This window comes from Nocardia takedensis NBRC 100417, from assembly GCF_000308695.1.
In the GTDB taxonomy this organism is placed as follows: Bacteria; Actinomycetota; Actinomycetes; order Mycobacteriales; family Mycobacteriaceae; genus Nocardia; species Nocardia takedensis.
The window spans coordinates 173014-230684 of the sequence record NZ_BAGG01000019.1; the positions used below are offsets into that span (position 1 = coordinate 173014).

Annotated in this window: 44 protein-coding genes and 1 pseudogene (2 of these 45 only partly in view); 28 read left to right on the forward strand and 17 right to left on the reverse strand. The window is 70.0% G+C overall.

The features are described 5' to 3' along the window. From eccD (ON30_RS04665) to ON30_RS04680, 4 genes are all read left to right on the forward strand, one after another. Window positions 1-1243 carry the 3' portion of a type VII secretion integral membrane protein EccD gene (gene eccD, locus ON30_RS04665; protein ID WP_040704442.1) on the forward strand. The gene continues 233 nt to the left of window position 1, outside the view, so the window shows 1243 of its 1476 coding nt (coding positions 234-1476); the start codon falls outside the window, past its left edge; its stop codon occupies window positions 1241-1243. 6 nt (window positions 1244-1249) lie between these two features. Beyond that, a complete protein-coding gene (gene mycP / locus ON30_RS04670) occupies window positions 1250-2683 on the forward strand; it encodes a type VII secretion-associated serine protease mycosin (protein ID WP_083911139.1) in 1434 nt (477 codons plus the stop codon). Window positions 2684-2685: 2 nt separating this feature from the next. Beyond that, the gene (locus ON30_RS04675) at window positions 2686-6771 is read left to right on the forward strand and encodes a type VII secretion protein EccC (RefSeq protein ID WP_040704444.1); all 4086 of its coding nucleotides are present in this window, start codon (window positions 2686-2688) and stop codon (window positions 6769-6771) included. 293 nt (window positions 6772-7064) lie between these two features. Next, complete coding sequence (locus ON30_RS04680; RefSeq protein ID WP_051028935.1) at window positions 7065-7565, forward strand: DUF4254 domain-containing protein; 501 nt, start codon at window positions 7065-7067, stop codon at window positions 7563-7565. A gap of 67 nt (window positions 7566-7632) precedes the next feature. On the opposite strand, the gene ON30_RS40845 is transcribed toward ON30_RS04680, so the two are convergent. Continuing rightward, on the reverse strand, window positions 7633-10122 hold the full coding sequence (locus ON30_RS40845) for a MinD/ParA family ATP-binding protein (protein WP_245553937.1): 2490 nt from the start codon (window positions 10120-10122) through the stop codon (window positions 7633-7635). Window positions 10123-12262: 2140 nt separating this feature from the next. On the opposite strand from ON30_RS40845, the gene infA reads away from it, so the two are divergent. From infA to ON30_RS04735, 9 genes are all read left to right on the forward strand, one after another. Then, complete coding sequence (gene infA / locus ON30_RS04695) at window positions 12263-12484, forward strand: translation initiation factor IF-1 (protein ID WP_003418601.1); 222 nt, start codon at window positions 12263-12265, stop codon at window positions 12482-12484. A gap of 118 nt (window positions 12485-12602) precedes the next feature. Beyond that, a complete protein-coding gene (rpmJ, locus tag ON30_RS04700; RefSeq protein ID WP_011207363.1) occupies window positions 12603-12716 on the forward strand; it encodes a 50S ribosomal protein L36 in 114 nt (37 codons plus the stop codon). A gap of 230 nt (window positions 12717-12946) precedes the next feature. Then, on the forward strand, window positions 12947-13318 hold the full coding sequence (gene rpsM / locus ON30_RS04705) for a 30S ribosomal protein S13 (protein ID WP_040704447.1): 372 nt from the start codon (window positions 12947-12949) through the stop codon (window positions 13316-13318). 9 nt (window positions 13319-13327) lie between these two features. Further along, window positions 13328-13741 carry a 30S ribosomal protein S11 gene (gene rpsK / locus ON30_RS04710; RefSeq protein WP_040704448.1) on the forward strand — a complete coding sequence of 138 codons (414 nt, stop codon included), beginning with the start codon at window positions 13328-13330 and terminating at the stop codon, window positions 13739-13741. A gap of 20 nt (window positions 13742-13761) precedes the next feature. Then, complete coding sequence (rpsD, locus tag ON30_RS04715; RefSeq protein ID WP_040704450.1) at window positions 13762-14367, forward strand: 30S ribosomal protein S4; 606 nt, start codon at window positions 13762-13764, stop codon at window positions 14365-14367. Between the two features lie 119 nt (window positions 14368-14486). Further along, window positions 14487-15545 carry a DNA-directed RNA polymerase subunit alpha gene (locus ON30_RS04720; protein ID WP_040704556.1) on the forward strand — a complete coding sequence of 353 codons (1059 nt, stop codon included), beginning with the start codon at window positions 14487-14489 and terminating at the stop codon, window positions 15543-15545. A 52-nt stretch (window positions 15546-15597) separates the two neighbouring features. Continuing rightward, a complete protein-coding gene (gene rplQ, locus ON30_RS04725) occupies window positions 15598-16125 on the forward strand; it encodes a 50S ribosomal protein L17 (protein WP_040704451.1) in 528 nt (175 codons plus the stop codon). A gap of 98 nt (window positions 16126-16223) precedes the next feature. After that, the gene (truA, locus tag ON30_RS04730; RefSeq protein ID WP_051028936.1) at window positions 16224-17108 is read left to right on the forward strand and encodes a tRNA pseudouridine(38-40) synthase TruA; all 885 of its coding nucleotides are present in this window, start codon (window positions 16224-16226) and stop codon (window positions 17106-17108) included. Window positions 17109-17155: 47 nt separating this feature from the next. After that, a complete protein-coding gene (locus ON30_RS04735; protein ID WP_040704453.1) occupies window positions 17156-17992 on the forward strand; it encodes an LLM class F420-dependent oxidoreductase in 837 nt (278 codons plus the stop codon). A gap of 47 nt (window positions 17993-18039) precedes the next feature. Here the strand turns inward: ON30_RS04735 and ON30_RS04740 are convergent, their stop codons facing one another. Together ON30_RS04740 and ON30_RS04745 are read right to left on the reverse strand one after the other, a co-directional pair. Next, window positions 18040-18384, reverse strand: coding sequence for a metal-sensitive transcriptional regulator (locus ON30_RS04740; RefSeq protein ID WP_040704456.1), 345 nt, complete (start codon window positions 18382-18384; stop codon window positions 18040-18042). 82 nt (window positions 18385-18466) lie between these two features. Further along, window positions 18467-19072 carry an EamA family transporter gene (locus ON30_RS04745; protein ID WP_040704458.1) on the reverse strand — a complete coding sequence of 202 codons (606 nt, stop codon included), beginning with the start codon at window positions 19070-19072 and terminating at the stop codon, window positions 18467-18469. Window positions 19073-19260: 188 nt separating this feature from the next. Here ON30_RS04745 and ON30_RS04750 point away from each other — a divergent pair, with 188 nt between their 5' ends. The 3 genes from ON30_RS04750 to ON30_RS04760 are packed head-to-tail and all read left to right on the forward strand — an operon-like array spanning window position 19261 to window position 21761. Then, window positions 19261-20070, forward strand: coding sequence for an S-methyl-5'-thioadenosine phosphorylase (locus tag ON30_RS04750; protein ID WP_040704559.1), 810 nt, complete (start codon window positions 19261-19263; stop codon window positions 20068-20070). Between the two features lie 60 nt (window positions 20071-20130). After that, the gene (locus ON30_RS04755; RefSeq protein ID WP_040704460.1) at window positions 20131-21156 is read left to right on the forward strand and encodes an NAD-dependent epimerase/dehydratase family protein; all 1026 of its coding nucleotides are present in this window, start codon (window positions 20131-20133) and stop codon (window positions 21154-21156) included. 44 nt (window positions 21157-21200) lie between these two features. Continuing rightward, window positions 21201-21761: an NADPH-dependent FMN reductase gene (locus tag ON30_RS04760; protein ID WP_040704461.1), complete on the forward strand. Its 561-nt coding sequence runs from the start codon at window positions 21201-21203 to the stop codon at window positions 21759-21761. Here the strand turns inward: ON30_RS04760 and eccE are convergent. After that, window positions 21758-23401 (reverse strand): type VII secretion protein EccE, encoded by a 1644-nt coding sequence (gene eccE, locus ON30_RS04765; RefSeq protein ID WP_040704462.1) that lies wholly within the window; start codon window positions 23399-23401, stop codon window positions 21758-21760. The genes ON30_RS04760 and eccE overlap by 4 nt on opposite strands. Window positions 23402-23513: 112 nt before the next feature. Between eccE and eccB the strand changes: the two genes are divergently transcribed. Beyond that, window positions 23514-25004 carry a type VII secretion protein EccB gene (gene eccB / locus ON30_RS04770; RefSeq protein ID WP_040704464.1) on the forward strand — a complete coding sequence of 497 codons (1491 nt, stop codon included), beginning with the start codon at window positions 23514-23516 and terminating at the stop codon, window positions 25002-25004. 91 nt (window positions 25005-25095) lie between these two features. Here the strand turns inward: eccB and mycP (ON30_RS04775) are convergent, their stop codons facing one another. Both mycP (ON30_RS04775) and eccD (ON30_RS04780) read right to left on the reverse strand, forming a co-directional pair. Then, window positions 25096-26508 carry a type VII secretion-associated serine protease mycosin gene (mycP, locus tag ON30_RS04775; protein WP_063719821.1) on the reverse strand — a complete coding sequence of 471 codons (1413 nt, stop codon included), beginning with the start codon at window positions 26506-26508 and terminating at the stop codon, window positions 25096-25098. Next, entirely contained in the window at window positions 26505-27971 is a 1467-nt protein-coding gene (gene eccD, locus ON30_RS04780; protein ID WP_040704465.1) for a type VII secretion integral membrane protein EccD, read from the reverse strand. The genes mycP (ON30_RS04775) and eccD (ON30_RS04780) overlap by 4 nt, the downstream gene beginning before the upstream one ends. A gap of 173 nt (window positions 27972-28144) precedes the next feature. Between eccD (ON30_RS04780) and ON30_RS04785 the strand changes: the two genes are divergently transcribed. Continuing rightward, on the forward strand, window positions 28145-32194 hold the full coding sequence (locus ON30_RS04785; protein ID WP_040704466.1) for a type VII secretion protein EccC: 4050 nt from the start codon (window positions 28145-28147) through the stop codon (window positions 32192-32194). Next, window positions 32194-33627 carry a type VII secretion-associated protein gene (locus ON30_RS38800; RefSeq protein WP_040704468.1) on the forward strand — a complete coding sequence of 478 codons (1434 nt, stop codon included), beginning with the start codon at window positions 32194-32196 and terminating at the stop codon, window positions 33625-33627. The genes ON30_RS04785 and ON30_RS38800 overlap by 1 nt, the downstream gene beginning before the upstream one ends. Window positions 33628-33689: 62 nt before the next feature. Here ON30_RS38800 and ON30_RS04795 read toward each other — a convergent pair whose 3' ends face one another. Together ON30_RS04795 and ON30_RS04800 are read right to left on the reverse strand one after the other, a co-directional pair. Further along, window positions 33690-34505, reverse strand: coding sequence for an acyl-CoA thioesterase (locus ON30_RS04795; protein WP_040704470.1), 816 nt, complete (start codon window positions 34503-34505; stop codon window positions 33690-33692). Window positions 34506-34548: 43 nt separating this feature from the next. After that, entirely contained in the window at window positions 34549-35160 is a 612-nt protein-coding gene (locus tag ON30_RS04800; protein WP_040704472.1) for a TetR/AcrR family transcriptional regulator, read from the reverse strand. Window positions 35161-35313: 153 nt separating this feature from the next. Here ON30_RS04800 and ON30_RS04805 point away from each other — a divergent pair, with 153 nt between their 5' ends. Beyond that, window positions 35314-35745 (forward strand): nitroreductase family deazaflavin-dependent oxidoreductase, encoded by a 432-nt coding sequence (locus ON30_RS04805; protein WP_040704473.1) that lies wholly within the window; start codon window positions 35314-35316, stop codon window positions 35743-35745. Window positions 35746-36020: 275 nt separating this feature from the next. Here the strand turns inward: ON30_RS04805 and ON30_RS04810 are convergent, their stop codons facing one another. From ON30_RS04810 to ON30_RS04840, 7 genes are all read right to left on the reverse strand, one after another. Further along, on the reverse strand, window positions 36021-36311 hold the full coding sequence (locus ON30_RS04810; RefSeq protein WP_040704474.1) for a WXG100 family type VII secretion target: 291 nt from the start codon (window positions 36309-36311) through the stop codon (window positions 36021-36023). A 40-nt stretch (window positions 36312-36351) separates the two neighbouring features. After that, the gene (locus ON30_RS04815) at window positions 36352-36681 is read right to left on the reverse strand and encodes a WXG100 family type VII secretion target (RefSeq protein WP_040704475.1); all 330 of its coding nucleotides are present in this window, start codon (window positions 36679-36681) and stop codon (window positions 36352-36354) included. A 416-nt stretch (window positions 36682-37097) separates the two neighbouring features. Then, a complete protein-coding gene (locus ON30_RS04820) occupies window positions 37098-38669 on the reverse strand; it encodes a serine/threonine-protein kinase (RefSeq protein WP_040704477.1) in 1572 nt (523 codons plus the stop codon). A gap of 58 nt (window positions 38670-38727) precedes the next feature. Next, window positions 38728-39951 (reverse strand): DUF7373 family lipoprotein, encoded by a 1224-nt coding sequence (locus ON30_RS04825; protein ID WP_051028937.1) that lies wholly within the window; start codon window positions 39949-39951, stop codon window positions 38728-38730. 11 nt (window positions 39952-39962) lie between these two features. Then, window positions 39963-41147 carry a DUF7373 family lipoprotein gene (locus tag ON30_RS04830; protein ID WP_040704478.1) on the reverse strand — a complete coding sequence of 395 codons (1185 nt, stop codon included), beginning with the start codon at window positions 41145-41147 and terminating at the stop codon, window positions 39963-39965. A gap of 7 nt (window positions 41148-41154) precedes the next feature. Then, window positions 41155-42342, reverse strand: coding sequence for a DUF7373 family lipoprotein (locus tag ON30_RS04835; RefSeq protein ID WP_245553938.1), 1188 nt, complete (start codon window positions 42340-42342; stop codon window positions 41155-41157). Window positions 42343-42496: 154 nt separating this feature from the next. Continuing rightward, window positions 42497-43702: a DUF7373 family lipoprotein gene (locus ON30_RS04840; RefSeq protein WP_040704480.1), complete on the reverse strand. Its 1206-nt coding sequence runs from the start codon at window positions 43700-43702 to the stop codon at window positions 42497-42499. A gap of 180 nt (window positions 43703-43882) precedes the next feature. Here ON30_RS04840 and ON30_RS04845 point away from each other — a divergent pair, with 180 nt between their 5' ends. After that, a complete protein-coding gene (locus ON30_RS04845; RefSeq protein WP_040704481.1) occupies window positions 43883-45184 on the forward strand; it encodes an FHA domain-containing protein in 1302 nt (433 codons plus the stop codon). Window positions 45185-45201: 17 nt separating this feature from the next. On the opposite strand, the gene ON30_RS04850 is transcribed toward ON30_RS04845, so the two are convergent. Further along, window positions 45202-46674: a neutral zinc metallopeptidase gene (locus tag ON30_RS04850; RefSeq protein ID WP_051028938.1), complete on the reverse strand. Its 1473-nt coding sequence runs from the start codon at window positions 46672-46674 to the stop codon at window positions 45202-45204. 80 nt (window positions 46675-46754) lie between these two features. On the opposite strand from ON30_RS04850, the gene ON30_RS04855 reads away from it, so the two are divergent. The 7 genes and pseudogenes from ON30_RS04855 (at window position 46755) to ON30_RS42000 (ending at window position 56836) form a co-directional block, all read left to right on the forward strand. Beyond that, window positions 46755-49325 (forward strand): FHA domain-containing protein, encoded by a 2571-nt coding sequence (locus ON30_RS04855; RefSeq protein WP_040704483.1) that lies wholly within the window; start codon window positions 46755-46757, stop codon window positions 49323-49325. A gap of 102 nt (window positions 49326-49427) precedes the next feature. Beyond that, the gene (locus ON30_RS40850; protein ID WP_245553939.1) at window positions 49428-51368 is read left to right on the forward strand and encodes a hypothetical protein; all 1941 of its coding nucleotides are present in this window, start codon (window positions 49428-49430) and stop codon (window positions 51366-51368) included. A 146-nt stretch (window positions 51369-51514) separates the two neighbouring features. Continuing rightward, entirely contained in the window at window positions 51515-51958 is a 444-nt protein-coding gene (rplM, locus tag ON30_RS04865) for a 50S ribosomal protein L13 (RefSeq protein ID WP_040686710.1), read from the forward strand. Next, window positions 51955-52506: a 30S ribosomal protein S9 gene (gene rpsI / locus ON30_RS04870; RefSeq protein WP_040704485.1), complete on the forward strand. Its 552-nt coding sequence runs from the start codon at window positions 51955-51957 to the stop codon at window positions 52504-52506. Before rplM ends, rpsI begins: the two co-directional genes overlap by 4 nt. A 225-nt stretch (window positions 52507-52731) precedes the next feature. Further along, window positions 52732-54109: pseudogene (glmM, locus tag ON30_RS04875) on the forward strand (phosphoglucosamine mutase). Window positions 54110-54388: 279 nt separating this feature from the next. Further along, window positions 54389-55711: a cryptochrome/photolyase family protein gene (locus ON30_RS04880; RefSeq protein WP_040704569.1), complete on the forward strand. Its 1323-nt coding sequence runs from the start codon at window positions 54389-54391 to the stop codon at window positions 55709-55711. A 99-nt stretch (window positions 55712-55810) separates the two neighbouring features. Then, on the forward strand, window positions 55811-56836 hold the full coding sequence (locus tag ON30_RS42000) for a hypothetical protein (RefSeq protein WP_157183610.1): 1026 nt from the start codon (window positions 55811-55813) through the stop codon (window positions 56834-56836). Between the two features lie 25 nt (window positions 56837-56861). On the opposite strand, the gene ON30_RS04890 is transcribed toward ON30_RS42000, so the two are convergent. Beyond that, window positions 56862-57671: the 3' portion of an ABC-F family ATP-binding cassette domain-containing protein gene (locus ON30_RS04890; RefSeq protein ID WP_444543689.1), read on the reverse strand. It continues 777 nt past the right edge of the window; the window shows 810 of its 1587 coding nt (coding positions 778-1587); its start codon lies off the right edge, out of view; it ends in the stop codon at window positions 56862-56864.

Consider the following 57671-nt stretch of genomic DNA (forward strand, 5'->3'; position numbering starts at 1 on the left):
CCCCATCCCGCCGCACCAGACACTGGTCGAGGCAGAGGTTTTCGACGGTGAGATGTTGGTGCTGCGCGCGGTCGCCAGCAAGGAGGCCCCCGCGCTGTTCGACGACGTCATCGACGCGGTCGCCCGCCTCGGCGTCGACGAACAGCACGGATGGTCGGCGCGCTCGGCCCGCTGGACCGGGCTGATCGCGGGACTGATCGCCGTCCTCGCGGCACTGGGATTGCTGCTGGTGGACAAGGGAACCGGCTTCGCCACCGGTTTCATCGCCCTCGGCGCGGGACTGCTCGCGGCGGGCGCGTCGGTGATCGTCGCGCGCCGCTACGCCGAACAGCAGTTGACCGCGATCATCGTGGGCCTCTACGCGATCGTGCTGTTGGGCGCGAGCGCGGCGCTGCTCACACCGGGCGCGCTGGGCGCGCCCCACCTGTTGTTCGCCTGCGTCGCGGCCATGGCGGCGGCGCTGGTGATCTTCGCCGCGGCGCGCGCCGGATCGATGGTCACCGCCGCCGTGGTGACGGGGACCACAGTCGTCGGCATCGCCGCCGCGGTCCGGATGATCTGGGATTTCGAGACTTCCGTCATCGCGGGCGGCGTGCTGATCGCGGGCTTGGTGATGATCACCATGTCGCCGCGGATGGCGGTCGCCGCCGCGCGCCTGCCGGTCCCGCCCGTGCCCACCGCGGGCGGGGCGATCGACCCCGCCGATCACGAACCCCGGCCCACCATCGCCGACATCGGCGCGATCGGCGCGACAGCGCTGCCCTCGGCGGCGGGTCTGGAACAGCGCGCGCACGCCGCCAACCAGTTCCAGTCCGGCATGCTGCTCTCGGCGGCGGTGCTCACCACGGGCGGCGCGATCCTCGCGGCCGACCTGCTGGGCTCGGCGCGCTGGCAGGGGCAGGTCCTCGCCGCGATCATCGCGATCGTGCTGTGCCTGCGCGGTCGCGCCTACGCCGATCTGGCCCAGGCCACCGTGCTGATCGGGGCGGGCATCGTCACCGGGATGACGTTGGTGCTGGGAATGGCGGTGGCCCAAGAGGATTGGCGTGTCATCGGCGCGAGCATCCTGCTCGGTCTCGGCGCCGCGGTCGTCGGCTTCGGCGTGGTCGGCCCGCACACGGAGGTGTCCCCGGTGGTGCGGCGCGCCATCGAACTGTTCGAGTACCTGTTGATCGTGCTGATCGTGCCGCTGGTGCTGTGGGTCATGGACATCTACTCGGCCGCCCGCAACCTGACGTTCTGAGCGGTGATGGACCTATCCGCAACCCGAACCCGCAGGCTCGTCGGCATCCTGGCCGCGGGCGCGGTCCTCGGCCTGTGGACCGCGGCCACCCCGGCGCACGCCGTGCCCGCACCGGTGGTCGACGACCGCGCGCTCGGCCCGGCCCTCGAGATCAGCGGGCTCAACGGCCCGCCGGAGAAGACCGAACAGCGCGCGCTGTGCGTCGAACCGTTCCTGTCCGGCGAGGCGCCGCGCGACGCGCCGCTGTCGCAGCGCCTGCTCGATCTGCCCGCGGCCTGGCAGTTCAGCCGCGGCGCCGGACAACTGGTGGCCGTCATCGACACCGGCGTCAGCCGCCATCCCCGCCTACAGGTCCGGCCGGGCGGCGATTTCGTCGTCGCGGGCGGCGACGGCACCGAGGACTGCGACGGCCACGGCACCTTGGTCGCGGGCCTGATCGCCGGGCGGCCGAGCCCCGAGGACGGATTCTCCGGCGTCGCGCCCGAGGCCGAGATCCTGGCCATCCGACAACTCAGTCTGCAATTCGAGGCCGCCGACCGGCGCGGGCGCGACGAACCGGGCAAGGTGTCCTCCGGCGGCTACGGCAACGTGCTCACCATGGCGGGCGCGGTCGTGCGCGCCGTCGACTCCGGGGCGACGGTGATCAACATCTCCGAGGTGTCCTGCACCCCGGCCGGCTACGACTCCGCCGACGGTGCGCTGGGGGCCGCGGTGAAGTACGCGGCCGACCGCAACGTCGTCGTGGTCGCCGCGGCGGGCAACCTGGACCAGAGCGTGTGCGCCGAACAGAACGAATCCGGCTGGAGCGGTGTGCGGACCGCGGTCAGCCCGGCCTGGTTCACCCCGCACGTCCTCGCCGTGGCCTCCACCGACCCCGACGGCGCGACCTCGCCGTTCTCCATCCACGGCCCCTGGGTGGGCATCGCCGCGCCGGGACGCGCGATCGTGTCGCTGGACAGCAAACCCGGCGGCGTCGGCCTGGTCAACGCCCAGCGCGGTGAGCAGGGCGTCTCCACCATCGACGGCACCAGTTTCTCCGCCGCCTACGTCTCCGGCCTGGCCGCGCTCGTGCGGGCGCGCTTCCCGGAACTGTCCGCGGCGCAGGTCATCGAACGCATCCAGCGCACCGCGCACAATCCGGGCACCGGCCGCGACGACAGCGTCGGCTACGGACTCATCGACCCGGTGGCCGCGCTGACCGCGCAACTGCCCGCCACCGCCCCGCACCTGCAAGCCGATGTGCCGCGGATGTTCCCGGCCCCGCCGATCGATCCCGGCCCCGACCCGCTGCCCCGGCGGGTCGCCACCATCGGCTCACTCACCCTGCTGGCCCTGCTCGGTATCGGCTATCTCGCCTCGATCCCGTTCCGCCGCCGCGCCGCCGAGACCGTCGACGACGAATTCGGCACCCAGCGCTCCTCCGCTCCGGAAGGACGGTAGCCATGCCCACCGAAGGTTTCGTGCGCAGGCCGCGCATCGCCCCGCCGCGCGCGCCCGGCGGCGAGGTGACGCTCAACGCGCCCCCGGAACTGCAGCGCAACATCCCGCCCAGCCTGCTGATGCGGCTGTTGCCGGTGGTCATGGTGGTCGCGGTGGTCGGCATGATCGCGATGATGGTCATGATGGGGCGCAACCTGCTCGCCAACCCGTTCATGATGATGTTCCCGATGATGATGCTCATGTCGATGTTCGGCATGATGATGTCGATGCGCGGCGCGGGTGGCCCCAAACGCGCCGCCGAACTCAACGAAGAACGCAAGGACTACTTCCAGTACCTCGACCAGGTCCGCAAGGAAGTCCGCAAAACCGGTGTGGCGCAGTTGAAGTCGTTGCACTGGAGTCATCCCGAGCCCGCCGACCTGAACTCGGTGGTCGGAACCAGGCGGATGTGGGAGCGCCGCCCCAACGACCCCGACTTCGGACACATCCGCGTCGGCGTCGGCAGCCATCGTCTCGCCACCAAACTCGCCCGCCCCGAGACCGGCCCGCTCGAGGATCTGGAACCGGTGTCCACGGTCGCGCTGCGCCGTTTCGTCCGCACGCATTCGGTGGTGCACGGCCTGCCCACCGCGATCTCGCTGCGCGCCTTCCCCGCCATCAACATCGAAGGCGACGCCGAGGACGCGCGGATGCTGGTGCGCGCCATGCTGCTCGAATTCGTCACCTTCCACGGACCCGACCACTCCGCGGTCGCCATCATCTGCGCCGACCCCGATTCCCCGGACTGGTCCTGGGCCAAATGGCTTCCGCACCTGCAACATCCGGTCGACCGCGACGCGCTCGGCCCGGCCAGGATGCTGTACCGGTCGCTGGCCGAACTGGAGACCTCGATGTCGGCGGAACTGCTCGAGCGCGGTCGATTCATGCGCAACGCCCAGCCCACCGCCGGACGAATCCACCTGCTGGTCATCATCGACGACGGGTACGTCAGCGGTTCGGAGCGGATCGTCAGCGACGCGGGCCTGGACTCGGTGACCGTGCTCGACCTCACCGCCCCGCAGACCGGCCTTGCCGTGCGCCGCGGCCTGCAACTCGTCGTCGCCGACGGCATGGTGGCCGCGAAATCCGCGGCGGGCACCGAGAAATTCGCGGTCAGCGACACCGTCACCCTGGCCGAAGCGGCCAGTGCCGCCAGGGCGCTCGCGCGTTTCCGGGTCGCCACCGCCGCCCAGATCGTCAGCCTCGGTGACGAATCGCGCGCCGTGCCGGGGCTGCTGGAACTGCTCAAGGTGCCCGACGCCGCCCAGATCGATCCGGCCACCGTGTGGCGGCCGCGCACCGACCGCGAACGACTACGCGTCCCCATCGGCATCACCCCCGACGGCACGCCCGTCGAGATCGACATCAAGGAGTCGGCCGAGAACGGCATGGGCCCGCACGGCCTGTGCATCGGCGCGACCGGTTCCGGAAAATCCGAATTCCTGCGCACCCTGGTGCTGTCCATGGTGACCACGCACTCCCCGGACCAACTCAACATGGTCCTGGTCGACTTCAAGGGCGGCGCGACCTTCCTCGGGTTGGAGTCCCTCGCCCACGTCGCGGCGGTGATCACCAACCTCGAAGAGGAGATCGCCCTGGTCGACCGCATGAAGGACGCGCTGTCGGGCGAGATGACCCGGCGGCAGGAACTGCTGCGCTCGGCCGGAAACTTCGCCAACGTCACCGAATACGAGCGCGCCCGCGCGGCGGGCGCGCAACTCGACCCGCTGCCCGCGCTGTTCATCATCGTCGACGAGTTCTCCGAACTGCTCTCGCAGAAACCGGATTTCGCCGACCTGTTCGTCATGATCGGTCGCCTCGGCCGCTCGCTGCGCGTGCACCTGCTGCTGGCCTCGCAGCGTCTCGAGGAGAACAAGCTGCGCGGCCTGGACTCGCACCTGTCCTACCGGATCGGGCTGCGCACCTTCTCCGCCAACGAGTCCCGCGCCGTGCTCGGCATCACCGACGCCTACCACCTGCCCAGCGTGCCCGGCTCCGGCTACCTCAAGAGCGACGCCGACGATCCGCTGCGCTTCAACGCCTGCTATGTCTCGGGCGCTTACCAGTCGCCCGCCGGCGGCGCGCGGACCCGCACCCAGGACGGTCGCCGCGTCCACGGGCAGTCACCGGTCGTGTTCACCGCCTCGCCGGTACAGATCACCGCGCCGCCCCCCGTGGAGGAGACGCCGCGGCCCCGGCCCGGCCTGCCGGATCTGCCGCCCCCGCCCGGCGCGCCCGAACCCGAGGAGACGCCCGCGGCGGGCGCGCTGCCCGAAACCGTGCCCAAGACACTGCTCAACGTCGTCGTGGAGCGACTGCGCGGCCACGGCAGACCCGCCCACGAGGTGTGGCTGGCCCCGCTGGACGAATCCCCGTCGGTGGACATGCTGCTGCCCGACCCCGACTGGCGGTCGGCGGTCAACCGGCACGGACAACTGTGGCTCCCGCTCGGCGTCATCGACAAGCCCTACGAACAGCGGCGCGACGTCCTCGTCGTCGACCTGTCGGCCGGGCAGGGGCACCTCGCGGTCGCGGGCGGACCGCAGGCGGGCAAATCGACCGCCCTGCGCACCGTCATCATGGCCGCCGCCGCCACCCACACCCCCGAACAGGTGCAGTTCTACTGCCTGGACTTCGGCGGCGGCACCCTCGCGAGCGTCGCCGAACTGCCGCACGTCGGCTCGGTCGCGGGCCGCATGGACGTCGACCGCATCCGCCGCACCGTCGCCGAACTGACCACCTTGCTGCGCCAACGCGAGGAACGCTTCCGCGAACTCGGCATCGAATCCATCCAGGAGTTCCGCAAACGCAAAGCCCAGGCGGCCCGGTTGGATCCGGCGGCACGCGCGGCCGACCCGCTCTCGGAGGACCACTTCGGCGACGTCTTCCTCGTGATCGACGGGTGGGCCACGATCCGCGCGGAATTCGACATCCTCGAACCCGCGCTCAACGGACTGGCTGCGCAGGGCCTGTCCTACGGCATCCACCTGATGATCGCGGCGAACCGGTGGGCCGAGATCCGGCCCGCCGTCAAGGACCTCATCGGCACCCGACTGGAACTGCGCCTCGGCGACCCCAGCGACTCCGACATGGACCGCCGCACCGCCGTGCTCGTACCGGTCGGTCGCCCCGGCCGCGGTCTGACCGCCGACAAACTACATATGCTCGTCGCCCTGCCGCGGCTGGACTCCAATTCCGACCCGGCCACCCTCCCCGAGGGGCTGGCCGCGGCCCGCGCCCAATTCGCCCAGCTCTACGGCGACCGGCGCGCGCCGGCCGTCCGCATGCTGCCCGCCCGCGTCCCGCGCGAGGTCGTGCTGGCCGAAGCCGAGCGGCGTGGCATCGTCACCGACGCCACCCACGTCGTCGTCGGCCTCGGCGAGAACGAACTCGCCCCGATCGTGCTGGACTTCGACGCCCAACCGCACCTCATGGCGTTCGCCGACGTCGAGAGCGGCAAGACCACGCTGCTGCGCAACGTCGTCCTCGGCATCGCCGAGAACTCCACCGCCGATCAGGCGCGCGTCATCCTCATCGATTACCGCCGCACCATGCTCGGCATCCTCGAGGGCGACCAGCTCGCCGGCTACTCCACCTCGGCGCAGACCTCCTTCGCCATGATCAAGGAAGTGGCGGGCTACCTGACCAAACGCATCCCTGGCTCCGACATCACCCCGCAGCAGTTGCGGGAGCGCAGTTGGTGGACCGGCCCGGAGATCTACATCGTCGTCGACGACTACGACATGGTCGCCACCAGTTCGGGCAATCCGCTCGAACCGCTGCTGGAATTCCTGCCCCAGGCGCGCGACATCGGCATGCACCTGGTGGTCGCCCGGCGCTCCGGCGGCGCGAGCCGCGCCCTCTACGACCGGATCCTCGGCGCGATGAAGGACCTCTCGGTGGACGCGCTGCTGATGTCGGCCCCCAAGGACGAGGGCAAACTGCTCGGCGACGTCCGTTCGGCGAGGTTGGCGCCGGGCCGCGGCACGCTCGTCTCGCGCGCCCGCGACAACGAGATGGTGCAGATCAGCTATCTGGCGCCGGAGTGAGCGAACCGGTCGCGCGCCCTGATCGGTTGCGTCCGATCATGATCGGCGCGCGGACACCGCCGCGCGTCCGCACCCCGATTCCGTACTGTGCGGAGCCCCCGTCGAACTGGTCGTTCGGTCACGAACGGCGTTGATATAGCTCAGGTAACGAAGTGTGCGCTACCTGCTTTTTCCGGGCCGGTATCGCTTGACAGGACCCTCGAGAGGTTTATTGTAAGGATCGTCCTGATCCGGTGTTGTGCGGCTATGAACGGCGAGGCAACGTGGCAGGTTCGGATTCATCTACGGTCGTCATGACCCTCCCCGGCGCATCGCGGTGCGCCGACACCACGGCGCAGCCCGCGACTTCCGGGCTACTGCCCACCTCCGATCTGCTCGTGCGAGCGTGTCGGGGGCACCGGGTGATCGGCGGTCCGCTGCTGTGGTTCGCCCGCGATCTCGCGGTGCTGCACGAGAAGCGGCTGGTCGGGCGGGGCGGATCGATCGACACCCGTCCCGCGGTCCTGCTCGAAATCGAGCGCCGCAGAGCCGAGTTGGTGATGGCCGTCGACGACTGGGTGGCGCGCAACATCCCCCAGCATCGACTCGGTGCCACCCTGCACACCGAGACCGTCGGCTCGGTCCTGGACAGACTCGCCGAATCCTCGGTGCGCGCCCACCACGCGCTGATGACCCTCGACGCGCACGACGATCTGCTGCACGGCGCATGGCACCATCTGGCCGAATTGGCCGACGCCTACGACGATCTCGTGCGCGACGTGCTCGCCGGACGGCGGCGGCTGCCCGAATGGTGAACCGCGGCGGGCTGTTCCGCCGCGGTACGGTTCGATGACCGCCACCCCCGGGTAGCGCGGCCGACCCTCAGTGGTAGCGGCGGTGATCGACGCCGAAGTCGTCGGCGACGGTCGCCGCGAGCTCCACGTACGCGCGCTTGGCCTGCTTGCTCAGCCGGTGCAGATCGATCTCCGCGCCCTCGGACAGATGCGAGTCGTACGGGATGATGTGCACCGCACGGCACCGGGACAGGAAGTAGTTCCGCAGGTCCTGGATGCCGACATTCGGTGAACCCTCGCGCGGCAGGTTGATCACCACCACCGCGTTGCGGACCAGATGGTCGTGACCGTGCAGCGACAGCCAGTCCAACGTCGCCGCCGCGCTGCGCGCGCCGTCGATCGCCGCCGAGGAGACCAGCACCAGCGAATGCGCCAGATCCAGCACGCCGGTCATCGCCGAATGCATCAGACCGGTGCCGCAGTCGGTGAGGATGATGTTGTAGTAGCGCTGCAGGATTCGCGCGACGGCGCGGTACTCCTCGTCGCTGAACGCCTCCGACGCCGCCGGATCACGTTCGCTGGCCAGCACTTCCAACCTGCTGGTGGCCTGCGAGGTGTGCCGTCGGACATCGGAGTACCGCTCGATCACCGGGTCCAGCAACAGATCGCGCACCGTCGAACGCGTCTGCAACGAGACCCGCTGCGACAGGGTGCCGAAGTCGGGGTTGGCGTCCACCGCGATCACCCGGTCACCGCGCACCGAGGCGAAGATCGAGCCGAGACCCATGGTGGTCGTGGTCTTCCCGACGCCGCCCTTCAACGACAGCACCGCGATGCGGTAGTCACCGCGCACCGGTTGCCGGATGCGTGCCACCAGTTCCTGTAGGCGTCGCTCCTCCGCCGACATCCCGGGGTTGATCGACCCGCCCGACACGTGGTGGACCGCCTTGCGCCATCCCGAACCCGGCGACTTCTTCGCCCGGCGCACCGGCACATCGTCCAGTGATGGCGGGGCGCCCGGTGGTCCGCCCTGCGGCGGGCCGACCCGAGGGCCTGCGGGCGCTCCCTGGTTCCACCCCGGCGACGGGCCGTCCGGTTGACGTGTGAACGGACTCGGCGCGACGAAACCGCCCTGCTCACCCGCCTGCTGCGCGAACACATTCGGATCGCGCCGTTCTCCCGGAGCCGGGGTGTCGCTCACCGGCGCGCGCGGCGCGGCGGACGGCTGTGCGTAGCCGTCCCAGCGCTGCGCGGACGGGTCACCCTGCGGCGGGCACGCATTCCAGCCCGCGCCCTGATCGGGACCGCTCTGCGGGGCGGGCGAATTCCACCCTGTCCCGGATTGGCCTGTGTTCCAGCCGGATTGGTCGGGTGATCCCGGAATGTGCTGCAAGCCGGTGAATCCTGGTCCGGGCGGTCGAGAGCCCGTGCCGTGCATCGGATTCGGCCCGGACTGATCCACGCCCCGAGTGGGTGCGGCGGTGCCGTGGGCCGGGGTTCCGCCCGGCCCGGCCTCGTCCTGGGCGACCGGACCGTACGGCGAGTTCTGCCTCGCGCCGGCTGCACCCTGGGTCGGGTCGGCCTGTTCGGTGCCGTAGGGCGCGCGTTGATCCGGCCCGTAGGCGGGATTCGCCTGCCCGGTGCCGTAAGACTGCTGCTCGGCCGGACCGCCGTACGGCGTCGGCTCGCTGACCCCGTACGGACGCTGGTCCTGCCCGCCGGGGCCGTAGGCGGGATTCGAGTGCTCGGCATCGAAGGACGGACGCTGACCGGAATCGGTGCGGCCGTACGGGTTCGGCTGGTCGGTTCCGTACGGTGTCCGCTGCTCCGGCGCGGCGCGATCGGTGACCGGCCCGTAGGGGGAGTTCTCTACCGGGGCGCTCGGGCCGTGGGCGGGCGGCTGCCCGTGCGGCGAGTGCTGTTGCGGCGCATCGCGATCCGTGATCGGGCCGTACGGAGAATTCGGGATCGGGCCGGATTGTCCGTCGGTGCCGTCGGACGTGGACCGTTGCGTCCGGGCGGGTGCGGGCGAATCCGACTGCGAGGCGGTGCCGTTGACCGTATCGGCGCTCGGTCCGCCGGTGGGCGGCGTCAAGCGGTGCCGACCGCCCGACGACGGAACCGGCGGGTACTGCGCGGCCGCGTTCGGATCGGCGTAGACCGGGCCGTTCGCCTCGTCCCGGTCGGCCGTGTCGCGCGCGTCCGGCGCCGAGGGGCCACCGGCGGTCGCGGGCTCCGAACCGGCCGAACCCGTGGTGCGCGCACCACCGCCCTGCTCGAGGGGCGGGAGCCGATCCGGCGGAACGGGGCCGCGCGCGGGCGTCTGCTCGGTCGAGTGGACGTCGGGCGCGTCACCGACTCGATCGGCGGGCGCCTGCGGAATCTCGGGATTTCTCGGCGTGGCGGGAGCGGGCCCCAGCCACGCGGGAACCTGGCTGCCGGTCTGTCTCGCGGTATCGGAATCCACACCGGCAGCAGGGCTTTCACCGACACTGGCGCGTTCCGCGGGCGCGGCCCCCTCGGCGGCGGAACGTGCCGCCGCGCCGTCGTCGACCCCGCTGTCACGCTCGACACTCACACGTCGGTCGGCGTCGGTGGACGTTCGGTCGGCCGAACCTCCCGCGGACCCACCCGTCGCGGGCGGGTCGGCGGCCGCCCGCCGACCGCTGTCCGCGGCGGTCCGGTCCTCGACCGGGGCCGACGGAGAGGTGCCGGTGGTCGAAGGCGCATCCCTTGTCGGGCGTTCACCCACGGAGCGACGTCCGGTCGTCGCGGACGGCGCGAGCCAAGGCGGCGGCCCATCGATGTCGCGCGGTCGCGGTTCGGTCTCGGGCACGGTGGGCGACGTCGAACCCGACGACGCGGACTCCACGGGACGACGGCGCGGTTCGGGTGCGCGGCCCTCGCTCGCCGGACGCTCGTCGCCGGGCGAATCCGGCAGCGGTGTCCGCGCCCGCTCGGGCGTGACAGGGGAGTCGGGGAGCGGCCGCCCGGCCTGCGCCGGCCCTTGGTCACCCCGGGTGGGGCTTTCGGGCAGCGGCGGACGCTGAGCGGTGGGGGAGTCCGGGAGCGGGGGAGACGCCGCGCGCCGGTGTTCTCCGCCGCCGAGGGGATCTGCCCTTGCGGTGTGGCGGGCGAATCCGGCAGAGGTGTCCGAGCGGTTCGGTCGGGGCCGTCCGAGAGCGGCCCGGGCGGTGCGTCCGGAAGGGGTGTTCTGCCCGCCCGAGCGGGGCCGTCCGCGGGTGGTGCTTCCGGCAGCGGGGGGCGGCCGGCGCGGGCGGGGGCATCCGGGAGCGGGGGGCGTTGGGAGGACGGTGGGGCGTCGGGGAGCGGCGGACGGCTGGTGGCGGACTCGGCGGGGCGACCGCGCTCGGGAGCCTCGGGCAGCGGCGGGCGTTCGGGGAGCGGGGGGCGGCGGTCCGCGGGGGCGGAGGACCCGGCGTTGTCGTCGGCGGCCGTGGGGCGCGGGGCGGCGGGCAGGTCCGGGCGTTGGCGCTGGACGCGGGTGGTCGCCTCGGTGGGGTCGATCTCGTCGGGGTGCGGCCTGGGCCCCAGCGGTTGGAAGCCGGCGGAAGGGCTGCCCGGCTGACGGGTGGGCAGGCCGGACCCGGTGTCGCCGCGCTGCGCGGGGCGGGGTGGCTGGCTCGCGGGCTGCCCGTGCGGGTCCGCCTGCTCGAGGCGCGGGCCGCCGGGTACGGATTCGCCGGGACGCGGGCCTCCCGTGCCGGGACCTTCCTGCGGGCCGCCCGTTCGCGGGCCACCAGGGGGGAAACCCTCGTGCGGACCGCCGCCGCGGAAATCTCCGCGCGGATCGCTCGCGGGGGGTCCGTCGGGACGGAGACCTTCTCGGGGTCCGCCCGATCGCGGGTCGCCGACGAACGGCTCACCAGGACGCGGCCCCTCAAGCGGACCGGATCGCGGTGGGCCGGATTGCGGCGGTATCGGCCCGGGCGGTTCCGGCTGGGACCACGAACTGCCCGCGGTGTCGCGCTCCTCGGGAGCCTGTTCCTCGGTGCGCTCGCTCTTGTCGCGACCGAACAGGCGACGCTTCTTCTCCTTGCGACCGGGGGAGTTGGGGTCCTGGCGGCTGTCGGGAGTGGCGTTGCGGCCGCGTTTGCGGCGCGGGCCGTCGTCGATGTCCTCTTCGCCGGGGAGGTTCTGGACCGGGGCCTCGTATCCACCGGTGACGTCGCTCTCCGACAGCCACGGGGGCAGCATGGGCAGGTTGTCGTTGCTGCGACTCACACTCCACCCCGCGGATCACTCGATACCGTCGCGGCCGCCGACGTGTGGGCGCGGGCCGCGTGTTCGCCGAGGAATGTACCCGGCGGGATGGGGGAGTACGCATTGGGTGCGGGGGTGGTCGGGTCGGTCGGGAACGCGCCGCGGTCGGCGGCCTCCCTGCGCTGACTCACGACATCCCCCTGCATCTACCGGCCCGGTGTCCCGACCGAGGCAAGTTTACGCGACCGGAGCCGCCCGTACGCGGCCGGACGGCGGCCGATGAACAGTGGATGAACGGACTCGAGTCACGGACGGGTTTTTGTCGCGTTCGAGACATCCGGTAAGCTGGAGCGGCGGTGCACCTACGCGCCGACTGTTTTCGTGCTTCCCGGTGGTTCGGTGACCGGTGGCCGGTAACCATGGAAGCAGACACCAGGCAATCAAACCAGGTTCGATCGGCTGTGGCCGAGCGAAGAACCGGGATCGCGGAGGACATGGCGAAGAAGGACGGGGCCATCGAGGTCGAGGGTCGAGTTGTCGAGCCGCTGCCCAATGCGATGTTCCGGATCGAGCTCGAGAACGGACACAAGGTTCTCGCGCACATCAGCGGAAAGATGCGGCAGCACTACATTCGTATCCTTCCCGAGGACCGGGTGGTCGTCGAGCTTTCGCCCTACGACCTGTCCCGCGGCCGGATCGTGTACCGCTACAAGTGAGCGCGCCCCGCGCGTTCACCCCGACGGGCCCGCCCGTCACCCCCGAAGACTTCCCCGGTCCTCGACCGGGGAAAAACTGTGTCCACACCCGGTGGACCACAACAGAGATTGGACGGACGTGAAGGTTCAGCCGAGCGTCAAGAAGATCTGCGAGAAGTGCAAGGTGATCCGCCGTCACGGTCGGGTCATGGTGATCTGCGACAACCTGCGCCACAAGCAGCGTCAGGGCTGATCGCGCCGGGGTTCGCCCCGGTCACCTGCCGAGCACCGAACGCGGTTCGGACTGGCAGCAAAACAGAAGAACTCCCAGCTCCAGCCGCACGCTGAGGGAAATCGAATCGAGGTCCGCGAGGGCCGAAGTTCGGGGCGTGTGCGCCAACCACCGGATCGGAGGCCGGTGCCCCACCAAGACGAGGGGGCGGACAGGGAGCAGACCTCCGCGACCACTAAGGAAACTGCCACATGGCACGTCTCATGGGCGTCGATCTCCCGCGCGAGAAGCGCATGGAGATCGCGCTGACCTACATCTTCGGCATCGGCCGTACCCGCTCCAAGGAGATCCTCGAGTCCACCGGCGTGAGCCCGGACCTGCGTTCGAAGGATCTGAGCGACGACGACCTGACCAAGCTCCGCGACTACATCGAGGCCTCGGAGTTCAAGGTCGAAGGCGATCTGCGCCGCGAGGTGCAGGCCGACATCCGTCGCAAGATCGAGATCGGCTGCTACCAGGGTCTGCGGCACCGCCGCGGCCTGCCGGTGCGCGGCCAGCGGACCAAGACCAACGCGCGCACCCGCAAGGGCCCGAAGCGCACCGTCGCAGGCAAGAAGAAGTAGGGATAGCGCATGCCTCCTAAGAGCAGGGCCGCGGGCCCGAAGAAGACCCAGAAGTCGCGTCGCCGGGAAAAGAAGAACGTTCCCCACGGCCACGCGCACATCAAGAGCACCTTCAACAACACGATCGTGTCGATCACCGACCCGAACGGCAACGTCATCTCGTGGGCGTCCTCGGGTCACGTCGGCTTCAAGGGCTCGCGCAAGTCGACCCCGTTCGCCGCGCAGTTGGCCGCCGAGAATGCCGCCCGCAAGGCGCAGGAGAACGGCGTCAAGAAGGTCGACGTGTTCGTCAAGGGCCCGGGCTCGGGCCGCGAGACCGCGATCCGTTCCCTCCAGGCCGCCGGCCTCGAGGTGGGCACGATCTCCGATGTCACCCCGCAGCCGCACAACGGCTGCCGTCCGCCCAAGCGGCGTCGCGTCTAGCGGGAAAGGAACAGCGAACAATGGCTCGTTACACAGGCCCCATCACCCGCAAGTCGCGTCGTCTCCGTGTCGACCTCGTCGGAGGCGACCAGGCGTTCGAGCGTCGCCCCTACCCGCCCGGCCAGCACGGCCGCGCGCGGATCAAGGAGAGCGAGTACCTGCTCCAGCTGCAGGAGAAGCAGAAGGCCCGCTTCTCCTACGGCGTCATGGAGAAGCAGTTCCGCCGGTACTACGAGGAGGCCAACCGCCTCAAGGGCAAGACCGGTGACAACCTGCTGCGTCTGCTCGAGACCCGCCTCGACAACGTCGTGTACCGCGCCGGTCTGGCGCGCACCCGTCGTCAGGCGCGTCAGCTCGTCAGCCACGGCCACTTCTCGGTCAACGGCGTGAAGGTCGACGTCCCCAGCTTCCAGGTCTCCCAGTACGACATCATCGATGTCAAGGACAAGTCGCTCGCGACCCTGCCGTTCCAGGTGGCGCGCGAGACCGTCGGCGATCGTCCGGTGCCGGGTTGGCTCCAGGTGATCCCCGGTCGCCTGCGGATCCTGGTGCACCAGCTGCCCGAGCGCGCGCAGATCGATGTGCCGCTGCAGGAACAGCTGATCGTCGAGTACTACTCGAAGTAACGCACCGCGCGAAGTAGTCGCTTCTTCGCGGCGCTGTCCTTTCCGCCGCTCCGGCGGCGGGAAGGAGATCCCATTCGTGGGCGTCAAATAGCGGGCGCCCCTACAGGAGGATGATCCACATGCTGATTTCCCAGCGTCCGACCCTGACCGAAGAGGTCGTCGCCGAGAACCGCTCGAAGTTCACCATCGAACCCCTCGAGCCGGGCTTCGGCTACACCCTCGGCAACTCGCTGCGGCGTACGCTGCTGTCCTCGATTCCGGGGGCGGCGGTCACCAGCATCCGCATCGACGGCGTCCTGCACGAGTTCACCACCGTTCCCGGCGTGAAGGAGGATGTCACCGACATCATCCTGAACCTGAAGGGTCTGGTCGTGTCCTCGGAGGAGGACGAGCCGGTGACGATGTACGTGCGCAAGCAGGGACCGGGTTCGGTGAGCGCGGGCGATATCGTCCCGCCCGCCGGCGTCGTGGTGCACAACCCGGACATGCACATCGCCACCCTGAACGACAAGGGCAAGCTCGAGATCGAGCTGGTCGTCGAGCGGGGTCGCGGTTATGTCCCGGCGGTGCAGAACAAGGCTTCCGGCGCGGAGATCGGCCGGATCCCGGTGGATTCCATCTACTCCCCGGTGCTCAAGGTGACCTACAAGGTCGAGGCCACCCGTGTCGAGCAGCGCACCGACTTCGACCGTCTCATCCTCGACGTGGAGACCAAGAACTCCATCAGCGCGCGGGACGCGCTCGCCTCGGCGGGCAAGACCCTGGTCGAACTGTTCGGCCTGGCCCGTGAGCTGAACGTCGAAGCCGAAGGCATCGAGATCGGCCCCTCGCCGGCCGAGGCGGATCACATCGCCTCGTTCGGTCTGCCGATCGAGGATCTGGACCTGACGGTCCGGTCCTACAACTGCCTCAAGCGCGAGGGTGTGCACACGGTGGGCGAGCTCGTGGCCCGCACCGAGTCGGATCTGCTCGACATCCGCAACTTCGGCCAGAAGTCCATCGACGAGGTGAAGGTCAAGCTGCACGCGCTGGGCCTCTCGCTCAAGGACAGCCCGGCGTCGTTCGACCCGTCCTCCGTGGTGGGTTACGACGCGAGCACCGGAACGTGGAGCGACAGCGGCGCGTTCAGCGATACCGACGGCGGCGAGCAGGACTACGCCGAGACCGAACAGCTCTAGGCCCGGGTCGGGGTAGGCACCCCACCGAGGCCTCACATAAGGAGAACAACCAATGCCCAAGCCCAAGAAGGGTGCTCGCTTCGGCGGGTCGGCGTCGCACCAGAAGGCGATCTTCGCCAATCTGGCCACGGCGCTCTTCGAGCACGGTCGGATCACGACCACCGAGGCCAAGGCCAAGGCGCTGCGCCCCTACGCCGAGAAACTGGTCACCAAGGCGAAGGCGGGCACGCTCGCCGATCGCCGCGAGGTGCTCAAGGTGATCCGCAACAAGGACGTGCTGCACGAACTGTTCGCCACCATCGGCCCCTCGTTCGAGGGTCGTGAGGGCGGATACACCCGCATCACCAAGACGCTGCCCCGCAAGGGTGACAACGCGCCGATGGCGGTCATCGAGTTGGTCCGGGAGAAGACCGTGACCAACGAGGCCGACCGCGCTCGTCGCGTCGCCGCGTCGCAGAAGACCGAGGCCGCTCCGGCTGCCGAGGAAGCCGCTGCCGAGGAGACCGTCACCGAGGAGACCGCGGACGTCGCCGACGCTCCGGTCGCCGAGGAGACCGCCGAGGACAAGAAGGACGCCTGATCCAGGCATCCGGCGAGCCCGCCACCCGTTCCGGGTCGGCGGGCTCGTTCTCGTTTCACCCCGGTGCCGCGGCAGGCGGCCGGAGAGAGGAGGGGCCGATGAGCTCGATCGAGGCGTCGGGTTCCGCTGAGTCGATCGCGGCGCAACCCTCCGCGGTCGCGGTGTCGCGTCGTATCCGGCTCGATATCGCCTACGACGGTACGGATTTCACCGGGTGGGCGCGTCAGCCGGGGCTACGGACCGTGCAGGGCGTGCTCGAGGAGTCGCTGGGCAAGGTGTTGCGCGAGCCGGTGCAGTTGACGGTGGCGGGTCGCACGGACGCCGGTGTGCACGCGGAGGGGCAGGTCGCGCATTTCGACACGGCGGCGGATGTCGACGGTGACCGGTTGGTGCACCGGATGGCGCGGTTCCTCCCGAAAGATGTCCGGCTCAAGGCCGCTCGGCTCGCGCCGCCGGATTTCGACGCCCGGTTCTCGGCGGTGCGCCGCCACTACGTCTACCGGCTGACCACCGCTCCCTTCGGCGCGGACCCGCTGCGGGCCCGCTGGGTGGTGCCGTGTCGGGCGGTGGAGATCGAACCGATGCGTGAGGCGTCGCGGAAACTGTTGGGGCTGCACGATTTCGCCGCTTTCTGTCGGCGCAGGGAGGGCGCGACCACGGTCCGCGAACTCCAGCGCTTCGACTGGGAACGCGAAGGTGACGCCCTGACCGCGCATGTCAGCGCGGACGCGTTCTGCTGGTCGATGGTGCGCAGTCTGGTGGGCGCGGTGCTGGCGGTGGGGGAGGGCAGGCGCACGCCGGAATGGGTGGGCGGTCTGCTCGCCGAGACCGCGCGGTCGAGCGCGGTGACGGTCGCGCCCGCGCACGGGTTGAGTCTGGTCTCGGTCGACTATCCGGCCGATGACGAATTGGCGGCGCGCAATGCCGCGACCAGGGAGATGCGGACCGTGCCGATGACCGTGGACGGCTGCTGCGGGGACTGAGCGCCGGGCGCGGAATATATTCCCGCGGGCGGGGGGTTGGCTCGGGCATGACCAACGATGAGCTCGGCAGGTTCGGAGTATGGCGCGGGTACAAGGGGTTCACCCCCGAGGCGGCCCGTGAACTGGAACAGCTGGGGTACGGCACGTTGTGGTTGGGCGGTTCGCCCCCGTCCGATCTCCCGGAGATCGAGGACCTACTGGCGGCGACCGAGCGGATCACCGTCGCCACCAGCATCGTCAACATCTGGACCGCGCCCGCCGACGAGGTGGCGGAGTCCTTCCATCGCATAGAGAAGCGTTTTCCGGGGCGGTTCCTGCTCGGAATCGGGGTGGGTCATCCGGAGGCCAACGGCGAGGACGCGCGCACGCCCTACCGCGCGCTGGTCGACTACCTCGACGTACTGGACGCGGCCGGGGTGCCCGCGCACCGGCGGGTGATCGCGGCGCTCGGTCCGCGCGTGCTGAAACTGGCCCGCGACCGCAGCGCGGGCGCGGTGCCCTATCTCATCCCGCCGGAGTACAACCGGGGCGCGCGCGAGGTGCTGGGGGAGAACACGCTGCTGATCGCGGAGCAGAAGGTCGTCCTGGACACCGATGTGGAGCGGGCCCGCGAGGTCGGGCGCAAATTCCTCGGCATGTACTTGGGCCTGGTGAATTACGTCAAGAATCTGCGCAGGCTCGGGTTCACCGAGGACGACGTCGCCAAGCCGGGCAGCGACCGGCTCATCGATGTCCTCGCGATCCACGGCGAGGCCGCCGAGATCGCCAAGGGCGTGCTCGCGCACCTGGACGCGGGCGCGGATCACATCGCGATCCAACCGCTGGACAAGGATTACCTGGCCACGGCGCGCGCCTTGGCCGAGGTGCTGCCGCTGTCCCGCTGAGTCCCTGTCGGTGCGGGATCGCGCACCGTCGCGGTGGGCGATCCCGTTCAGGAACGCACGAGTCGCGCGATGGCGTCGGTGGCCTCCTTGATCTTGGCTTCGGCCTCGGGGCCGCCCGCGACGGCCGCGTCGACCACGCAGTGGCTGATGTGATCCTCGAGCAGGCCCATGGCGACCGCTTGCAGGGCCTTGGTCATGGCCGAGACCTGGGTGAGGATGTCGATGCAGTACTTCTCTTCCTCGACCATGCGTTGCAGGCCGCGCGCCTGGCCCTCGATGCGTCGCAGGCGCTTGAGGTAGTCGTCCTTGGCGGTGATGTAGCCGTGGGCGTGGTGGTCGTGGGTCGGGTGTTCGGAGCCGGAAGGGCTCGCGCTGGTCTCGGGTGCTGTCACCGCATCTCTCCTCGCTGCCCGACGGTGGTGATCGAACAGGACATTCAATACCCCCCTAGGGTAGATTTATTCCGCTGACTTGTCAGGTTCGGGCCGGGCCGGGCGCGGGCGCGTCGGCCAACGGGGTGCGTTGCGCGCCGCCGCGCCGGGCAAGCACGATACCGCCGACGACCACCGCGCCGCCCGCCAACTGGATCGGCGCCACCGCTTCCCCGAGCAGTACCCAGGACAGCACGACGGCGAACAGCACTTCGCTCAGCAGGATCAGCGACATCAGCGTCGACCCGATCCGCGCCGCTCCCGCCACCCCCGACAGGTAGGCGACCGCGGTGCTGATCAGGATCAGCAGCCCCAGCGACAGCGCGACCGGGGCGAGGAACTGGATCATCAGGGCGACGCCGACCTGGAGATGTTCCAGCGACAGGAAGAACGTGGCCTGCACGCCCGTCATCGCGACCACGCCGAACGCCGCGAGCGCGCGCAGGTGACGGCGACTGTCCAGCAGTGCCGGGAAATCCGTGACCGCCGCCAGCGCGAGCGTCACCATGGCCGCGCCGGTCAGCCGGATCGCCAGGACCGCGCCGGGCGACCAGCCACCGGCGAGCACCGTCTTGGCCAGCGGCCCCGAGGCGGCGAAGGCCGCCCCGCTGAGCACTGTCAGCCAGATGCCGACCCGGGTACTCGCCACAGCCCACCTCCACTCGTCACCGCCCCGCCGAACTGGTCCGCGGGCACGCACGCGATCCCGGCGCGCACGAGGGCTCGGTGCCCATCATGGCCGAGCCCGCCGCGCGGTCCGACGCGCGGGCGGGTGGCCGCGATCACATCCCAGGACCCGTCGCACGCGAGCGCGGCGCGGGCGGGACAATGCCGGTCATGAGTTCGCATCCTCGTCCCGCCCTGGCCGTCATCGGCGGCAGCGGCTTCTACGACTTCTTCGACGACGACGCCACCGACGTCGTGGTCGACACCCCCTACGGCGCGCCGAGTGCGCCGATCGCCGTCGGCGAGGTCGAGGGCCGGGCGGTGGCGTTCCTGCCGCGCCACGGCAAGCAGCACGAATACGCCCCGCACACGCTGCCGTACCTGGCGAACATGTGGGCGCTGCGCTCGCTGGGCGTGCGCCGGATCTTCGCGCCGTGCGCGGTGGGCAGCCTGCGCGCGGACTGGGGGCCGGGCACGGTCGGGGTCCCCGATCAACTGGTCGACCGCACCTCAGGACGTCCGCAGACCTATTTCGGCGGCGGCGGCGTGCACGTGTCCTTCGCCGATCCCTACTGCGAGGACCTGCGCTCGGCCGCGATCAAATCCGAGATCGAGGCGCTTCCGCTGAAGGCGGGCGGCACCATGGTCGTGGTGCAGGGGCCGCGCTTCTCGACCCGCGCGGAGAGCCGCTGGTTCGCCGGACAGGGCTGGGACCTGGTGAACATGACCGGTCATCCCGAAGCCGTGCTGGCCCGCGAGTTGGAGATGTGCTACGCCGCCGTCGCGCTGGTCACCGATCTGGACGCCGGACTCGAGGAGGGCTCCGGTGTGCACGCGGTCGACGTGTTCGCCGAGTTCAAGCGCAATCTCGGGCCGTTCAAGGAGTTGATCCGCCGGGCGGTGGCCCAGGTCTCCGGCGAGGACACCTGCGAGCGCTGCCGGGTCCACGCGGGAGTGACGCTGCCCTTCGAGCTGCCGTGACGAACGGTTCCGGACGGCGAACCCTCCGGGACCGCGGCGCGTGACCACGAGGTAGAAGTGATGAAGGTTCTGGTGACCGGCGCGGCCGGTTTCCTCGGCTCGCGGGTGCGGCGGGAACTGACCGCGGCGGGCCACGAGGTCCTCGCCGTCGACGCGATGCATCCGTCCGTGCACGGCCCGCAGGCGAGCGCGCCCGCGGGGGTCCAGCGGGTCGACGTGCGCGACGGCGCGGCCTTGGACGAATTGCTGCGCGGCGTCGAGACGGTGTGTCACCTGGCGGCGGTGAGCGAGGGCCGCGAACCGGGGCCCTCGGTCGCGGATTTCGCCGCGCACAACGACTTCGGGACGGCGGTGCTGCTCGCGGCGATGACCCGGGCCCGGACGAGGCGACTGGTCCTCGGGTCCTCGGCCTCCGTGTACGGGGAGGGTCGCTACCGGATGGTGCACGGCGGATCGTTCTCACCGGGCCTGCGGTTGCGCGCCGACCTCGACCGCGGCATGTTCGATCACCGCGCCCCGCGCACCGGGGAGATCCTGACCTGGGAACCGGTCGGCGAGGACGCGCCCGCCCGTCCGCGCGGATTCGCGGCCGCGAGCAAAGCGGCGCAGGAGAACTACGCGCACGCATGGGGGTTGAGCACCGGCGCGGCGGTCACCGCCCTGCGTTACCACCACGTCTACGGCCCGGGGGCGCGGTCGGGGGTGCACGCGCGCTTCCTGGACGCGCTGGCTTCGGGCGCCGCGCCGCGCGTCTTCGAGGACGGCGGTCAGGTGCGCGATTTCGTGCACGTCGACGACGCGGTCGCGGCCACCGTGGCGGCGGTGCTGCGCCCGCTGCCCGGTTTCGTGCCGCTCAACATCGCCTCGGGGCATCCGATCACGCTGTACCAGGCGGCCTCGATCATGGCCAGGGCGCGCGGCGGGCAGGCCCCGGTGGTGACGGGGCAATACCAGCTCGCCGACATCCGGCACATCGTGGGCAGTCCGGAGCGCGCCGTCCGCGCCCTCGAGTTCACCGCGACGGTGACACCCGCCGAGGGACTGGCCGAATTCGCCGCCCCGGCCACGGAACCCGTGCCGGACTGACCGCCGTGCCGCGGAGCGGACCGCGTCGGGGTTAGGCTCGCGCGGTGCAGACTCCGCTACGGCTCGAGGTCATCGTCGCCAGCGTGCGCCCGGAACGGTTCGCGCCGATCCCCGCCGACTGGTTCGCGCGGGCGGTCCACGCCGACCCCGCCTTCGAAGTCGGCGTGATCGACCTGCTCGACGCCGCGCTGCCCGTGGACCTCACCGAGACGCCCAGGGTGGCGGCGTTCCGCGAGCGGGTGGGCGCGGCCGACGCGTTCGTGGCCGTCACCTCGGAGTACAACCACGGATACCCGGCCTCGCTGAAGACGGCCCTGGACAGCGTGAAGCACGAGTGGCGGGCCAAACCCATCGGATTCGTCTCCTACGGCGGCCTTTCCGGCGGTCTGCGCGCGGTCGAGCAGTTGCGTCAGGTGGTGGCCGAGATCCACATGGTCTCGGTGCGGGAGTCGGTCGCCTTCCCCCGCGCCAAACGCGCCTTCGACGCCGACGGCGAGACCTCCGACGGCGCCGCCCTCGACGCCCGCGACCGCATGATCACCCAACTCGCCTGGTGGGGACGGACGTTGCGGGCCGCGCGCGCCGCCGACCCCTACCCGGGCTAGTGGTTCTGCATCACCCGACGGCCGCGCGGGTGGCCGATGTAGATGGCCTCGCGCGGGATGGAGACCAGCGTCAGGTCGACCTGCGCGGTGCCGGTGCGCAGCACCACGTGGTTGCCGATCGCGCCGGGTTGGTGGATCGACAGGTCGGGGCGCGTCGCGGGCCAGCCCATCGGATCGCCGGTGACGTAGATCGTGGTGACACCGGCGTGCGGCGCGGGAGCCAGCACGCCGTCGACCACCGTCGCGGTGAAACCCGCGTCGGACTGGTGGGTTTCGACGGCGATGGCCAGGCGTTCCGGGTTGCCGATGGTCTGCACCAGGTTCTCCCAGGCGTGCGCCCGGTCGGTGCGGATCAGGATGCGCTCGCCGACCGCGAGGGCGCGGAACACCAACTGCTGGGCCAGATACAGCTCGCCCGCGACGTACACCGTCGAGATGCCGATGCCGACGATCCGCACCGCGACGCCCTGCTGTTCCTCGTCCGAGCCGATCAGCTGACCGCATCCCGAGGAGGGCAGGTGCAGCGCCCCGATCACCTCGATCGGGTACTCCGTCATCGGGACGGTGTCGTCCACCCCGGGCACGGCCAGCGGCAGGTGCGCGAGCAGTCCGTCGCGGTGGCGTCCGGCCATCGAGACCATGCCCGACACCCCGGACCCCTCCGGCAGTTCCCGTGCCGTCAGTCGCCAAGCCGCGCCGATGTTCACCGAATCCGCCGAACTGCCGGGCCGCAACCGCACCGCGACGGTGGTGCCCCGTGACTGCGGAACCCACAGTTGCGCCAGCAGATCCGAGCCGAGACGCTTCGGATCGACCGCCGCGCCGACGTTGACCGCGTTGCCGAGTTCGGCGTAGCGCCAGCGGTGGGTCAGCGTGCGCGGATCGTAGCCGCCGGTGATCTGGAGGACGGCTTTGCGGATCTCGGGGGCGGTGAGGACGCGGGCGTTGCAGTCGGCGTCCTCAAGGGTGCGCACGATCCGCTGGGTCGCGATGGTCACCGCGCGCGCCGCGCCGTCGCTCCCGCCGCCGCGCCGGGCCGCCGCGTCGGGGCTGGCGACCGCGTCGAAGGCGATGGCCAGCCACACCGTGCGGTGCGCGGTGGCGGGCAGCGGGCCCAGCAGCGATTCGTAGATGTTGCCCGCGGGCGTCCCCGCCCGGCTGCGGTGGCCGTGGCTGATGATGTCGATGCCGCTGAGCAGGATGTCGTGCTGGTTCAGGCATTTGGCCAGCTCGGGCAGCGGCAGCAGGTGCGAGGCGTGCACGGTGCTGCTGGAGATGCGGGTGAGTCCGCCGCGCGGGGGCAGCACCTCGATCACGGTGACGACCCGGCTGCCGTCCCAGTACAGACCCAGCGACCGGTCGTCGGGGCCGCGGAAGTCGACGGTGTCGCCGAGTTCGTAGCCGCGCCGGGTCAGATAGCCCCACCAGGTGGCGATCCAGTCCAGCAGGGTGCGCCGGGCCACCGGGATCAGCACGACGGCCGCCGCCGCCACCGCCACGCCCAGCGCGATCAGCCCGTCGAGCCCGACGAACAGCGCGACCACGGCGGCCGAGAGGCCGATCAGCTGCGCCACCAGCAGGTTCCGCACTGAGATGCGACCAAGTAGCGGGCGCGGCCCCGCCCCGGTGGCTTCGGCCATCCTCGTCCCCCAAGTACCCGATATCGGCCGTTTCCTACCGGCCGAGCTGAACAGCAGTCCTCGGGAACTGTACTGTGTTCGGCGAAGGTGAGCACTGTCCGGGGGAGAGAAGATGCCGTCCAAACCGACTACGCGCTGGCAGGTCAGCGGCTATCGCTTCCTGGTTCGACGGATGGAACACGCCCTGGTCCGCCGGGATGTGCGGATGCTGCACGACCCGATGCGGTCGCAGTCGCGGGCCTACGGCGTCGGCCTGGTGCTCGGTCTGGTGGTGCTGGCGGGCTGCGGCATCCTCGCGCTGCTGCGCCCGCAGGACAAGATCGGCTCCAATACGCTGTTGATCGGCAAGGAGTCCGGCGGCGTCTACGTCGTCATCGACGACACCGTGCACCCCGCGCTCAACCTGGCCTCCGCGCGACTGGCCTCCGGGGAATCCGGTAAGGCGGTGATCGTCAAGGAATCCGAACTGGGCAAGAAGCCGAGGGGCCAGCTCATCGGCATTCCCGGCGCGCCCGCCGCGCTGCGCTACGACAAGGACGGCAAGGGCAGGCCGTGGTCGGTCTGCGATGTGCTCAAGGTCGACGGCAGCGGCGATCTGAGCACCTCGGTGCTGGCCGGTGACCCGCAACTCGGCGACAAGGCGTCCGCGCTGGGCGCGGGCCAGGCGCTGCTGGTCAAGGCGGACAGCACCGTCTACCTGGTCTACGACAACAAGCGGGCGCGCGTCGACATGAGCGATCGCTCGGTCACCGACGCGCTCGGAATCACCGGCGCCACACCGCGTCCGGTCAGCCGCGGGTTGATCAACACGATCCCCGAGGTGTTGCCGATCATCGCGCCCAAGATCGACAATCCCGGCGGCTCGGTCGGCTTCCAGGTCAACAACCATCGCATCGCCGACGTGGTGCAGGTGCCCTCCGAACCCGACAAGTACTACGTGGTGCTCCAGGACGGCTTGCAGGAGGTGTCGAAGCTGACCGCCGACATCATCCGCAACGCCAACCGCTCCCCGGAGAACAATTCGCGCATCGACCAAGCCGATCGCACCTACGCGCCGATCTCGCGCGCGTTGAAGGTCGAGAACTATCCCGAGCGCGCCCCGTCGATCGTGGAGACCAGCGACCGCCCGATCAGTTGCCTGTCCTGGAAGCCGATCCCGGCCGCCGCCGAGAACAAGGACGGCGGCAAGCGCGCCGAACTGGCGGTGTTCGCCGGTGTGGCGCTGCCGATTCCGGACAACGCCAAACTGGTGCCGCTGGCCCAGGGCGACGGGTCGGGGCCGAACGCCGACTCGGTCTACGTCCCGCCGGGTACCGGCGCGTTCGTGCAGACCACCGGCATCGAACCCGACAGTCGCCGCAAGGACAGCCTGTTCTACATCGCCGACACCGGCGTCCGCTACGGCATCAAGAACGCCGAATCGCAATCGGCCCTGGGGCTGGACAGTCAGGCGGGCGTGCAACCGGAGCCCGCGCCGTGGCCGATCGTCGGTCTGCTCGCCTCCGGGCCCACGCTGGGGCGCGAGGAGGCGATGGTCGCCCACGACGGGGTCTCGCCCGATCCCGCGCCGGCCCGCCAGACCGTGGGCAACGACTCCAAGTAGTCACGGAGCGGCGACCTGTTCGGTGTCACATGACGTTTGTCGCCGCTCGCTCTAGGCGTAGTTGTCGACGTCGTCTCGGGACGGCGGATGATCAGCTGCCGTCTTCGGTGACGCCGAAACGCCTGCGGATCGGGAACGAGGCCAAGTAGCCGAGCAGCAAGGCCGTACCGATGATCCCGGTGCCGATCAACGCCACGTCGCGGGCGCTGTTGTCCGGCGGCGCGGGTTTCGCGGGCACCGCGAGTTGCTGACTCTTCGCGGGATTGGGCGTCTTCGGCGGCAGTGCGCCGGTGACCTCGTTGGTGAGCGCCGCGATCGGGTCGACCGCGCCGTAGCCGATGTACTTGTTCCAGCCCTCGGCGGGCGCGTGCGCGGTGGCCTGGATGCGGTGCATGACCTGCCGCGCGGTCAGTTCCGGGAACCGGGCCCGCACCAGCGCGACCACCCCGGACACGATCGGCGTCGCGAAACTGGTGCCCGAGATCGAGCCCTGTTCGCCGCGCTGGTTGACCGCGCCGGTGGCGGTGCCGGTACCGCGCGGGTCCAGCGAGACCATGTTCTCGCCGGGCGCGGCGACGCTGAGCCACGGGCCGGGGACGGTGAATTTCGAGGGCGCGCCGTTGGCGTCGATCGAGCCGACCGCGAGGACGTAGTCGTCCCAGCGCGCCGGGACCACGTTCATCGAGACCTTGCTCCACGGGTCGGCGGTCGGGTCGAGCGGGTCGATCACGGTGTTGGTGGTCTTGCAGGTGTCGGTGTTGCCCGCGGCCACGACCACCACCACATCGCGGTCCACCGCGTATTCCAGTGCCGCGCCGATGGGTCCGTCGACGTTCTTGTCCGCGCCGCACCAGACCTCGGAGATGTTGATCACCGTCGCGCCCCGGTCGACCGCCCGCACGATGGCCGAGGCCATGGTGGCGAGATTGCCGTAGCCGTCGGGCAGGTCGTCGGGCGCCTTGTCCCGGGACGCGCCTTCCTTCTGATACATCTTGCTGGTCTGGCGGATGGTCATGATCCGGGCCAGCGGGGCGACCCCGGCGAAGCCCTGGTTTTCGACCTGGGTGGCGGCGATCAGTCCGGCGACGAAGGTGCCGTGACCGTCGCAGTCCTCGGTGCCGTCGCCGCCCGCGGCGACGTAATCGCCGGCCGCGTCCAGGTCGGGCAGACGCGGGTGCCGGGCGACGCCGGTATCGATCACCGCGACCACCTGGCCCTCGCCCTTGGAGAACTGCCAGGCGCGATCCAGATCAAGGGAGCGCTGCGCGGTCGGGATGGTGGAACCCGCACCGCCGGTGACGATATCGGCGCAGTTCGAGTTCGCCGGGCGTTCGGTCTTGTCCGGCGGCACGGCCGGATCGCCGGCCGGGCGCAGCGCGGGATTCACCGCGGGCGGTCGATCCGCGTGTGCGACACCGGGGCCCGAGCCCACGCCGAAGGCGGCGCTCAGTCCGACGGTGACCGCGACGGCGACGACCCGCAGGTTTCGGCCGCCCGCGCTCATAGCCCGCGAACGAGGGAGTAGAGCGAGGCCACCCAGAACACCAGCGGCAGCACCGCGGCGACGAAGGCGTATTCGAGCAGTTCCACGCCGCGGCGCATCGGCGGGGTGGCCGACTGGTTCGGGATGATGATGCCCAGGATCAGCGCCGCGACCAGGATCAGCATGGCCGCGCCGAACACCGCCAGCGGCATGTCCATCTCGAGACTCGCGCCGACCAGCATCAACAGCACGATCGACGCGCCGCCCGCGATGAGCACCACGGCCTGTTCGGCGCCCGCGTAGGTGCGACTGCGGAACATCAGCACCGCCGAGCACACCAGGGCCAGGGCGATGCCGGGCCAATACGGGTCGCGCGCTTCGGGATCGGCGGCGGCCAGCGCGCCGACCACGGTGACCAGCGTGGTCGCGGCGACCAGTCCGGCCAGATACATCCTGGCGCGTTCGGATTTCACCCGCAGCGCCTCCATGGTGGGCAGCGCGCGGTGATCGTCGGGATCGTCCTCGGTGGGGTCGATCGGCGTGCCGGGCGAGGGCACCGGCGGCAGCGGCAGTTTCGCCAGCAGCATCGACATGCGCGGGGACAGCGAGAGCCCCGCCAGGCCCAGCGCCGCGCCGAACGCGCCGATGGCCTTGGTGGGCTGTTCGCTCAGCAGGCCGACCAGCGCGGCGGGCACGGCGTAGATCGACGCCGTGCCCGCGCCGATGAACAGCGCGAGACCGACACCGGTGACGCGCCAGGCGAGCACCGCCGTCGCGCCCAGCAGGACCGAGGCGAGCAGCAGGTGCGCCCACCCGTAATCATCGGGGACGAACAGCATTCCGGCCGCGAAGGCGGGCGGCAACGCGCAGCCGCCGAGCACCAGCGCCGTCGCGGTGTCGCCGTACATGCGGCTGAGCACCATGCCCGCCACCACCAGCAGCACGGCCACCGCGATGGCGATCGACCCGCCCACCCACCCCGGCACCTCGCCGGGGGACAGCAGCAGGCCCGCGCAGCCGACCAGCATGGTGATCGCGGCCAGCACCGACCCGGTGATCCGCGCGGTACGCGGTGTCCAACTGCGGTAGTGGTCGGCGTCGGCGATCGCGACGTTGTACATGATGTCGTCGAACAGCGGCGTCGGCGCGATGTGCGAGGCGCTCTCCAACATGAGCAGTTCGCCGTCGCGCACACCGTGTTCGCCGAGGCTCAGCGAATTGGAGAACGGGGGATGGCCGATGCGGGCCAGCACCCATTCGGCAGGCTCGTAACGCTCGCCTTCGTTGTCGAAGTCGTTGGCGCGGCTGTGCTGGGCGACCATGTCGACCACGGAGGGGATGACCAGGGCCACCGGGACGTCGACCGGAATGGCCATGTCGACCTGGGTGTGCTTGGCCAGGATCGTGACCCGCGCCAGATCCGGCGCGCGGACTATCCCTCGGGAGGAGTCTTCGTCGATGTGATCAAGGCGCGCGTGCGTCAAGCTTCCCCCAACTGGTCTTTCTACCTCGTGTTTCCGCTGACGCGCGCCGAAAGGGCGAGGTTGCGCGCCCCGGCGTCCTGACAGCAGAATGCTGGTCGAACTGTACGACATGTCTGCCGTGGCCTCTACACTGAGGCCGAAGTGCAGCGTGCAAAAGGGGGATTTCTCGACCGATGAGTACTGTCCGGTTCCAGCGCCGTGCCCGTCGGGAGATGCCGCGTACCCCAGGCGGTGAAGTCACCCTCCAGCCGCCCCCCGAGATCCCCCGCGTCACACCGGGCAACCTGCTCATGAAGATGATGCCGGTCGTCATGGTGATCGGCATGCTGGGAATGGTAGCGCTGCTGTTCACCCAGGGCGGCGGTATCGCGTCGAATCCGATGAGCATGATGTTCCCGCTCATGATGGTCTTCTCGATGGTCGGCATGTTCGCGGGGCAGGGCGGCGGCAAGGGGGCCAAGGCCGCGGAGGCGAACGAGGACCGCAAGGACTATCTGCGCTATCTGGATCAAGTACGTCGCGACGTCGACGACACCGCGAATCAGCAGCGCGCCTCGGTCGAGTGGAGTCATCCCGAACCCGCGCTGATCTGGATGTTGGCCGGTACCAGCCGGATGTGGGAGCGCCGCGCGGGCGACAAGGATTTCTGCCACGCCCGCATCGGCATCGGCGGCCAGCGTCTGGCCACCCGCCTGGTCGCCCCGGAGACGGGCCCGGTCGAGGAACTGGAGCCGATCGCGGCGGTCTCGCTGCGCCGTTTCGTGCGGGCGCACTCCACGGTGCCGGATCTGCCGACCGCCATCGCGGTCAAGGGTTTCGCCACCATCGCCCTCGACGGCGACCGCGGCCAGGCCCGCGACATGACGCGCGCGATGTTGTTGCAGCTGAGCATGTTCCAAGCCCCCGACCAAGTCCTGGTCGCCGTCGTGGCGGGCCCCGACACCGCGCGGGAGTGGGAGTGGACCAAATGGCTTCCGCACACCCAGCATCCGGACGCGCAGGACGGCATCGGCTCCCAGCGCATGTTCTACGGTTCGATCCGCGAGGCGATGGCCAGCCTGCACTCGCTGCTGGCCAACCGCGTCCGGTACTCGCGCAATCAACCCGCCAACGCGAACCTGGTGCACATCGTGATCGTGGTCGACGGCGGCCTGCTCGAGGCCGAGGACGATCAACTGCGCGAATCCGGCTACGAGGGCGTCACCATCATCGACCTGTGCGGTTACGCACCGCGCCTGGCGGTTTCGCGCGGCATCAAGATGGTCGTGGAGAACGGCGAGTGCATCGGCCGCGGCGCCACCGGCAACCAGGAGCGTTTCGCGCTGATCGACCGGATCAGCAGTCAGCAGGCCCAGCAGGTGGCCCGCAGACTCGCGCCCTACCGCGCCGCCACCCAGCGCAGCAGTGACGTGGAAACCGAGGACAGCGACGTCATCTCGACGTGGTCGCAGCTGATGAGCCTCGGCGACATCGGCACGTTCAACCCCGAACACGCCTGGCGTCCCCGCTACGGCCGCGAACGGTTGCGCGTGCCCTTCGGCGTCGGCGCGGACGGCCTGCCAGTGGAACTGGACATCAAGGAAGCCGCCGAGAGCGGTATGGGCCCGCACGGCCTGTGCATCGGCGCGACCGGTTCGGGCAAGTCGGAATTCCTGCGCACGCTGGTGCTGAGCCTGCTGGCCACGCATTCACCGGATCAGCTCAACCTCGTCCTGGTCGACTTCAAGGGCGGTGCGACCTTCCTGGGCCTCGACGGCGTCCCGCATGTGGCCGCCGTCATCACCAACCTCGAGGAGGAGGCCGACCTCGTCGACCGTATGCGCGACGCGTTGGCCGGCGAGATGAACCGCCGCCAGGAGGTGCTGCGCCAAGCGGGCAACTTCGCCAACGTCTCCGAATACGAGAAGGCGCGCGCCGCGGGCGCCGACCTCGATCCGCTGCCCGCGCTGTTCGTGGTGCTCGACGAATTCTCCGAACTGCTCACCCAGCACCCGGATTTCGCGGAGCTGTTCGTGATGATCGGCCGCCTGGGCCGCTCGCTGCACGTGCACCTGCTGCTGGCCTCCCAGCGCCTGGAAGAAGGCAAGCTCAAGGGCCTGGAGAGCCACCTGTCCTACCGGATCGGCCTGAAGACCTTCTCCGCCAACGAATCCCGTCAGGTGCTCGGCGTCCCCGACGCCTACAACCTGCCCGGCATCCCCGGCGGCGGCTACCTCAAGTCCGATTCCGGGGAGATCCAGCGGTTCCAGGCGTCCTACGTCTCGGGCCCCTACGTCGGCGGCGGCTCGCAGCGCGATGTCACCAGCGCGGGCGTCGCGGGCGGCGAGATCGACGTCAAGGCCCGGCCGTTCACCGCACACCACGTCGATTTCCGCGCCGTCGACCGCATTCCGCTGCCGCCCGAGCCCAGCCACGAACCCGAGGACCACCGCTCCGAGGACGGCGAGCAGATCTCCAACCTGAACATGCTGGTCTCGCGCATCCGCGGCTACGGCCGTCCGGCGCACGAGATCTGGCTGCCGCCGCTGGACGAGGCGCCCACGCTCGACACCCTCATCCCGCGCTCGATCCTCACCGGCGAATACTCGCCGCTGGCCTCGCTGCGCGCCCCCATCGGCATCGTGGACCGCCCCTACGACCAGCGCCGCGACCCGCTGGTGGTCGACCTGTCCGGCTCGCGCGGCAACGTCGCGGTGGTCGGCGGCCCGCAGTCGGGCAAGTCCACCGCGTTGCGCACCATGATCATGGCGATGGCGATGACCCACACCGCCGAACAGGTGCAGTTCTACTGCCTGGATTTCGGCGGCGGCACGCTGACGAGTTTGCAGGGTCTGCCGCACGTGGGTTCGGTCGCCAGCCGTTTGGACGAGGACAAGGTCCGGCGCACCGTCGCCGAGATGACCACCATCGTGCGGCAGCGCGAAGCCCGCTTCCGCGCCCTGGGCATCGAATCCATGCCGGAGTTCCGCAGGCTGCGCTCGGTGGACCCGGCGAGCAGCCCCGGCGCGGCGGGCGCGCACGAGGACCCGTTCGGCGACGTCTTCCTGGTGATCGACGGATTCAGTTCGATCCGCCAGGATTTCGAGCCGCTGGAACAGCAGATCATGAACCTCGCGGTGCAGGGTCTGTCCTACGGCGTGCACGTGGTCATCGCGCTCAACCGCTGGGCCGAGGCCCGGCCCGCGCTCAAGGACCAGATCGGCACCCGCATCGAACTGCGCCTCGGCGACCCGATGGACTCCGACCTCGGCCGCAAATTCGCCGCGCTCGTCCCGCAGGGGCGTCCCGGCCGCGGTATGACACCGGACTGCCTGCACATGCTGACCGGCCTGCCGCGCATCGACGGCAGTTCCGATCCGACCAACCTCGGTCAGGCCGTCGCCGACGCGGTGGCCACGATCGCGCGCCTCACCCCGGGCCGCGCCGCCCCCGCGGCGCGCATGCTGCCCGAACTGCTCGGCCGCGACCAGTTGCTCCAGATGGCCGGACACTGGCCCAGCCAGATCGATGTGGCGGTCCGGCCCGCGCGGATGCGTATTCCGATCGGCATCAACGAATCCGAACTCGCGCCGGTCTACATCGACTTCAACGAGAGTCCGCACTTCATCATCCTGGGCGACACCGAATCCGGGAAGACCACGCTGCTGCGTTCGCTCATCGAGGGCATCGCCGCGACGAACACGCCGAACGAAGCGCGGTTCATCCTCGGCGATTACCGGCGCACCATGCTCGGCCTCGTCCCCGACGGCTACCTCGCCGGCTACGGTTCCACCGCGCCGCAGTTCACCCAGAACATGGCCGACCTGGCCGCCTACGTGAGCAAGCGCACGCCCGGCCCCGACGTGACGCCGCAGCAACTGCGGGACCGGTCCTGGTGGAGCGGCCCGGAACTGTACGTCATCGTCGACGACTACGACCTGGTCGCCACGTCGATGGGCAACCCCACCTCGGCCCTGGTCGAACATCTGCCGCACGCGCGCGATCTCGGCTTCCACCTGATCATCGCGCGGCGTTCCGGCGGCGCGGCCCGCGCCATGTACGAGGCGACGCTGGCCCGCATGAAGGATCTCGGCTCGGCGGGCCTGATCATGAGCTGCAACAGGGACGAGGGCGTCATCATGGGCACCGTGCGACCGAGTCCGCTGCCCCCGGGGCGCGGCAATTTCATCACCCGCAACGCCCAGGAACTCGTCCAGCTCGCCTGGATGCCCCCGGCGGAGTGATGTCCACCGTCGAACTGGTCGTCACCGATTCCCGCGTGTGGGCGGTCGGTCCGGCGACCCACTGGGATGTCGCGCCGTCGGTCGTTCTCGGCGGCGACGGATCGCTGGTGGTGGGGGAGTCGCTGACGCCGCCCACCCAGGTCGCCTCCGCCGTGCAGTACGTGCCCGCCGAGCGGATCGCGCTGCTGCCCCGGGTGCCCACCGTGGTCGAATCGCTGCACGCGGTGGCGAACGCCGTCTTCGGCAATCTGGGCGTGCCGGTCCCCGCCGCCACCGTGACGGTGGTGTGCCCGACCGAATGGGGCTCCTACCGCCGGTCGGCGCTGTTCGAGGCGTTGCGCGGACTGGCGAACGAGGTGGTGTTCGAGTACATCGCGGTGCGCGCGGTGGCGGCCGACGCCGAGGCCGCGCGCGGTCGCCGCGCGGTCGTGGTCGAATGCGGCGCGTTGCACACCACGGCCAGTTCGGTCGCGCCCGGTCCGCACGGCCTGGCACTGGAAACCTGCGAATTCGAACCGGATCTGGCGATCGCCGACCTGGGCGTCGACCCGCGCGCCGACGAAGCGCTGACAGACCTGCTCGGCGCGGTGACGGCGGGTCGGCCGGTCGACACCGTGCTGGTCCTCGGCGTCACCGATCCGGCGCGGGTGGCGCGCCTGCGCGAGCAGGTGCGCGCCCTGTGCGGCCCGGAGACGGAGGTGCGGCCGGTGTCCGGGGTCGATCTGGTCCGGCCCGCCCAGCCCGAACCCGACTACGCGCCCGCACCCGCGCCGCCCGCCAACGAATGGTTGCAGCCGTTGCGGGAACGCGCCGCGGCGCAGCAGGATCCGCGCGAACGGCGCTCGGCCTACATCCTCGGCGGTGTGGTCGCCGCCGCTGTCGTCATCGCCCTCGTGGTGGGCGCGGTGGTGGCGCTCGGCGGCTCCGACGACGAATCGGTCACCGCGGCGCCCACGACCACCTCGGCGGCGCTCGGACCGAGCCCGGCCTCGGGGCCGCCGGACGGTCCGCCCGGCCCCGCGCCGGAGACCTTCGGGCACCTCCGTTTCCAGATCCCCGAGGGATGGAAGAAGAATCCGGCGGCAGGGGACACCCGGGTGGATCTCGCGCCCAGCGACGGTGCGCGCCTGCGGCTCACCCTCATCCAGACCCCGGTGGCCGCGAAGGCGGGATACGAGCAGATCGCCGCGGACCTGGAGAACCAGATGCGGCAGAAGCCGAGTATGAGCGATCTGCGCCGCGATGTGGTCTTCGGCGGCCGGTCCATGCTGGCCTACCTGGAACGTCCCGAGGGCGGGTCGACCGTCAATTGGCATGTGCTGGTGGAGCACGGAACCCAGGTGAGCATCGGATGTCAGTACGTTGGTGACGCGTGGGAGAGCTTCGCCACCACATGCGACGCCTTCGCGGCCTCGGTCCACGTGCTGCCTTGAGTCGGGTTACGCCCCAACGGTATTCGCGGGGCACGTACGCCACCCCGGTAGCCGAAGGTCGTTCATGCTTTGTAGTAGACCAACTGGTGTGTAGTGACGAGTAGTTCGCCGGTATCGGACCACAGCTGGGCGGACTGGTCGAAGAAACCGTTGCCGAAATGCTGGGCGCGCGCCACGGCCAGGACATGTCGATCCGACTGCGCGGCAAGCAGTTCATCGGTCGCGTGAAAATAGATGGTCATCGAGACCGTGCCTGCCGGGACCATCCGTTGCAGGCGCAGCATGACGCGGGGGAAGAACACATCGCTCATCGCCGCGAGGGCTGGATGGTCGAGGGCGCGGCCGGGATCGTCGCGCACCCAGACGGTGGTCGCGGAGGTGGTCGGAGCATCCTCGACGGGAGCGATGCCGCCTTCGACGAATCGCAGGTCGTAATTGCCGACCCAGGCGATCAGGCCGGCCATGTCGGCTCGCGGCAGGTCGTGCGCGGGCGCCACCGCGGGTGCGACGATCTCGGTGTCGCTCCACGTGGCGCGGCGGGTACCGAAGACCGCGGTGGCGGTGGTGACGACCTCGTCCTGCTGAGCCATGGTGATCGTCCAGTGCTGGGTGCTGCGATTGGTGCGCACCGGCTGCGTCGACACGACAAAGGGCCCCTCGGCGATGGGGCCCGCGTAGTTGACGGTCAGCGAGATCGGATCGCCGATATGGCGGGAGTCCAGGTGGACCGCGCGCAGCAGCGTGGCCGCCGTGACACCGCCGAACGGCCCGACCATGTTGGCGTAGGCCGCGGTGGTGCGCCCCCGGAACTCGCCGACTCCCGTCGGCGTCAGAGCGAGGGCGCTGTCGAAGGGGTGCGCTGTGGTGGTCCTGGTCAAGGGGTGATCCTCTGCTGATCCGTGGGCGATGCGGGGCGTGGACTCATGAGGCCGGACCCTGCGGGGTCAGGCCGTAGGTCAAGCGGGTGACGGTCTCGGTGACGAGGTCGTCGAGGTTGTCGTCGGTGATCAACCCCGCCGTGGCGAAACTGGCCAGGCCCTGCATCGCGATGGCGACGGTCCATCCGATTCGGATGGGGTCGCCGTCGACCACCTCCCCTCGCTTCTGCCCGTCGGTGGTCAACGCGACCGGGACCGCGAACGCGCTGGTGACCGCCGCGGCCATCTCCGCGCCGCCGCTGGGACTGTGCTTACGCGCGAACATCAACGTCAAAAGCGCGGAGTGTTCGAGAGCGAAGTCGAGATAGGCCCGTGCAAGGGCTTGTACCCGTTCATCGAAGGGCTTGTCCCGGACCCGGTCGGCGGCGACGCGGAATACCTCCCCCAGACGCTGGAATCCGTTCTGCGCCAGCGCGTCCAGCAGCGCCTGCTTGTCCGCGAAGTGGCGACTGGGCGCGTTGTGGGTGACGCCCAGTTCCCGGGCGACGCGGCGCAACGAGAGCCGCTCGACCCCGCCTTCGCGCAGAGTGAGTTCCGCGCGTTCGAGCAATTGCGCGCGCAGGTCACCGTGGTGATAGGAACGTTCGCCAACCATAGTGGGCCCAGCCTAGCACCCATGTGGACATTGACCACTTTGTGGACAATGTCCACATTGGGTGGGGCGAACCGCCCGCCCTCGTCGGGCGCTCCACTGTCGAGGAGCCCCGAACTCGACCTCACCCCGATCACCCGATCCGAAGGAGCGGTCATGCCCGACCCGTATCGCCTGATGCTCGACCTCCACCAGAAGATCTACGAGACCACCGACGGTCGCCTGGGACATCGACTGTTGTTCGGCAACCCGACGCTGTTGCTGCGCACCGTGGGCCGCAAGTCCGGCAAAACGCGCACCACCGCACTCACCTACGCCCGCGATGGCGAGCATTACCTCGTCGTCGCCTCCGCGGGCGGGGCACCGAAAGCGCCGGACTGGCTGGCCAACCTCAGGGCCCGCCCCGACAGCGGGATCCAGGTCGGTACCACCGAATTCGAGGTTCACGCCCGCATCACTCTGCCCGCCGACCCCGACTACGCGCGCCGGTGGAAACTACTCGACTCGGTGAACAAAGGCCGATACACCCTGCACCAGAACAAGACCGAGCGAACCATTCCCATCATCGAACTCACACCGTCCCGATGATCGAACCTGCCGCCTACACGCGAGCGGCTCGGCCCGGCACCCCATCGGCGGCGTCGAGAACCCCGGCAGAGGTCGCGTGCACCACCCGACACCGCCGCTCGGCCGGAGAACAGTGCTGCCCTGAAAACACTTGTGCCCCCGACAAATCACGCCGGAGGAACAGTGCTGCCCTGAAAACACTTGTGCCCCCGACAAATCACGCCGGAGGAACAGTGCTGCCCTGAAAACACTTGTGCCCCCGGCGAATCACGCCGGGGGCACGAAGTCTCAGATGCTCAGAACAGACCCGCGAGCGCGGTGTCGGTGTTCTGGAGCTCGGAGTTGCCGGAGCTCACCAGCTGCGCGGCACCCGTGAGGGTGGTGTTGAGCTGCTGGACGTGGGTCTGCCAGGTGCGCTGCAACTCGCTGAACGCGTCGTTCGCGGCACCGGCGCCGTAGGTGGCGACGTACTCTTCGACCTTCTTGTGGAAGGCCTCGAGCTCCTGGCCGATGCCCTCGGCGCGCTTGATGATCTGCTGCGCTCCGGCTTCGACACCCGAGAAATTGGCGGAGATGGGCTTGCTCATGGTTCAGACTCCTTACGAAAGGAACAGAAGTTCAGGGGATTTAGACCGGCGGCAGGTCGAGGCTGGACACCTGGGCTTGCACCTTCGAGGAGAAGGAATCGTCCTGGTCCTGGAACGACCCGCTCATCTTGACCAGCTTCTCGGCGGTCTCCATCAGCTTGTCGTTCATCTTGTCGGCCTGGAAGTAGTAGCGCTCCATGAACGCGTTGAAGGCATCCCGGGCCTGACCCTGCCAGTTGGCGCCGTTGGTGACGGCGTCCTCGTCGGCCTTGAGCGTCCTGATGGCGATCATCAGGCTGTCGTGCTGCTCCTGGAACTCCTTGGCCTTCTGGGAGATGACTGTACTATCGGCCTTCAAATTGTCCGCCATGGCGGAACCTCCTCCTGCTCGTTGGTCAAGGCCCGAAGTCTGAGCTGACCCTGTTCATATGGTTGGACGCTCGCTGTGCCGCTTCGGTTCCATCCGGTTTCCGAGAGGAATTTCGCTGGTCATCCGTCGCGGCTAGAAGCGTGCGCGTAGTCGACCGGCAACACCGAGGACGGGAGGGTCTGGATACGTTCCCCCCGAACGGTCTCGACCACGGTGCCGTCTGACATCGGTCGCCGCCAGCGCTATCGCTCCCCTCCTTCCCCCTGCTTGCTACCACCTGAACCGGCGAGTGGGCTGGCTGGGCATCACCCTACCCAAAGGTGAGAACCAGCGCTACTGGCCTACAAAGTGTAAGGCGGCGGCGCGCGAAGCCGGCGCGGTTCGCCCGCGGCGCCGCGCGATTCACCCGATATTCGCTACTTTTGAACGGCTTTGGCGATGACCGGAACCATCTTCTCGATCAACAGCGACGTCGATTGATCGGTCCACACCTGGAATGCCTGCACGGTCGCCAGATCGTCGACCACCACGATTCGGGCGGTGCCGTTGGAGATGCCGGTGGGCAGGCCACGGTATCCGCCGTTGCCGGCGTCCTTGTCGGTGCGCAGCACGATCACGATGTCGGAATCGATATCGATCGAGCTCATCCGCACCGACAGCGAACGCGGGGATTTCTCGTCGCCGACCGCCTTGTAGGAGGTGTCGTAACGGAATCCGATGCCTTGGAGGAACTCCGCCTGCGGACTCGGTTGGAGAACCGCGGACAGTGTGCCGTTGCCGTAATTCAGCGCCGTCACGGTTTTTCCGTCGAATTCCGGATGGGAATTGCGCACCGATGCGAGGCTGTCGCCGCCACCGGTTCCGGAATCGCCGTCACCGGAAGTCAGGAAATAGACGCCCGTCGCGACCGCGAGGGCGACGACGACGGCGAGAATGCCGCCGAGCACTTTCGCCGACCGCCCGCGCTGTCGACCGTGGCGCACGGTCGACACGAGGTGCTGATCGGTGACACCGTCGGGGTAGCCGCTCGTCGGCAGGGGGTGCGGTTGCGGCACACCGGGACCGGTGATCGCGGTGCGCGGGTCGGTGACGTGCGCGGCGTAGGGGCGCGGCGGATCGGTCGGCGCCCGGAACTGTTGCGGCGCACCGTAGAGCGCGTTGTGCGCGGCCTGCGCGAATTCACGGCAGGTCGAATAGCGCAGCGCGGGATCCTTGGCCATCGCTTTGGCGATCACCGCGTCCAGCGCGTGCGGCAGGTCCGGACGGACCTCGGTCGGGCGGGGCGGCGGTTCGTTCAAGTGGCCCATCATGACCACGGCGGGCACGGTCGACGGATACGGATTGCGTCCGGTCAACAGTTTGAAGAACGCGCAGCCGAGACTGTAGATGTCGGCGCGGTGATCCAGGCGGGCGCCCATGAGCTGTTCCGGCGGGGCGTAGGCCACCGTGGCCATGAAATTGCCTGTCGCCGTGAGGTCCTGGCCGTCCTCGGCGGCCTTGGCCACGCCGAAGTCGGTCAGCAGCACCCGCTCCTCGTCGTCGGCATCGGCCGACGACAGCAGGAAGTTGGCCGGTTTGACGTCGCGGTGCAGCAGGCCGCGCCGATGCGCGTAGTCCAGGCCCTTGCCGACCTCGCCGACGATCCGCAGCGCGCGCTCGGGCGTCATCACCGCGGGCCCCTTGGCCACCTCCTCGGCGGCGTCGGTGCCCTCGACGTACTGCATGGCGATCCACAGTTGGCCGTCCTCCTCGCCGCGGTTGTAGACCGCGACCAGGTTCGGGTGGTCAAGGGCGGCGGCGAGATTGGCCTCGCGCTCGAAGCGGGCGCGGAACTCGTCGTCGGTGGACAGGTCGGCGCTGAGCACCTTCAGCGCGTCGCGGCGCGGCAGGATCGGATTCTGCGCGAGGTAGACCGTGCCCATCCCGCCGCTGCCGAGCACCTCCAGCACCCGGTAGCCGCCGACCACAGCGCCGGGTCGCAACGTCATTCGGTTCCTCCTCGGGCGATGGTCGCGCCGCTCGTCCCATACTGCACGATCGCGGACCTCACGGGCTGGTGAGCAGAGCGTATTGCGCCGAGATCTGCTGGTGCAGTTCGGGCAACTGCTTGCTGCGCGACTGGACGACGTAGCGGTCGACCCGCATCATGCACAGATGGCCGATCAACAGTCGGTCGCCGGTGCTGGTGGTGTAGTGCTGGGAGATGCACTCCACGGAGTCCTCGAGCCCGCTCGGCGCGGCGACGACCTGCTGACCGTCCTCGAGGCCCGCGGACAGCTTCCAGCGCTCCCACAGGCCCTGCGCCCCGCGTTCGGTCCGGCTGCGGAAGACCACCGCGTTGCCGAACGAGGCCCGGTCCACCTCGAATTCCCGCAGGGTGTCGAAGGTCTTCTTGCCGCCGTTGAGCAGCAGTGTCACGATGCCGCGCCCGGTGTAGACGCCGTCGGGTTCGGGCCGGTACGGCGCTTCCGGGGCGGAAGGCAGCGTGCGCCCGAGCAGCCCGTCCGGGTCCAGCGCGACGCGGGACAGTTCCGCGGCGGGCGTGGGCGCGAACTGGTCGAGCAGCGGCCGTTGCACGTCCAGCATCTGGTCGACACGGCCGACGAGCGCGGGCAGATCCGGCGGCCCGGTGTCGTCGACCAGTTTGATGTAGACGACATAGCGGTCGTGCACGGTCCACGAGCCGATCGAATTGATCGAGGGCCGCCAATGCGCGACGGTGCCCGGCTGATCGGGGATCGTGACGGGCTGGTTGTCAGGGTTGTAGGTGAAGTCGTCGTGTTCCAGCGTCGGTCCGACGGAGGCGGCGGTGGCGGCGTCCGGGAACATCAGCACCGCGATGTTCAGGGTGCGGCGCGGGGTCGCGGGATCGTCGCCGCCGGTCGATTCGGCGTTGACCCACCCGGCCACCAGATCCTTGGCGACGTCGTCGAAGGTGTCGTTGATGACGATGTTCCCGAGCGTCTTGCTGTTGAGCACGATGTGCGAGCGGGTGATCCAGACGTCGTCGGTGTAGGCGGGATCGACCTCGGAGGGCAGGGCGACGTAGTCCGCGAGCCGTTGTGATTCCCTGGCACGGGCCTGCCGTTGGCTCTGGGCGTTGCCGAGGTCGCGCGGCACGGTCTGGTAGTTGCCGAGGTCCAGTTTCGACAAGTCCGGTCGCGCGCGGGTGGCCGCTCCTGGGATCACCGTGCCGCAGCCCGCGACGCCCAGCGTGAGCAGGACGAGCAGCAGCGCGGTGCGCTTGCCGCGGAACCGGGGATGACGCATGGTGGGACTCCTCATCGGAAGGCGAGCAGCTTGTACTGTGCCGCGGCCTTCTGGTGCAGCTCCTGGACGTTCTGGCCGGTGACCCGGCCCACGAACCGGTCGTACGGTACGAGGCAGGTGGGAGGGTACAGCCCGGAACTGACCTTCGTGTCCTTGGTCTCGAAGCAACGGACGGTTGGCATTCCGGGAGGACTGTCGATCGCGCGGACACCCTCGGCGAGTTGCGCGGCGAACGCGGCGATCAGCCGATCCGCGGCGGCGGCGTCGCTCGCCCGATAGACCCGGGCGTCGGAGACCGCGACCAGATCGACCCCCGCGTCCAGCAGCGCGGGCTTGGTGGTCGCCGGGAACAGGTCGTAGTGCAGGGCGGCCTGGGCGGGCAGCAGCATCGAGCGGACATCGGCTTTGCCTTCGGCGGTCGCCGCGGGCAAAGTGCGGCCGAGGAGCCCGTCGACGTCCACCGGCAGCGCGGCGATCTGGTCGCGCGGGGTGGGCGAGTAGGCGCGCAGCCCTTCGATCAGATCGGTGAGCGCGGCGTGCGCGAGGGTGATCAGATCTTCGGCGAGCAGCGGTTCGCTGACCGGATCGTCCACGTGGACGTAGAGCAGCATGTCCTCGCGCGGCAGCCAGACATCCAGGTAGCGCTTGTCCGGTGTGAATTTGGCGCGGGCGGCGGGTTGATTCGGCAGGGTGACGGCCTGGCCGGGCGCTTTCAGGGCTTGGCGTTCGATCAATCGGTCCGCGGCGGTGGCCGCCGCCGCGGCATCGGTGAAACGCAGGGCGTGCATGGTGATCTGCCGCCCCATGTTGAACTGCCGCCTGCGCTCGCCGCTGGTGGTCCAACCGGCGATCATGCCGGTGGTGAATTCGTTGAACTCGTCGATGTCCAGGCCCCAGAGCGCGGGCGGCACCTTGGGTATCACCCGTCGTTCCGGACTGGTCAGACGTTGCACCGTGAACCGGCCGTCGGTGTCGAGGATCAACGGCATCACCGCCCCGATCCGGATCGCTTCGCGCAGCGGGCCGTATTTCGGGTCCAGTTGGAAGTCCATGCTGCGCGGGGTGGCCGGATAGTTCCCTGAATCCAGTGTCGACACGTCCAGCGTGACGGGCCCCGACGATTCAGGGTCGGAACAGCCCGCTGACAGCACCAAGGCGACGGCGGTGAGCACGGCCGTGAAATATCCGAATCGCATCCGTGACCTATCCACTGTTGGCGAGAATCGCGTACTGCGCGGCCGCACGTTGATACAGGTTGAGGTCGATGCGCGCGGCGGCCGGTGTCCGCGAGACGACCAAACCGACATAGCGGTCGTGGACCACCGTGCAGAGCGCGTCGAAGCCGCGCAGCGCGTCGTCGTCGAAGAGTCGCAGACACCGCGCGTCCGGCAGACCGGGAGGCGGGTCGAGCACCTCGTCGTTGCGGCCCGCCGACATCAGCACCGATTGCAGCGCGAACGCGGCGGGTAGATCCCTGGTCCGGTACACCACACCGCCGCGCCGCCCGACCAGGTCGACCCCGGAAGTCCGGAAAGCCTCGGCGACCCGCACCGGATCGCGTTCGAACTGCAATTCGGCGGCGGGGCTGTAGGCGCCGAAATCGGTGTCGTCGTCGAAGGGGTCGCTGTAGTCCGGCGCGCGCGGCAGGGCCCGCCGCATGATGCTCTCCGGATCGGCGGGGATGTCGAGCAGGTCGTCCAGCGGGATCGGAGTCAATCCCTCCATCGCCGTGCGCTGCCGGTCGAGGGTCTTGCCGAGCACGGCGGTGAGCGCGGTGGCGTCCGGTGTGGGGATGCCCGCGTTGATCAGCACGACATACGGTCCGCGATTGTGGAACGCGAGGCCGGTGACGTCGTCGCGCGAGGAGGCCCGGACCTCGGGATGGCCGGGAATCGCGAGCGTGTGCACCGCCGGGTCGGCGGTGGCGATCCGCGCGAAATCCTCGGCCGATTTCGCCGCGGCCGCGTCGGTGGGGAAGCGCAGCACCGAGACGATCAACTTCTTACGACTGCGCAGACTCTCGTTGATCCGCGCTACGTACACGCCCGCGATCATGTTGTTGTCGACGGTGGCCGGACGGAACTGCTCCGGCAGGATGCCGAGGCTGAACGGCTTGTCGGCCGCGGTGAAGAACCGCAGATCGCCCGCCACCGAGATCTCGGGATCTATGTCGGACGGATGGGCCAGGTAGCCCAGCATCCGTCGCGCCTCGATGGCGCGCAGATCGTCCTGGCTCAGGATGTCCGGTTCGTACGCCGAGGGTTGCGGCAGGTACGCGCCGGTCTTGAGGGTCGCCACGTCCACGGGCAGCACCCGTGGCCGCGCCGTGCCCTCGACGGTGGTCGACGAACACCCCGCCAGCATCGCCGAGGCGGCCACGAGCGCGAACAATCCACGTCGGAATCCCACATTCCCCCCGTTCGGAAACTCGGTACCAGGGTGCGCTGCCGACGGAAGCACCGTGCCGGGAATTCGCCGGCACGCCTCACGTTCCCCCGTCCTGGCGCACCCCCGCCCGGCATGCTACTCGACGCGGGCGATTCCGCTACAGGCTGTTGGCGAGCAGCGCGTACTGCGCCGCCACCTTCTGCCGCACGTCGGGCTCCTTGTCACTGGTCACGACGCCGACGTAGCGTTTGTAGGCCACATAGCAGCGGTACTTGTAATCCCGCTCCGGATCGCCCTTGCCGTTGAGTTGCAGGCATTGCGCGCCCGGGACGTCCTTGGGCGCGCTGATCGGATCGAACTGGTCGCCGACGGTGTCGATCAGACCCTGGAGCAGCACCGGGGCGGCCTCGGCGTCGCGGACCCTGGTCACCGAACTGGCGTCCACGATCGCGACCTTGTCCACGCCGGTGTCGGCGAGCAGCCTGCGGGTGACCGATTCGTCGTCGGCGGAGTGGATTCCGTGGTTGGGGCCGTAGACCGCGAACGACCCCGGGTCGGGGGTGTGACCTTTGCGGTCGGCCACCGCGACGCGGGCCAGCAGGCCGTCCGCGTCGACCTTCAGCGAATCCAGTTGGTTCACGGGGGTGGCGCGGAACTTGTCCAGCACCGGGATCTGCGCGGCCAAGGCCCGGTCGACCCAGTTCGACAGGTCGGTGCTGTCGGCCCGGGGACGTTGGATGAACAGCGAGATGACGAATTCGCCGTGGGCGTGGAACGCGCCGACGTTCGCGACGCCCGGCCGCCAGTGGATGTAGGCGTCGGGGTACTTGGTCGAGGGCAGTTTGCGGTTGTCGGGGGAGACGCCGAGGTCGGCGTCCTCGAGTTCGCGCGCGGCCAACTTCGCCGAGGCTTCGTCGGGGAAGCGCAGCAACACGTTGGTGACCGCGGTGGTGTCGGTCGCGGGCCTGGTCTGCCCCGTCGGATCGGCCTTGTCCGCGCCGCTGGCCGCGAAGCCGACGACGAACTTGCGGTTGTCCAGGACCGGTTTGGAGACGTTGGCGACGAAGTCGAGCGCCTCGGTGCTGTCCGGGATGACGGTGCTGCCGCGTCCGTGTTTGAGCGAGGAATCGATCTCCACGGTCGGGGCGACGGCGTCGGCCATCCGCATGCCCTCGAGCAGGGAGCCCTTGCCGGAGGAGTTCTGGTCGTAGGTGTGCGCGTCGACCGGATACGTGCCGACCTCCAGGCCGCGCACATCCATCTCGCCGGGAACCGCCGTCCCGGAGACACCCGCGCAGCCCGTGGTCAGCGTGGCGACCAGCGCGCAGGCGGCGAGCAGCGCGACGCGCGAAATCCGAACCATGACAGGCCCCTCGTTCCTCCCGTATGTGCCTCCGAAGTTACCGGAAGGGCGCGGTGGAGAGCGACAGTTGGGCCGGCTCCGGTGTACCCGCGGGAGCGGTCGTCGCCCGCGCCGCCCGACCACTACCCTGTTCGGTATGGCGACGACTCTGGATCCGGCCCGCGGCGCAGGCGGATACCGTTGAAGGATCGGCAGGTCGAGGTCGTCGCGGGTGGCCATGTCGTGGCCAGGGTCGCGGGCGCGGTGGTGCTCGTCGCCCATCGCGGGCCCGGTCTGCCCACCCCGGAATCTCCGGCGGCGGTCGCCGCGGAGTCGCTGGCCGAATTGGTGAGCGAGGCCGCCGATCTGCAACCCGCCGGTCCGGGTGCGATGGTCGCCCGCCAGGCCACCCGCTGGCTGATGCGTTCGGCCGAACAGATCAGCCCCGGCGTCCCCATCGATTTCGGCATCCTGTCCGCCGCCGAGCACGGTGGTCTGGCGATCTTCCTGCACGGCGCGGTCACCGCGCTGCTCGACGACGACGGCCGCACCGACCGGTTCCGCGGCGGCGACGCGGCGTTCACCGTCGACCGGGTGGCGCCGGTGCCCGCGCGGGCCGCCGCGCTCTACGTCGACGAATCCGACGGCCGGATACCGGAACTGCCCGCCGCGCGCGGTGTGGGGTGGCTGGTGGAGGGGATCGCCCAGGCGTCGGGGGCCGTCCTGTGGTCCGACGGCAGTCGGGCCGCGCGCGTAGCCACGGGTACGGCCGCCGATCAGGGTCCGCTGCCCACCGCGCGCATCGATCCCGAACCAGGCCCGCGTCAGCGCGCCGACTCGGCGCCTCGCGACCCGCATCCGGCGGCCACCGCGAACCAGATCCCGACCTCGATGCTGGATTCGGTGGCCGAGCGGGAGGATCCGCACGCGGCCGTCACCCAACTCGGCGGCACCAATCCGGCCCCGCGTCCCGACCCCGACCTGCAACGACGGCTGGAAGCCACGGCCAAGGCCACCGCGCTCACCGTCAAGGTGCTCGGATTCAAGTGCGCGCGCGCCCATCCCAGCGATCCGCGCTCGGCGTTCTGCACGGTGTGCGGCATGCCCGTCGACCAGACCCAGGCGCTCATCGAAGTGGTGCGTCCGCCGCTGGGCATGCTCGTCCTGGACGACGGCATGACCTACATGCTCGCCGCCGACGCCGTCCTCGGCCGGGACCCGGAGCATTCCGAGGCCGCCCAGCGCGGGCTGATCCCGCTCAAGGTGGACGACTCCTCCGGGGGGATGTCGCGCGCGCACGCCGAGATCCACCTGGTCAACTGGGATGTCACCGTGGTCGACCGCGGTTCCACCAACGGCACCCGTACCCGCCTGCCCGGCTATCGCGACTGGATCCGGCTCACCCCGAACCAGCCGATGATCCTGGTGCAGGGCACCGAGGTGATGATCGGCAACCGCGTGCTGCGCTACGAGCCCGCCGCACCGCCGCCCTTCGGAGCCTGAACCGCCGAGTCCGAGCCCTAGGAGTACCGCGACAGGCAGATGCTCTCGCCCATCAGCACGCCCGCGCGGAACGCGTCGACCCGGGAGAACCCCGAGGGCACCGTCTTGCCCTGGACGTCGCTGGCGGCCAGACCGTCGGTGAGCAACCCCGAGACCGCCTCGTCCAGATCGCCCGCCGACAGCGAGATGTCACCCTGGTTCTTCGAGCGGTTCGGGTCCGAGAGCTTGCCGGTGACGTAACCGGCCAGGCAGGCCGCGCGCAATCCCGTCTTCGCGCCCACCAACTGCTGACCGTGGTCCTGCTGCACGGCCAGGGTGTAGCGGGAGATGAAGACCACGTAGCCGTTGTAGTCGCCGGTCACCTTGACCGGCAGCGGATTGTCGTCGTCGGTGTCGGCCAGGCCGCGCTGGGCCAGATCGCCGACGTCGGTGGCGATGGTGTTGGTCGTCGGACAGTAGGACACCGGCGGGGTGGCCGCGCCGTCGCGGCAGGTGATCTGCGCGCCCGCGTAACTGAACGACGGCGAGTTCGGCACCGGCAGGATCGCGTCGAGGGCCTTGCTGAGCTCGATCAGACTGTCCTTGGTGATCGGGTACTCCCCGCGCTGCCGGTCGCCGTCGAAGGAGGACGGCAGATTGCCGCGACGCTGGTTGATCTCGTCGATGTCGATCTTCTTGCACGCCTCGGGGCCGTCGGTGAAACCGATCTGCACTGCGGTGACCCGTTCGAAGGCCGACCCGTGCACGCTCTCCGGATCGTCGGGATCGGAGTCGCGGATGGCGACGGTGGCCGCGAGCACCGAGTTGAGCCCGTCGGAGGTGTTGATCGTGAAATGCGTCGACTTGCCCTCGGCGACGTGGCGGATGAACGACCCGGCGAAACAGTCGGCCTGCTGCTCCTTGACGATCACCGGGTCCTTGGACCCCACGATCTTGGCCATGTTCTGGATGGCGTGGCCGTACTCGTGGGCCAACACCATGACCACCGCCATCTTGCCGAAGGTCTCCTCCATCGTGGGCAGCAGCACCTCGCGGTCCCAGCCGATCGAGTTGTCCAGGCGACAGTAGGCGGCGTTGACCAAGTGGTAGGTGGATTCCTTGCAGAACTCCGGCGCCGAGCCACGGGCGGCCTTGGCGTTCCACGACAGCAACCGGTCGACGGGGGCGAACTCGCCCTCGAAATGCGCGGGGTAGACCCCGCGCCAATAGGTCTGGATGTCGTCGATGGCGTTGAGCGCCATGGCGTCGACCGCGCCCCCGTCGCCGTTGGTGGCCGTCAGCGTGGAGTCGGGGACGTTCTCGCGCGGGCCGCTGGGACCGCTGGTGGTGGGCAGACCCGCGACCTTGAACGGATCGTCGTAGACCGAGACGGCCCGGCCGTCGACCAGGCGGGTACAGCCCGCGAGCAGCGCGGCAGCGCACAGGAGCACGGTGATCACCGCGGTTGCTCGACGTGTCGGCAAGGCTCCCCCTTGGTCGGCCGGGTACATTCGCGTCGGTCGCCTGATCCGGGGCAGAAGGCGCGTCGGGGGCACCGCCTGTGTCCGGGTGATGGCATAGTATCCGCTGCATGTCTTCACCGGGGGCGCAGACCATCACCGTGCGCCATGATGGAACCGAACGTGTATTCGATTCGAATCAGAAGATCACGATGGGTCGCGCGCCCGAGGTCACGCTGTTCGTGGACAGTCCGCTGGTTTCCCGCGTGCACGCGACGCTGGCCTGGCAGGGCAACGGGTGGGTCCTGACCGACAACGGCAGCACCAACGGGGTTTTCGTCGACGCGCGCAGGCTCAGTCAGCCGGTGGCGATCGACCGCCCGATCCAGGTCCGGCTCGGTGACGCGATCAGCGGTCCGCTGCTGCATCTGCTCCCCGCCGCCCCCGCACGGCCCGCACCATCGCATCAGCCCCCGCAACCGCAGCAGCGGCAGTCCTCACAGGCCCTGCCGCGGCAGAACTATCAGCACCCGAACCGTCCGGCGCCCGGTCAGCAACCGCCGCGCCCGCAACCCCCGAATCCGCCGCCCCCGCAGCAGTCGGGGCCGCAGGACCGGATTCCACCCCAGCAGTCCGCACCGCAGCCGCAGGTCCCGCCGCAGCCCGCCAACGTCAACATGACGACCAGGGCCGACACCTCCTCGATCCCGCCGTTGCGCGCGCGCCCGTCGACCTCGCCGATCGCCCGCGCCGACCGCCTCCCGCCCGGCGGTCTCGGGATCGGCCGCACCAGCGACAACCAGATCGTCGTCAACGATCCGCTGGCCTCGCGCAAGCACGCCCGACTGGTCGCCGCCGCCGAGGGCCTGACCATCGAGGATCTGGGCTCGGCCAACGGCACCTTCGTCAACGGCACCCGGCAGCAGCGCACGGTGCTGCGCGAACGCGACATCGTCACGATCGGCAACGTCGACTTCGTCGTCCAGCAGGGCGCGCTGGTGCACCGGCAGAAGCCGGTCGCCGAACAGGGCCTCAACGTGCACGGCGTCGGGTTCACCGTCGAGGGCAACAAGCAACTGCTCGTCGATGTGAACATGCAGGCGGGCCGCGGCACGCTGACCGCCCTCATCGGCCCCTCCGGAGCGGGCAAGTCCACGCTGTCCAAACTCATCGCGGGCAGCACCCAGCCTTCCGGTGGCGTGGTCACCTTCGAGGGCCGCAACCTGCACGCCGAATACGAGGCGCTGCGCTCCCGCATCGGCATGGTCCCGCAGGACGACGTGCTGCACCGGCAGTTGACGGTGCGTCAGGCGCTCGGCTACGCGGCCGAGCTGCGCCTGCCCCCCGACAACAGCAAGGCCGACCGCCAGAAGGTGATCGACGGGGTCCTGCAAGAACTCTCGCTCACCGAGCACGCCGACACCCGCGTGGACCGACTCTCCGGCGGTCAGCGCAAACGCGCGTCGGTGGCGCTGGAACTGCTGACCGGTCCGTCGCTGCTGATCCTGGACGAACCCACCTCGGGTCTGGACCCCGCGCTGGACCGTCAGGTCATGGTGATGCTGCGTGAGCTCGCCGACGCGGGCCGCGTCGTCATCGTGGTCACGCATTCGGTGGCCTGCCTGGACATGTGCGATCAGGTGCTGCTGCTGGCGCCCGGCGGCAAGACGGCGTTCTGCGGTCACCCGGCCGGGGTCGGCGGCGCGCTGGGCACCAGCGACTGGGCCGAGATCTTCGCCAACGTCGCCGCCAACCCGGACCAGGCGTTCGCCGCCTACCGGTCGCGGCAGGCGTTCATCCCGCCGCCTCCGCCGCCCGCGCCGCGCACCGGCCCGTCCGGAAGTCCGCCGCACGCCAGCGGATTCAAACAGTTCTCCACGCTGGTCCGCAGACAGATCAGACTGATCTTCGCCGACCGCGGCTACCTGGCCTTCCTGCTGGTGCTGCCGTTCATCCTCGGCGCGCTGTCGCTGGTGGTGCCGGGCAAGAACGGTTTCACCGCGGGCGGTCTCCGACAGGACCCGGTCAGCGGCAACATCGTGCCCTCCGGCGGCGCGGAGGCCCAACAGTTGCTGGTCGTGCTGATCCTCGGCGCGTGCTTCATGGGCGCGACGCTGACCGTGCGCGACCTGGTCGGCGAACGCACGATCTTCTACCGGGAACGCGCGGTCGGCCTGCTGCCCTCGGCGTACCTGCTCGCCAAGATCTGGGTGTTCAGCATCACGGCCTTCCTCCAGGCCGCGGTGCTGGTCGCGATCACCCTGGTCGGCAAGAAGCCGCCGGGCGCGGGTTCGCTGATCCCCTCCGGCAGCGTCGAACTCTATGTGGACATAGCCCTCACGGCGGTGTGCTGCGTGGTGTTCGGCCTGCTCATGTCGAGCCTGGCCAAATCCAACGAGCAGGTCATGCCGATGCTCGTGGTGATGATCATGGTCCAACTGGTGATGGCGGGCGGCCTCATCCCTGTCACCGACCGGCCCGGCCTCGAACAGGTGTCGTGGCTGTTCCCCTCGCGGTGGGGTTACGCCGCGGGCGCGTCCACGGTGAACATCAAGGAAATCTTCCTCAACGCCCAACCGGACCCGCTGTGGGATCACGAGCCGGAGGTGTGGGTGATGGATGTCGTGCTGTTGCTGGTGATCACCGCGATCCTGGCCTACTTCACCTGGCGACGGCTGCGCCTGAAGAAATCGGCGGCGTGAGGCGCGGCGGCGCGGACCGTGCGTCCATCCCGGTGAACGCCGGGGTGAACCGATGCCGGGTATCGCGAGCATCGCGCTCGGGTACCAGGCACACTTAGGCGTGTGACGGTGCGAGTAGGGGCGGTGCATCTCGGATGGGATGTGGTGTCCGTGGCGGCGGGTGGCGCGGGGACACCGATCCGTCCGGTGCAGGTGGAAGGTACGTATACGCCGCCGGCGTATCTGCTGGCGGATTCCTCGGGACGATTGCACACCGCGGGTGTGGACGTGCAGCGCCCCGATCTGGGCATGGCGATCGCCGACGTGCGCGACATCCTCGGCCATCCGCAGATCGTGGTGGCCGGGGCCACCTGGCCCGCCGAACTGGTGTTTCGCGCCCGCATGTACAACCCGCTGGCGGCCGTGGGCAAATACCTGCGCGGACGGCCGGACGTGGTGGCGCTGCCGTTCCCCGACGGCTGGCCCGACGAGAAGATCGACGTCTACGCGGCCCTGGTCGAACAACTCGACGTCGCGGTCGAACCGCTGCCGGAGAGCGTCGCGCTGTCCGGATACGTGCGCGCGCTGGGTCTGGTGCGTCCGCCCGGTGCCCGCGATCCGCGCGGAGCGGGCGCTACCGGCGTCTACTCCGACGGCCGCACGATGCTGGTCGTCGCGGTGCACGGCGACGACGACCAGCCCACCGAATCGGTGGACGTCCCGGTCACCGCGGAGGCATTGCGCGACCCGCACTCCGCCGACAACGTCGTCATCGAGGTGATGGCCGCGGCCCGTTCCATCGGCGCGGACACCTCCACGGTCCTGCTGTGCGGCAACGTCTGCTTCAACGACGCCCTGCGCCTGGCGTTCCAGAACCACCTCGGCCACCGCTTCCGGGTCGCCGACCACCCGATGCACGCGTTGGTCCTGGGCGCGACCCATCTGCTGGTGACCGACAGCGATGGCGAGGAGCCCGAACCCCGTCCCGAACCGCCCCGTCCTGAGCCGCCCCGTCCCGAACCGCCGCGCCCCGAGCCGCCCCGGTCCGAGTCGCAGCGCACCGTCGAGCAGCAGCGATCCGAGCCGCGGTGGCCCGTGGAGCCGCCGCGGGCCGAATCGGCGCGGCCGGAGCCCGCGCGGCCGTCCGGGCTGACGCGTCAGCCGCTGCACGTTCCGCCGCCGGAGCAGCGGCGGCCCGAGACGGGTCCGCAAGCGGTGCGTCAGCCGGAAGCCCCGCAGTTGGCCGCGCCGCAGCATCAGCCGTCCGCCCCGCCCGCCGCGCCGTACTCGTCCACCGCGCCCGGCGGTGCGCCGCAGTCGCCCGCCCCTGCCGCGCCGGGGGTGCCGCAGTCGCCCGCCTCCTCGTCGGCTCCGCCCGATTTGTCGACGTCCGCGCCGCAGGCTCCCTCGCCGTGGCGCGCGCCCGACGCGCAGACCCCGCCGGTGGTGACCTACGGGCCCGGCTACCCGACCGTGCGCCCCGAGGCGCCGGCCGGCGACGAGCCGACCACCCGGGTCACCCGCGAGGACCCCGCGCGCGGCCTGCCGCCGCACCTGGCCGAATTCGGCAGCCGCTTCACCCGCCCGCCCGGCGCGCCCGAGGACCAGCGCACCACGGTGCCGGGCCGTTCGCCGACCCCGCCCGCGCAGCCGGGACCGCCGCCCGCGGGCAGCTATCCGCCGCCGCAGCCCCGTCCCGGGCCGTGGTCGGAGGCCGAATCGGAGGAGGACGGCGACGACCAACGGCGCAAGGGCGGTCGCTGGGACCGGCTCAAGGGCAATCTGTTCGGCGCGAATGTCGTGGTCGGCGCGGTCGCGCTGGCGGTCGTCGGCCTGGCCCACGAATCCGGTCACGCCGAGTTGGCCGGATCGCTGGAGTCGGTGACCTGCGCGCTGACCCCGCGCGTCGACTCCGAGCGCGGTCAGGGCGTCGTCTCCGTCCGCGAACACGACCTGCGCGGGCACGACGAGCAGAGTTGCCCCGAACCGGAGATCGACACGTTGCGCTTCGTCGTCCCGTCGCTGCCCGGCGCGATCGATCCGGGTCCACCGGTCCGGATCTGAGGCGATTCCCGGGTAGCGATGCCCTCCTGGTATCGTGGCTCGCTGGCGTGCGGAAGCACGAACGAGCCCCGGGTCTCCACCGGCCGCCGGGATCGGCTCGATCGCACGTCGGGGCCGGCAACACCGACGACAGACAGGGAACCACTGTGCCTACGTACAGCCCCAAGGCGGGTGACGTGACCCGTAAGTGGTACGTCATCGACGCCACTGACGTAGTGCTCGGCCGTCTCGCGGTCCAGGCAGCGAATCTGCTGCGTGGCAAGACGAAGCCGACCTACGCCCCGAACTTCGACGGTGGCGATTTCGTCATCATCATCAACGCCGACAAGGTCGCCATCTCCGGCAACAAGAAGGCCGACAAGCTCATCCACCACCACTCCGGGCATCCGGGCGGCCTGAAGTCCCGCACTGTCGGTCAGGTGTTGGAGAGCCGTCCCGACCGTCTGGTCGAGAAGGCCGTCAAGGGCATGATCCCGAAGAACAAGCTCGGCAACGCGATCGCGGGCAAGCTGAAGGTCTACGCGGGCCCGACGCATCCGCACGCCGCTCAGCAGCCCATTCCGTTCGAGATCAAGCAGGTGGCCCAGTGACCGCTCCCGAGGAATTCGCCGAAGAGACCGTCGAGGAGACCTTCGAGGTCACCGCTGACGCCGCCGAGGCCACCGAGTCCGACGCCGACGGCAACGTCGAGGTCGTCGAGGAGGAGTACGGCTACGAGGCCGAGCCCGCCGGTTTCGCCCCGGTCCTGATCGACCGCCCGGTGCAGACCGTCGGCCGCCGCAAGGAGGCCGTGGTGCGCGTGCGCCTGCTGCCCGGCAGCGGCAACTTCGTGCTCAACGGCCGCACCATCGAGGACTACTTCCCGAACAAGGTGCACCAGCAGTTGGTCAAGTCGCCGCTGGTCACGGTCGAGCGCACCGAGTCCTTCGACATCCACGCCCGCCTGGTCGGCGGCGGCCCCTCCGGGCAGGCGGGCGCGCTGCGCCTGGCCATCGCCCGCGCGCTGATCGAGGTCACCCCGGACGACCGCCCCGCGTTGAAGCGGGCTGGCTTCCTCACCCGCGACCCGCGTGCCACCGAGCGCAAGAAGTACGGTCTGAAGAAGGCGCGTAAGGCGCCCCAGTACTCGAAGCGCTGATTTCGGCATCGCCGGCCTCCGTCATCCGGCACCCTGGACGAGGGTGCCGGTGGCAGCGGTCGCGGTCGAGTCGTCCGGTGGTCTCGGATCATCGTGGCGATCGGCGTGGCCGTTGCGTCGTATCGGATCGGTCGGCGCGGCAAGCCGCACGAGAGCAGGCTTCCAGCACCCGCTGGTCGCCTGCTCTCGTGCTGTATTCCCGATGAAGGGTGACGAGGGACGACTATGGCACGTTTGTTCGGTACCGACGGAGTCCGCGGCCTGGCGAATGATTCGCTCGGCCCGGAGCTCGCGCTGGTGGTCGCCGGTGCGGCGGCGCAGATCCTGAGCCGGGGCAAGACGCGTCCGCTCGCGGTCCTCGGCCGCGACCCGCGGGCCTCCGGTGAGATGCTCGAGGCCGCGGTGACGGCGGGCCTGACCGCGGCGGGGGTGAACGTGCTCGCGGTCGGCGTGCTGCCGACGCCCGCCGTCGCCTATCTGACCGGCTTGTACGACGCGTGCCTGGGCGTGATGATCTCCGCTTCGCACAACCCCATGCCGGACAACGGCATCAAGATCTTCGCCGCGGGGGGGCCACAAACTCGACGACGCCGTCGAGGACCGGATCGAGGCGCTGATCGCCGAGGGGCTGACCCATCGCCCGACCGGCGCGGGCATCGGCCGCGTGCTCAACGCCTCCGGCGCGCGCGACCACGGACAGGTCGTTCCGGATCAGTACAGCGTCGAGGGCACCCACGAACGCTATGTGGAACATCTCGTCGAGGCCACCGGTCAGGATCTGGCCGGGTTGACCGTGGTGCTGGACTGCGCCAACGGCGCGGCTTCCGAGGTGGGCCCGGCGGCGCTGCGCGAGGCGGGCGCGACGGTGATCGCGATCAACGCCGAACCCGACGGCCTCAACATCAACGACGGCTGCGGGTCCACGCATCTGGAGCAGGTCCGGGCCGCGGTGGTCGAGCACGGCGCGGATCTCGGTCTGGCCCTCGACGGCGACGCCGACCGCTGCTTGGCCGTGGACGCGGCGGGCACGGTGGTCGACGGTGACGCGATCATGGCGATCCTGGCGATCGCCATGCGCGAGGCGGGTGAGCTCGCCGAGGACACGCTGGTGGCGACCGTGATGAGCAATCTCGGACTGCACATCGCGATGCGCGAGGCCGGAATCACGTTGCGCACCACCGCCGTCGGTGACCGCTATGTCCTCGAGGAGTTGCGGCGCGGTGCGTTCACCCTGGGCGGCGAGCAGTCCGGTCACACGGTGCTGCCGAAGTTCGGCACCACGGGTGACGGTGTCCTGACCGGCCTGCGGTTGATGGCGCGGATGGCGGCGACGGGCCGGAGTCTCGCCGATCTGGCCGCGGTCCTGCGGACCGTGCCGCAGGTGCTGGTGAACGTCCCGGTCAGCGACAAGGCCGCGGTGGCCGCGGCGCCCGAGGTGCGCGAGGCGGTCGGGGAGGCCGAGCGCGTGCTCGGCGATTCGGGGCGGATCCTGTTGCGCCCCAGTGGTACCGAGCAGTTGGTTCGGGTCATGGTGGAGGCCACCGACCCCGAGTTGGCCCAGCAGTTGGCCGAGGATCTCGCCAAGCGCGTCGCCTCGGTCTGAGGTTCGCACGTCATCGATGCGTCCGGTCGGGATCGCCCGACCGGACGGGGCATCGGCACGTCGCTCGCGCACCGAGTGCATCGAATATGCATCATTCTTCCGGTAGCATGGCGGTTGCCGAGGAGATGGTCGATTCCTCCGGCGACGCCCGTGAGGGCCGCGTCGCGCGGTACGGCTGAGCCGCCCCCTGTCGCGCGGCGCGGTCCTCGTGGCCGTCGCGGCGTATCCGGTGCACAACCCGTTCGAGGGAAGAGGTTCGAGCGCAGTGGGCGAATGCCGATGACCGTCAGTATCGTACTTTTCACGCGTGACCTGCGGGTTCGCGACAACCCCGCGCTCACCGCGGGCTGCCGCGCCGACGCGGTGGTGCCGCTGTTCGTCCTGGACGAGGCGATCCTGTCCGGCCGCGCCGCCACCCCCAATCGCGCCGCCTTCCTCGCCGCGGCACTGAGCGAACTCGACGCCGAACTGCGCGAGATGGGCGGAAAGCTGGTGGTGCGCCGCGGCAAGGTGGCCGACCAGGTCGCCGCCGTGGCCGAGGAGGTCGGCGCCGAAGTGGTGCACATCGCCGCCGACGTCAGCGCCTACAGTCGGCGGCGCGAGCGCGAACTGCGCGATCGGCTGGCCGACGCGGACCGCGAACTGCGCGCCCACGCCTCCTCGGTGATGACGGTGGAACCCGACGCGGTGACGCCGTCCTCCGGGCGCGACCACTTCGCCGTCTTCACGCCTTATCACCGCCGCTGGACCGAGATGCACCGGCGCAACCCGCTGCCCCGCCCGCCCGCGCTGCGGATGGCGCGCATCGCCGCGGGCGACCTGCCGAAGCCGGAGGAGATCTGCGCGGGTGACCGGTCGCCGCGGCTGTCGGTGGGCGGGGAGAAGACCGGCCGCGAACTGCTGCGCCGCTGGACGGCGGGGCCCAGCGAACGCTACGCCGCGCTCAGCGACGACCTGCCCGCCGACGCCACCTCGCACCTGTCGCCCTACCTGCACTTCGGCTGCCTGTCGGCCGCGGAAGTGCTGCACCGCACCGACACCGACGACGAAGGCGGCGCGGCCTTCGCGCGGCAACTGGCCTGGCGCGATTTCAACCACCAACTGCTCGCCGCGCGGCCCGAGGCGGCCTGGCGCGACTACCACGACCGCGGCATCCGCTGGCGCGACGATCCCGCCTCCGTGCGCGCCTGGCGCGACGGCCGCACCGGCTACCCGATCATCGACGCGGGGATGCGTCAATTGCGCGAACAGGGCTGGATGCCGGGCCGCGCGCGATTGATCGCGGCGAGCTTCCTGGCGAAGTCGCTGCGGGTGGACTGGCGCGTCGGCGCCGACCATTTCCTGCGCTGGCTGGTGGACGCGGATATCGCCAACAACCAGTTGAACTGGCAGTGGGCCGCCGGAACGGGCACCGACACCCGGCCCAACCGGACGCTGAACCCGCTGCGGCAGGCCGACCGCTTCGATCCCGACGGTGAATACGTGCGCCGTTGGGTGCCCGAAGTGGCCGAGTTGGCGGGCGGCGCGGCGCACCGGCCGTGGCGCGTGTCCGGCGGTGTCGCGGGCTATCCCGGGCCGATCATCGACTTCGCGGGCATGTAGTTCCGCGCGATTGTCCACAGGCGGGCGATTGTCCACAGCGCGACTGTTCGCCCAGGTCGGCGGCGGTCGCGTGGCGGGCCTCGGTGCCAGTCTCGCCGTATGCGACCAGGACTGGAACAGGCCAGGGACAGGCAATTCGGCGCTTTCGCCACCTGGCAGGTGTTGTGCGAGTACACCCGCGGCGAGATGCGTCTGCACCTCGACCGCGGCGACTGGATCAGGATCTTCCGCGGCGTCTACCGGGAGGTCGGCACCCCGCCGACGCCGGAACTGCGGGTGGAGGCCGCCCGGTTGTCCACCGGGTTGACCTCGGTCGTCGCGGCCTACGAGACGGCCGCCGAACTGCACGGATTCGCCGTCGCCGAAGCCGGGGTGACCCACGTGCTCGGCGCGCGGCCCGCGCGTTCGGCGCACCTCTACGTCCACCGCGACCGCGCCGACACCGCCGAGACCGAACTCGTCCGCGGCGTGCTGACCACCAACGCGGTGCGCACGGTGATCGACATCGCCCGCACGGCCACGCGGGCCGAGGTGGGCGAGATCCTGGAAGTCGCGCTGGCGCAGGGCATCTCGCACCGAGCGTTGCTGCGGGAACTGCCGCGGCATCGCGGCAGGCGCGGTCACGGCCAGGCCGCCGATCTGCTCGCCCGCCTGCGGCACGATCCGGCCGCCAGGGTGATCCCGGTGCAGTGGACGCCCGGGCGCTCAGAACTGCGCGGACACGAATCCCGTGAACAGCACCAGGAATCCGCCGATCTCCCCGACGACGAGGGCGTACAGCGTCAGCCGCTTCGACAGCGTGATCTCGCCCCGGTACTGATTGGTGGTGTCGCGGCGCAAGCCGTGCCAGGAATAGGTGGCGATGGCGCCCGCGAAGAAGGCCAGCACGACCAGGTCCGCCGCCAGATTCACGGCGGTGGCCCAGCCGCTGAGCTCGGTGAACACCGCGAGCAGCACACCCGCGAAGGAGTACTGCAACGCCGCGCGGTGGGCGATGTCGACGTAGATGTGCGCGGCCCCCTCGGAGGAGGTGCGGATTCCGTGGTACTTCCACACGCCCAGCAGCAGAGCCACCAGGAACAGGACGCCGGTGACGAGCAGCGTGATTCGAGTGTCGATGCTTAGGTCGGTCATATCTCTCCCCGCGATGTCAGTCTTCGATCAAGTGTCCATCGGCCATCCGCCAGCGACGGGTGGAACGGACCGTGTCGAGCATGCGTCGATCGTGGGTCACCAACAGCAGTGTGCCCTCGAACGAGTCCACCGCCTGCTCCAACTGTTCGATCGCGGGCAGATCCAGGTGGTTGGTCGGCTCGTCGAGCACCAGCAGATTCACGCCGCGCGCCTGCAACAGGGCCAAGGCCGCGCGGGTGCGCTCGCCGGGCGAGAGCGTCGCGCACGACCGCGTCACGTGCGCGCCGCGCAGCCCGAATTTGGCCAGCAGCGTACGCACCTCGGCATCGGGCCATTCCGGCATCTCCGCCCCGAAGGTCTCGGCCAGCGGGGTGTCGCCACGGAACAGCCCGCGGGCTTGGTCCACCTCGCCGACGGCGACACCGGAACCCAGTGCGGCGGACCCGCTGTCGGGCCGCAACCGGCCCAGCAGCAGCGCGAGCAAGGTCGATTTGCCCGAGCCGTTCGCGCCGGTCAGCACGATCCGATCGGCCCAATCCACCTGCGCGGTCACCGGACCGAGGGTGAACTCACCGCGCGTGAGGGTCGCGTCGGTCAGCGTCGCCACCACCGTGCCGCTGCGCGGGGCCGACGCGATCGACATGCGCAGTTCCCACTCCTTGCGCGGCTCCTCGACCACGTCGAGGCGCTCGATCCGGCGTTGGGTCTGGCGCGCCTTGGCCGCCTGCTTCTCGGTCGACTCCGCGCGCATCTTGCGGCCCGCCTTGTCCGAATCCGTCTTCGCCTTGCGGCGCGCGTTGCGCACGCCGTGTTCGAGCCAGTTGCG

Excerpts from the sequence above, each read along its gene's own strand:
- mycP (WP_083911139.1), top strand. The coding sequence starts at position 1,250 with ATGGACCTATCCGCAACCCGAACCCGCAGGCTCGTCGGCATCCTGGCC.
- ON30_RS04675 (WP_040704444.1), top strand. The coding sequence starts at position 2,686 with ATGCCCACCGAAGGTTTCGTGCGCAGGCCGCGCATCGCCCCGCCGCGC.
- ON30_RS04680 (WP_051028935.1), top strand. The coding sequence starts at position 7,065 with ATGACCCTCCCCGGCGCATCGCGGTGCGCCGACACCACGGCGCAGCCC.
- infA (WP_003418601.1), top strand. The coding sequence starts at position 12,263 with ATGGCGAAGAAGGACGGGGCCATCGAGGTCGAGGGTCGAGTTGTCGAG.
- rpsM (WP_040704447.1), top strand. The coding sequence starts at position 12,947 with ATGGCACGTCTCATGGGCGTCGATCTCCCGCGCGAGAAGCGCATGGAG.
- rpsK (WP_040704448.1), top strand. The coding sequence starts at position 13,328 with ATGCCTCCTAAGAGCAGGGCCGCGGGCCCGAAGAAGACCCAGAAGTCG.
- rpsD (WP_040704450.1), top strand. The coding sequence starts at position 13,762 with ATGGCTCGTTACACAGGCCCCATCACCCGCAAGTCGCGTCGTCTCCGT.
- ON30_RS04720 (WP_040704556.1), top strand. The coding sequence starts at position 14,487 with ATGCTGATTTCCCAGCGTCCGACCCTGACCGAAGAGGTCGTCGCCGAG.
- rplQ (WP_040704451.1), top strand. The coding sequence starts at position 15,598 with ATGCCCAAGCCCAAGAAGGGTGCTCGCTTCGGCGGGTCGGCGTCGCAC.
- truA (WP_051028936.1), top strand. The coding sequence starts at position 16,224 with ATGAGCTCGATCGAGGCGTCGGGTTCCGCTGAGTCGATCGCGGCGCAA.
- ON30_RS04735 (WP_040704453.1), top strand. The coding sequence starts at position 17,156 with ATGACCAACGATGAGCTCGGCAGGTTCGGAGTATGGCGCGGGTACAAG.
- ON30_RS04750 (WP_040704559.1), top strand. The coding sequence starts at position 19,261 with ATGAGTTCGCATCCTCGTCCCGCCCTGGCCGTCATCGGCGGCAGCGGC.
- ON30_RS04755 (WP_040704460.1), top strand. The coding sequence starts at position 20,131 with ATGAAGGTTCTGGTGACCGGCGCGGCCGGTTTCCTCGGCTCGCGGGTG.
- eccE (WP_040704462.1), bottom strand. The coding sequence starts at position 23,401 with ATGGCCGAAGCCACCGGGGCGGGGCCGCGCCCGCTACTTGGTCGCATC.
- eccB (WP_040704464.1), top strand. The coding sequence starts at position 23,514 with ATGCCGTCCAAACCGACTACGCGCTGGCAGGTCAGCGGCTATCGCTTC.
- mycP (WP_063719821.1), bottom strand. The coding sequence starts at position 26,508 with ATGAGCGCGGGCGGCCGAAACCTGCGGGTCGTCGCCGTCGCGGTCACC.
- ON30_RS04785 (WP_040704466.1), top strand. The coding sequence starts at position 28,145 with ATGAGTACTGTCCGGTTCCAGCGCCGTGCCCGTCGGGAGATGCCGCGT.
- ON30_RS38800 (WP_040704468.1), top strand. The coding sequence starts at position 32,194 with ATGTCCACCGTCGAACTGGTCGTCACCGATTCCCGCGTGTGGGCGGTC.
- ON30_RS04800 (WP_040704472.1), bottom strand. The coding sequence starts at position 35,160 with ATGGTTGGCGAACGTTCCTATCACCACGGTGACCTGCGCGCGCAATTG.
- ON30_RS04805 (WP_040704473.1), top strand. The coding sequence starts at position 35,314 with ATGCCCGACCCGTATCGCCTGATGCTCGACCTCCACCAGAAGATCTAC.
- ON30_RS04810 (WP_040704474.1), bottom strand. The coding sequence starts at position 36,311 with ATGAGCAAGCCCATCTCCGCCAATTTCTCGGGTGTCGAAGCCGGAGCG.
- ON30_RS04815 (WP_040704475.1), bottom strand. The coding sequence starts at position 36,681 with ATGGCGGACAATTTGAAGGCCGATAGTACAGTCATCTCCCAGAAGGCC.
- ON30_RS04820 (WP_040704477.1), bottom strand. The coding sequence starts at position 38,669 with ATGACGTTGCGACCCGGCGCTGTGGTCGGCGGCTACCGGGTGCTGGAG.
- ON30_RS04825 (WP_051028937.1), bottom strand. The coding sequence starts at position 39,951 with ATGCGTCATCCCCGGTTCCGCGGCAAGCGCACCGCGCTGCTGCTCGTC.
- ON30_RS04830 (WP_040704478.1), bottom strand. The coding sequence starts at position 41,147 with ATGCGATTCGGATATTTCACGGCCGTGCTCACCGCCGTCGCCTTGGTG.
- ON30_RS04840 (WP_040704480.1), bottom strand. The coding sequence starts at position 43,702 with ATGGTTCGGATTTCGCGCGTCGCGCTGCTCGCCGCCTGCGCGCTGGTC.
- ON30_RS04850 (WP_051028938.1), bottom strand. The coding sequence starts at position 46,674 with ATGTACCCGGCCGACCAAGGGGGAGCCTTGCCGACACGTCGAGCAACC.
- ON30_RS04855 (WP_040704483.1), top strand. The coding sequence starts at position 46,755 with ATGTCTTCACCGGGGGCGCAGACCATCACCGTGCGCCATGATGGAACC.
- ON30_RS04880 (WP_040704569.1), top strand. The coding sequence starts at position 54,389 with ATGACCGTCAGTATCGTACTTTTCACGCGTGACCTGCGGGTTCGCGAC.
- ON30_RS42000 (WP_157183610.1), top strand. The coding sequence starts at position 55,811 with ATGCGACCAGGACTGGAACAGGCCAGGGACAGGCAATTCGGCGCTTTC.